The sequence below is a fragment of the Nocardia sp. NPDC057440 genome, assembly GCF_042802915.1.
Classification (GTDB): domain Bacteria; phylum Actinomycetota; class Actinomycetes; order Mycobacteriales; family Mycobacteriaceae; genus Nocardia.
Genome location: NZ_JBHVDF010000010.1, coordinates 235087 through 292017, shown reverse-complemented (window position 1 = coordinate 292017; position 56931 = coordinate 235087). Strand labels below are relative to the sequence as shown.

The following is a 56931-nucleotide window of genomic DNA, read 5'->3' as shown; positions in this document are numbered from 1 at the left end:
CCGCCGAAACCGGGTTCCACGCTCATCACCAGCAGAGTGTCGAACTCGCGCAGGATCTCCAGATACGGCTCGATCGGCGTGTTCGGCTTCACCGAGAGTCCGGCCTTCGCACCCGCCGCCCGAATGTCGCGGGCCACCGCGATCGGATCGTCGGTCGCCTCGGCGTGGAACGTGACGTTGTGCGCACCCGCCTCGGCATACGGCGGCGCCCAACGGCCCGGGTCATCGATCATCAGATGGCAGTCCAGCGGAATGTCGGTCGCCTTCAACAGGCTCTGCACCACGGGCAGCCCGAGCGTCAGGTTCGGCACGAAGTGCGCGTCCATCACATCGACATGCAACCAGTCGGCGCCCTCCACAGCTTTGACCTCGTCGGCAAGGTGCGCGAAGTCCGCGGAGAGGATAGAGGGAGCGATCATCGGTGCGGCCGGGCGCGAAAACGTCGAAGAGGACACAACGCGGCAGTCTAACGGTAGTGAGGGTTGCCCCGGCCGGGAGTGGGTAGCCTGCATAGGGTGATCAACATTTCGGCGGAACAGGGGCTTTACAGCACCCCGGTGGAGATTCGGGTGGCTGCGTCGGTGACACAGCTGCCCATTGTGCGTGGGCTCGCCGAAACCCTCGTCTTGCTCAGCGATTTCACCCTCGACGAGGTGGCCGACATCAGGCTCGCGGTGGACGAGGTGTGCTCGACGCTCATCGCGGTCGCGGCGCCGGACACCAGCCTGCATTGCCGGTTCACCGTGGGTGAGACCGAGTTGCTGGTGCGGGTCAGCGGTGTGGCGGGCAGCGAGGGGCTGCCCGATCAGCGCAGCTTCGGGTGGCATGTGCTACGCACACTCACCGATGTGGTGGAGGCAACACAGGATTCGTATGATGCGGTCGTCTCCGGATATCCGACGACGGTGGAGTTCCGTCGGGTCCGGGGGAAGGCGTAGTGGCAGACGAAAACGCTGTGTCGGACAAACGCGCGGAGTCGGACGAGAGCGCTGTGTCGGACGAAAACGTGATGCCGGGCGAAAACGTGGTGTCCGGGGCCGACGAAAAGGAGGAGGACGAGGTCGAAGCGGCTCAGGTGGAAGATTCCGCCGAGGTGGCCGAAACCCTCGAAGAGGCCGGGTCGAGCGGAGGATACGACGACGTCACCGCACTCTTCGAACAACTCTCCGCGAGCACGCCGGGCACCGCGAGACACACCGCGCTGCGCGCCGAATTGATCGGCCGATGCATCCCGCTCGCCGATCACATCGCCCGAAAATTCAGCGGACGCGGTGAGCCGTTCGACGATCTCACCCAGGTCGCCAGGGTCGGTTTGGTACACGCGGTCGACCGATTCGATATCTCGCGCGGCTCGAACTTCCTGTCCTTTGCCGTGCCGACCATCATGGGCGAGGTCCGGCGCTATTTCCGTGACAACACCTGGGCGATGCGCGTGCCGCGGCGCGTCAAGGAAACACATCTGCGCATCGGCGCGGCCATCGATACGCTGTCCCAGTCGTTGGGCCGCTCCCCCACCGCGAAAGAGATCGCGGCCGAACTCGACGTGGATCCCGACGAGGTGACCCAGGCCGTCATTGCGGGCAACGCCTACCAGCCGAGCTCCATCGACGCCGCCTCACTCGGTCGCGACACCGAGGCCTCGCTGCTGGACACCCTCGGCGAGGAGGAATCCCAGTTCGACCGGGTCGAGGAATACGTCGCCATCCGCCCGCTGCTCGCCGGTCTGCCGGAACGCGAACGCCGCATCCTCACCATGCGGTTCTTCGAGTCGATGACCCAGACGCAGATCGCCCAGCGCATGGGCATTTCGCAGATGCACGTCTCCCGTATTCTGGCGAAAACGCTTGCCCGGCTCCGTGAGCAGTCCGCGCGAGACTGAACGCACCGAATCGGTGGCAAGGCGCAGGTGGCCGAGAGTCGATCCTCCTGAGGGAGGTCCGTCACATCCGTCAGCGTGCGCTATATCGTCGATAACGCGGGGTCGATCACCCGGCCAACGGAGAAACTCGTGGCCGGCGGGTGCGGCCTGACACGGTGACCGACTCGTGCCTGCACCGAGACCGATCGGATCTCACGAGCCCGCCGTGCCCCAACCCGATCCGGCGAACTCGCCGCCTGCCCTGGTCGTCGGGCAGCGACACGGCTGCTCGTTACTCGGTGGGCTACTACTCCACCGGTTTGCGCAGTGCCGCGAGGAACATCGCATCGGTGCCGTGGCGGTGCGGCCACAGTTGCGCGCCGGGGCCGTCGCCGATGCCGGTGACATCGGGGAGGAGGTCGCGGGCGTCCAGTTGGGTTGCTCCGGTGCGGCGGACGGCGTCGGCGACGATGGCGACGGTCTCCTGCAGGTGCGGGGAGCAGGTGGAGTAGACCACCACGCCGCCGGGGCGCACGAGTTCCCATGCGGCGGTCAGCAATTCGCGTTGCAAGACAACCAGGTCGGCCACATCGGACGGGGTGCGGCGCCAGCGGGCTTCCGGCCTGCGCCGGAGCGCGCCGAGGCCCGTGCACGGTGCGTCGACCAGGATGCGGTCGTATCCGGGGGTCAGGCCGCTGCTACGGCCGTCGGCGACGTGCACGTCGACGGGCAGGTTGTGCACGGCCTTGCGGACGAGTTCGGCGCGGTGCTCCGCGGGTTCGATCGCGTCGACGCGATGGCCGTCGATGGCGGCAAGCGCACCCAGCAGCGCCGCCTTACCGCCAGGGCCTGCGCAGAGGTCGAGCCAGCGGCCATTGTCGGGGCCGTCCAGCGGTGCGCGGGTGAGTGCGAGTGCTACCAGTTGGCTGCCCTCGTCCTGCACTGCCGCCATGCCCTCGCGCACCGGCTCCAGTTTTCCGGGATCGCCGCCTTCGAGGTACACCGCATAGGGCGACCACCGGCCCTCCTCACCACCGGTCACCAGCGCCAACTCTTCCGCGGTGATCTCACCGGGGCGCGCGACCAGATGCACGATCGGGCGCGCGTCGTCGGCGGCAAGGACCTCTCGCAGCTCGCCCGCTTGCGCGCCGAGCGCGTCGGCGAATGCTTGCGCGATCCAGGTCGGATGCGCGAACTCGAAAGCCAACCGGCCGATCGGATCCCGCGGCGCGAGCGCGTCGACCCACTCGTCGACGGACTTCTCGCCTGCCCTGCGCAGCACCGCGTTGACGAAGCCCGCCTTGCCCGCACCGAATTCGGCACGCGCCAGCGCCACCGAAGTGTCCACCGCCGCATGGGCCCCGATCCTGGTGCGCAGCAGCTGATACACGCCGAGCCGCAACACATCCAGCAGCGGACCGTCGATCTCGTCGATCGGCCGTCCCGCACCATCGGCGATCACCGCATCGAGCAGCCCCCGCGACCGGCAGGTGCCGTAGGCGAGCTCGGTAGCCAGCGCGGCATCCCGACCGGAGATCTTGCGCTCCCGAAGCAGCGCGGGCAGCACGAGGTTCGCATAAGCGTCGCGTTCCCGAACCGCGCGCAGCACATCGAGCGCCGCGAGCCGTACCGCGTCTACCGAACCGGCCCACGCGCGCTGATCCCGCCCCGTCCGCGAAGCGTTCGAGCCCTGCTGCCGCGCAGCGCCTTTCGACGCCGGGCGGCCTGACCGGCCGGCATCGCCTTGAACCCGATCGCGTGCCGCCCCGCCAGCCTGCACCGCGCCCCTGTCACCACTCGTCGACCCGGCGCCCCGCACCGCGGCCCGATCACCACCCGACTGCGCAGCCCCTGCCTTACGAGGCCGCTCATCCGATCGCCGCACGCGGTCACCCTGCCCACGCGGCGGCGCGTCCGTGCGCTTCCCGGGAGCACTCCACGTTCCGCGTCCCGTACCACCCGTCTCCCGGCCCTGCGCCGAGCCGCTACGCCCGCCCTGATTTCCCTGTGCGGCCCCGCGGCGGTCCCCGGCATTCCGGGACGACCCCCGATCAGACTGCCCGGCCGCCGCACCTTGGCCCTGACCCCGTTGCACTCGACGCGCATCGCCAGGGCGGCTCTGATCGCCGCGTGCAGCCTCGCCGCGGTTGCCGGTTGCGTTCCCCGCACCGGACTTGCTGCCTTGACCGCCGCGCTGCCCCCGCGGCGTGACACTGGTGTCGCGGGCTCCCGAGGAACCGCTGCGGTCCGCGCCTTTCGAAGGCGGCGGGTCCTGCCGGTCGCCGCCACGATTCTGGTGTGTGGAGTCTCTGTCGCGTGCCGAATCGTCGCGCAAGGCCGAATCCTTTCGTTGTGCACCGTTTTTCACCGGCGCCGATCCGGCCCGACGTGCGTCGGCCTGTCCTTTCGACTGGCGGTCATCGGCGCTCATTCGACCACCGCGCCCGGCTGCAGGCGCGCGCCGCGGGCCCAGTCGAGCGCCGCCATCATTCGTTTACCTTGCGGCTGAACCTGATTCAGGCGGACCGCGGTGGTGGCGGTGCCCACGAAGACACCGGACTTGCGAACTTCGATTGTTCGCGGCGGCAGCACTTCCTCGACCATTTCGACCGGTCCGAGTTTCACGCGGGCGCCACCGATCTCGGTGAACGCGCCGGGGGCCGGTGTGACCGCGCGGATCTGCCTGCTGATAGCGAGCGCGGGCATGTCCCATCTGATGCGACCAGCCTCGACTGCCACCTTGGGGGCGTAGGAGACACCGTCGGTCGGCTGCGGAACGGCCTGCAACGTGCCGTCTTCCACACCGTCGAGGGTGGTCTCCAGCAAGTGCGCGCCGCTGACCGCGAGCCGCTCGAGCAGCACTCCCGCCGTGTCGGTCACCGCGATCTTCTCGGTGACGACGCCGAAGATCGGTCCGGTGTCCAAGCCCGCCTCGATCTGGAAGGTGGATGCGCCGGTGATCTCGTCACCGGCGTCGATCGCCGCCTGCACCGGCGCCGCGCCACGCCACGCGGGCAGCAGCGAGAAGTGCAGGTTGATCCAGCCGAATCGCGGAATGTCGAGCACCTGCTGCGGCAGCAGCGCACCGTAGGCGACCACCGGACAACAGTCGGGCGCGAGCGCGGTCAACTGCTCGATGAATTCCGGCTCGGTCGGGCGGCGCGGAGTCAGCACCGGGATGTCGTGTTCATCGGCCAACCGGCCGACCGGCGACCTGGTCACCTTGCGCCCACGTCCGGCGACCGCATCGGGGCGGGTCAGCACCGCGACCACCTCATGGCGTGGCGAATCGATGAATCGCTGCAGCGACGGCACCGCCGGTTCGGGTGTGCCCGCGAAAATGATGCGCATCAGCGACCACGTCCGAACGGACCGGCCTGGCTGGTCCCGAGCGCACGCGAACCGCGCACGGTGATACCCGCTGTGAACCAATCGGATTCGCGAATGGTGCGCATCGCCTCCTTGCGCGCGGCCGGATCCAGTCGGTCCAGGAACAGCACGCCGTCCAAGTGATCGGTCTCGTGCTGCACGCACCGCGCAAGCAGTCCCTCGGCCACGAACTCGATCGGCGCGCCGTCCACATCGAACCCGGACGCGCGCACCCGCAGCGCCCGCCGCGTGTCATAGCGCACACCGGGGATCGACAGGCACCCTTCCGGCCCGACCTGTTCTTCCTCGCCGTCCACCACATAGGTCGGGTTCACCAGATGGCCTGCGGCATCGCCGGTGTCGTAGACGAACACCCGCAGGCCGACGCCGATCTGCGGCGCGGCCATCCCGACCCCGCCATCGTCGTGCATGGTGTCGGTGAGGTCGGCGACGAGCTGGCGCAGCTCACGATCGAACTCGGTGACCTCCGCCGCACGTGCGCGCAGGATGGGGTCGCCGAAGAGGCGAACGGGCTGAATGGTCACGGCGGGCTCCCGGAAACGAATGAACACGGTCGTCTCATTCTAGAGAGGCGACCTGATTCTCCTGACCTCCCCGACACATCGGCCGAAAGCTGGTAGAACTCCATTGCGGTCCGGGCGGGGTGTCAACCCCTCCGCCCGGCCGCCTGAAGCGACCTGGCAGGCCACCTGGTGTCACACCTCTGCCGCTACCCACCTGCCGATTCACGACACGTTGTTGCCTTTCACGAAACGAAGCGCCTCGCGGTGCAATCGCTCTCCGGGCCAGAACCGGTCTGCCAATGTTTGCGCGGCGAACTATAGAGTTCACGGGCGACCAGTCCCTCCTCGGGTGCGAACGACCGACACAGAACAGTGCAGAGGAGATTGAGTACGGAATGAGTGACAAGAACGGAACGAACTCCGCAGTGCCGGAAGGTCGTTCCCTGCGTCGGCAAGCAATGTGCGAGGCGGCTCTCGACCTGGCGGCCACCGGTGGCAACCGCGCAATCACTCATCACGCGATCGATGATCGACTCGGGATCGCCCGCGGCTCGACGTCGTACTACTACCGGACGCGCCAAGACCTGCTCGAAGCGGCCATCATGCATTTGACCAGCGCCTCCCGTAATTCTTTTGATGCCGCCCACGCGGTGCCGGACGAGCGCGCCGACCCGCTCGATGGTGCGGCCGAACTCGTTGCCGGTCAGCTGGATCTCCTGCTCGGTGACCGTCGCCGTGACTCGCTGGCCCGCTATGCGCTGGCCGCGGACACGGCTGAGAACGAAGGTCTGCGGAGGGCGCTCGCGGTGTGTCTGTTCTCGTCCGCCGCTGCTGAAACGCTGATGGAATCGCTCAGGGCACCCGACCCGATCCGATCCGCGCGAGACCTCATCAGCTTGCTGGAGGGTCTGCTGTTCGACCGCCTTTACGGCACTCGTTCGCTGCTAGGAATTCCGCCGGGCACAGCTGCCAGCATCGCCGATCTCCGGTCGCCAGTCCGTCGATGGCTGGCAGCACTGTCCGGCTAGATATTGGACATGAAGCTCGCGCAGATAGATTCGAGCGCCCCTTCGGCGATCGGCCGCACCCACGCCCCGATGGGGCACGGTGTCCTGGCCCTGACCGCCTGCGGCCGCCAATTCAGACATCGCGGCAGGCTCGAGCCGTGAGCGCAACGATCTTGCCTGACGCGAGAAGGGCGTTGGTCAGCAGTGGCGGCCAGAACAGGTGCTCGGCGGAGTCTTCGATGTCGCCCCACCGAAGACTCCGCCCTTTCGTATTCGCTGCCCCGCCCCGAGCGCGTGATCGATAGTCGTCCGGCTATCGCCCCGGTGGAGTGGTCCGACGCCGCCAGAACATCAGGCCGCTGAAGACCAGCCCCAGCACGACGACCACGCCCACGATGATCATCACCGAGCCGGTCGTAGAGATCCCGCTGCTGCGCTCGGCGGCAGAGGTAGCTGATGGCTCGTTGTCGTTGGTTGCGGACGGCTTCTCGTTCGTCGACTGCGTGGCGTTCTCGCCGAAGACCCCGCCTGCCGTCGTGGCCCCGTAGCCCGGACCCGAATCGGCGTTGCCTGCCACCGTGACGTCCACGCGGATCGGCACCGGCCCACCGGCCCCTTCCGTGTGGGCCGGACCGAGCTTCACGGCGATGTAGTACCAGCCCGCGATGCTCTGGTTGCGGTCCTGGGCCTCCTCGGCCTTGCGGTTGTTGTAGCGCACCGGCACCGTCGCGAGCGCGGGCTTACTGCTCGGCAACACGTGGGCCTCGCCGTTGTACGACGTGAAGTCGTGATCGATCTCTTCACGGAACGGCGAGTACAACGTAGTCGTGATCGTCGAGAGGCCGTCGATACCGTGACTGCCGGTCTCCTGGTACTGCACGCGGTAGGCCAGGCCTTGGCCCCAATCCAGCTTGACGCGATAGAAGACGAACTCGCCGCGCTGCAGGGTGTCGGTGTAGCTACCGGAGCCGTTCAGGGCGCCTGCCACATTGAACGAGCCGCCACCGGCCGCCGGCACGCCAGCGCCGGTGGGTGCGGTGAACGCCGTCTTTGCGGTGGCGGCCGGGGGTCCGGCGTCAGTCACTGCGGGCTCGATCCCGACGAGGAGCTCGATCGGCATCCGCTCGGGCATGTTGTCGGCGATACCGCTCCACTCGGGCACGAAGTAGTAGCGGCCGCCGCCACGGCACTTGTCGGAGCTGGTGTTGCCGGTCTTCGCCTTGGTCGCGCCGTCCCAGGTCTTGGCAACGGTCAGGGCCGCGCCGTGGCTGGAATTGACGACCGACTCGAATTCGAACCCGTTGCAGTCCTCGCCGTCGGCGCCATAGACGCGGACATCGAGCTCGCTGGTGTCGCCGTTCGGTTTGTCGTGGTGTACCCGGGGAAAGGACAGGGTGCCACTGAAGTAGGCGGTCGCACCCTGCGGCACGTCCACTGCGTAGTACCGCTTTTCCTTCTGGCCGATCGTGTCCAAGTACTGCCCCGGCGTGGCCACCGGCGCGTTGCGATAGGTCGCGGTGCCGGTGATGGGCGTCCCCACCGGTTTGTAGGTCCGCAACGCCGCCTGGCTCACCCGGGGCAGGACCCGCTCCAGGGCCGCGCCATCCGCGGCATCGGTGTAGGTGCCGCCGGTCGTCTGCGCGATGCAGGTCAACTGTGCGCGGGACTTCGCATCCACCCCGAACCCGATCGCGTGGATCACGACCTTGACCCCTTGTCGATTCAACTCGCGCGCCACCTCACACGGATCCGGTGGCGCACAAGTGTCTTCACCATCGGAGACCAATACGATCGACCGCGGACCCGACTGCGGCAACGCCTCAGCGGCCTTGCGCAGTGAAGCGCCGATGGGTGTATAGCCACTCGCCTCGATCCCGTCCACCGCGGATGTCAGCGCGCCCCTGTCGATGGTCTCGGCGGCTCGCAGGAGCCGCACGTCCCGACAACCGGTCGCCTTCTCCGCATCCGACGAACCTGTGCCCGTCCCATACACGGTCAAACCGACCTTCGACTCGGCCGGCGCCGCACCCACGAAGGTCCGCACCGCCGCCTTGGCCGCGTCCATCTTCGACCCACCACCGGGATCCACCGCTTTCATCGACCCCGAGGCGTCCAACACCAGCATCGTCGGGGCATACGTCTGCTCCCCCTCCTGGGCCTGCACCGGAAACGCGACCGATGACAGGCCGACAACCCCGGCAGCGACCAACAGCAACTTCGCGAATCTCGACATAATCTCCAACGCCCACGATCGAACAAGATCTCAGCCGACACTACGCAGACGAACCGGGAGGAAGCGAGCGACTCGTTGCGAAGATTGCAGATCGTAGTGGTCATGTCCCCCTCCGGACTCCAGAGCCGACCGCACCGGGAGTGGCACCGAGGTGGCGGCACCGAGGGACAGAATCCATAGTTCGAGTCCGCGGGAGCGCCCACGCGCAACCCTTCTTCGCGGAATGGGTAAACCGCGGCAGGGTGCTGTCATACTGGACCGACTGGAGCCTTGTGATGCCGACCGATCACCGTCGAATCGCCGCCTACAACGTCGAAAACCTGTTTTCTCGACCACGCGCCATCGGCGACCCCGAACCGGTCGCCGCTGATCGGTGCAATTAGGCACAGTTCGGAGGTTGCCGTGACCAGCGATCCACAGCAGGCCAAACGCCCGGTAAGCCCCTGGCTGGCCGGACCATATGGACACCCGTTCCATCCGATCCTGGTGACCGTGCCGATCGGCGCGTGGGTGGCGAGCCTCGTGTTCGACATTGCCTCCCATGTCGTCGACGACCCGCAGTTCCTCGCCAGGGGCGCCCAATGGCTGATCGCGATCGGAGTGCTCGGGGCACTGGCAGCAGCAGCGATCGGATTTCTCGATCTGCTCGCCATCCCCACCGGCACGCCGGCATTCCGGACCGGTCTGCTGCACATGAGCGTCAATCTCGCCGTGACCGTGGCCTTCGCGCTCGACTTCCTCTGGCGCCGAGCCGGGACCGGACCAGAAGGCGCCGTCGCACTGGGACCGTTGCTGTTGTCGATGGCGAGTCTCGCAGCGCTTGCTGTGTCGGGCTACCTCGGCGGAAAACTCGCCTACCACTACGGCGTCCGGGTCGCCGCAGAGGCCGACCAGGCCGCCGGATTCCACTGAATCCACTTCCTTTCAACCGTCAGGAGCAGGTCATGGGTATCGCAGCTCTGATCACTTGGTTGCTCACGGCCGTGGGCGGCTTCGTACTGCTCGGCACGTGGGTCGCCAAAGGCGGTGCACGCCAGCCCGCTACCACCCATCTGCCGCCACCGGTCGTGTTCGGCCACTTCCTGCTCGCCGTGGCCGGACTGGTTGTTTGGATCGTCTACCTCGTCATCGACAAGACCGCGCTCGCCTGGATCGCGTTCGCCCTGCTGGTCCCGGTAGCCCTGCTCGGATTCACCATGCTGGTGCGCTGGCTGCCCGTCTACCGGGCACGTTCAGCCGCGGACGTACCGGCACCGGCCGAACAACACTTTCCGATCGCCGTCGTCGCAGGGCACGGCGTCTTCGCGGTGACCACTGTGATCCTGACACTGCTGACCGCACTCGGCGTCGGCGAAAATTGACCCGCGAATACAACCCTCTCGCCAACTAAGTCCAGACATCGACTGAACCCGGCCTAGGCAGTTCGCGAATGGAACCGGGTGCGGTGGAGCACGGATGGTCGTACTCCCGTGGCGTTGGGCTGAGATATGTTGTGCGGCAATAATACCTACGGGTCCGTAGGTTAGCTACGATGGAAGGATGCGGATCGGAGTCGGGCTTTCTACCGCACCCGAGGCGTGGCAGGCGGGTGCGGAGGCGGCAGCGCACGCACTCGATCAGCTCGCGGGCGAGACAGTGTCGCTCGCCGTACTGCTCGCGTCCAGGGCATACACCGACGAGGCTTCGACCGTGCTCGCCGGTGTCCACCAATCGGTCCGGGTGCCCGCGCTGGTCGGATGCGTGGCGCAAGGTGTGGTGGCGGGCCGTCGCGAGATCGAGGACGAGCCCTCGGTGGCGGTGTGGCTGGCATCTGGGTTACCCGCCGCCGCTGAGACGTTCCAGCTGGAGTGCCTCCGCACGACGACCGGCGGGCTGCTCGCCGGCTACCGCTTCGACCAGGCCGTAGGCGACTTCCATTTGCTGTTGTCGGACCCTTACTCGTTCCCGATCGATCTACTACTCGAGCATCTGAACGCCGATCTGCCCGGCACCGTCGTGATGGGCGGGCTCGTGAGCGGTATGCAGGGCCCAGCCGGCGGCAGGCTGTTCCGAGACCGCGAGGTAGTGGCCTCCGGCGCGGTGGGTGTTCGGCTTCCTGGCCTGCGCGGGGTGCCGATCGTATCGCAGGGGTGTCGGCCGATCGGGTACCCGTATATCGTCACCGGCGCGCAGGGCGCGCTGATCACCGAGCTCGGCGGTCGGCCGCCGAGCGAACGGTTGCGGGAGATCGTCACGGTGCTGCCACCCGATCAGCTAGAGCTGCTGACGCACGGCCTGCAGATCGGAATTGTTGTCGACGAGCATCTGGCAGCGCCCGGGCAGGGCGATTTCCTGATCCGGGGCATCCTCGGCGCCGACCCGTCGAGCGGTGCGATCGAGGTCGGCGAGGTGGTCGAGGTCGGCACGACCGTACAGTTCCAGGTCCGCGATGCGGTCGGGGCGGACAAAGATCTGCGTGCGGCCCTCGTGCAGGCGAGTTCGGATCTGCCCGGGCGCCCGGCCGGTGCGTTGCTATTCACGTGCAACGGACGCGGCCGGCGAATGTTCGGAGTCGCCGATCATGACGCCGCGGCGATCGATGACCTTCTCGGCGGCATTCCGCTCGCGGGTTTCTCGGCCGCCGGTGAGATCGGTCCCATCGCGGGCCGCAACGCGCTGCACGGATTCACGGCCTCGATAGCGCTATTCGTCGAATGAGCGTCGACGGCGGGTCTACGCCGAGCTGAACGACGTCCTAGGGCCCGACGCCCGGTGCTCGTCCGAGTCGAGCGACATCGCAACCCGCCATGCCGTGGCTTCCGGGCTGGGCCGTCGTGGACGGCTCTGGTTCCGATGGACAGACTCCGCTCGCTGGTCGCATCGGACACCCTGCCCGAACGCCAGGGTGCTCACGACACCTTCGACGCCGCCGGGTATGGCCGCGCCCTGGCATCGAGTGCGCTGCGTCGCCTCCAAGATCAGGCGACCGCCGGGCGCGGTCGTCCGGATCATCTCGCCCGGGTTTGAACAGTCACCCCCGTCGGCACGGCTCCGGTGCTATCACAGAGGAGACGGTTCATCGCGTGAGGAGGCCGACATGGACGTGCGGTTCATCTCCGACGACGGCGTTCGTGCGTACCCGGCGACCGACCTGAAGGGGTTGCTCGACCGGCCTGACGGACTGGTCTGGGTGGACGTCCCGACCTGGGACGATCAGGCCTACCACGCGCTGACCGACGTCTTCGGATTTCATCGCCTCGCCATCCGGGACTCGATGAACCGCAACCAGGTGCCCAAGGTGCACCGGTACGCCGACCACATGTTCCTGGTGCTGCACGCGCCGCAGTCGGGGGCGCATGGGCACGTGCATTACGTCGAACTCGACCAGTTCATCGGCGGCCGCTACCTCGTGACGGTGCACGGACCGCTGAATCCGGCGATCGATCAGTCGACCGCGATGGTCGAGGTGAACGCTGTGCTGAGCCGGCTGGAATCGGGCAGGCTCCAGCCCGGCAACGCATTCGAACTGTCCCACGCCCTGCTCGCCGCGCTGACCGCGCGAATGCGGACCTACACCGCCGAGCTGACCAAGGACGTCTGGAAGCTCGAGCAGCAAGTCACCGCCGGACATCTCGGCGATCCGGAAACCTTCCTCGACGAGATGTTCCGGGCCCGGCACGGCCTGCTGACGGTCCGCACCATGGCCGCGCTGAGCCACGCACTGTACGGCCGGATGGTCACCATCGAGGCGTTCGGCGCCGGCACGGGTCAGCAGCTGCTGCTCGACGCCGTCGATCAGTTCGAGCACCTGACGGTGATGGCCGACAGCCAAAAGGACTACCTACAGGGCACGATCGAGTTCTATCAGGCACGCACGAACACCAAGATGACCGTCGCGGCCGAGCGGCTCGCCGTGATAGCCGCTATCACGCTGCCGATCACAGCCCTGTCGTCCATTCTCGGCATGAACGTGATCGTGAACGAACGAACCCAATGGATCTCGCTGGCCCTGGCCCTGCTCGTGATGCTCGCGGTATCGACGTGCCTGCTCATCTGGGCGAAACGCAAAGGCTGGTTCTGACCCCTACTCGGCAACGCGGGCCTGCTCGTGCGCTTCGGTGCGCGGCCCCACACCTGCGGTTCTCTGATGAGGAGATCTGGGGGCGTGTTCTCGACCTGCCGAGTCCGGACGAGTCGGTGGAGTCGGCCTCTCGTTGCCGAGTTGATCAGGTGGCAGCGCCGTCGTGAACAGGGAAGCGCACCGGTTGCCCATGCCATGGGCGTGATCAGCTACCGAGTCGCTGGCTCGCCCTTGTCCCGACCAGGCCAGGCGCTGAACTTTACTTTTTTTAGAGGAACTACTTCCTTTTTATTTGCTACACGGGGTAGCCTCCGAGTTGCAGCTGCCGCTATCGAAGCACTCTTCGGCATTGGAGTTCGTGTGCTGGAAATTCAGCATTTCAGCTATGGATTGGTTACGCCCATCCTCGCCTACGTCATGTCGGTCGTCGGTTCACTGCTGGGACTACGATGCGTAGCCCGGTCCCGGATCGGCGCCGGACACCCGGGCTGGCTTGTCGCCGCCGCGGTCGCACTCGGCGGCACCGGCATCTGGGTCATGCATTTCATCGCTATGCTCGGCTTCTCGATCAACGGAGCGTCGATCCGGTACAACGTGCCGATCACATTGCTCAGCGCGATCATCGCGATGGTGGTGGTGTGGATCGGGTTGTCGATCGTGAACCGGCAGCCCAAAAGGGCGTCCGCACTGTTGGGCGGCGGCACTGTTACCGGACTGGGCGTGGGGACTATGCACTACTCGGGCATGTACGCGATGAACTCCGACGCAATCATCGACTACGACATGCGCATAGTGGCGCTATCGATCGTCATCGCGGTGGTCGCGGCGACCGCGGCACTGTGGTTCACCCTGCACGTGCGTGGTTTGTTCGCCACCGGCGGCGCGGCCGTGATCATGGGGGTGGCGGTATGCGGTATGCACTACACAGGCATGGCCGCCATGCGCGCACACCATGCGACGCACCTGTCCCCGCCCTCGGGCGCCGGAGCAGTGCAGCTGCTGACCCCACTGATCACCATCGTCAGCATCGTGGCAATGGGACTTCTCCTCCACCTCGGCGTCACCAATGTGGGCGAATTCGCCGAGACAGCGGAAGACACGACGCCCCACGGATACTGGCCGACCCGCTGAGCACGTGCCCAGCCCCGGCCGCCCTGCCCGGTATCCGGCCACGCGGCCACCCCACGCCCGGCCCGGCGGCGCCAATCGTGCTCTGCGATCAGGAGTTTCCGGCGATGATCACTTCGGGGATGCCGGTGCCGAGGGCGACGGGTGCGCAGGTCGGCGCGGCCGCGTGTGCCGGATCCAGCACGGTGAGCAGCAGTTGCTGCACGAATGGGTCGTAGACCATATGGAAGTGACCGGTCAGGTCCGCGGCGCACAGGTCCTGTAATGCGATGTTGCGCGCGCCGGGACCGTGCAGCGCGATGTTCTCGAAGGGCTGGATCATCTCATCGACCCGGCTGCCGATCGTGGTGTACTGCACCCCGGGGACTGTGTCACCGCCGGCATTGAGTTCGATCATGAGCGGCGAACCCTGTGCCTGCTGCACCGCCGCCAGCGAAGTCACCAGCTGAAATGCCTGCAGCGCGCCGGGAATCGCCTGCGCGACCGGCACCAGTCCGTACATCACCCCGCCATAGCTGGGAGACGCGATGCCGACCCACCGGCCGACCTTGGGTGCGCCGCCGAGCTTGTTGGCGTAGAGCCGAGTCACGTTGGCGCCCTGGGAGAACCCGACGAGATCGACCTGCGTCGCTCCGGTGGCGGCGAGCACATCGTCGACGAAGGCACCGATCTGGTGCGCGCCCAGCCACAGATCCTCGGTTCCATAGCTTTCCGCACCCGGCTTGCCGCCGTAGTTGAGCGCGAAGACGCAAAAGCCTGCCGCGGTGAGCTGCGGCGCGATGGCCGACCAGTCGGAGTACGCGGTGGAATCGGTGCCGTGCGCGAGCACCACCGGCCGTGGGTGGGCGGCGGTCGGAGCGCAGCCGAAATTGTTGGTGCCTGCGGGAACCGCGTTCGGGTGCGTCCTCAGATACGTCGCGGCGGCCAGGTGATCCGGTTGCGGCGGAGCGGGTTCGGTGGGCACGTCCGCAGGCCGATAGCCCGCAGGTTCGGCCTGCGCCGCCATAGGTGCCGCGCCGGAGCCGGCGATGACGGCTCCGGCCAGCGCGCTGACAAGCGCGACACGACACAATTGTGAATAACCCCAACCCCACAATCCACCAGACTGTTCCATCTCACAATGATCAACCGAAAGGGTGTGAAATGCACGCCGGGAAGGGGTGTTTCACACTTCTGTTAGGTGGTGACTGCTATGACTTCTCAGGGCTTTCGTCCTCGGCGAGGATGCGGTACAGCGCCTTGCGCGCCTCGGTGAGCACCTCGGCCGCCTTGGTCGCCTGCGCGGGAGTGCCCGCTGCCGCGACCTGCCCGACCGCTCCCATCAACTGACCGACCAGCCCACGCAGATCGATGGCCTGTGCGCCGACGTCTTCCTTGACGTCCGCCCACGGGTCGCCGAGCTCGTCACGATTCGCCGTGACGTACTCGGTGCCGGTTTCGGTGAGCTTCGCGGTCTTTCGACCCGCCACCTTCTCGATGAGCACCAGACCCTCGTCCTCCAGCTGCGCAAGCGCGGGGTAGATGGACCCCGGGCTCGGCCGCCAGACGTCGTCGCTGCGCTCCCTGATCTGCTGGATGAGTTCGTATCCGTGCATCGGCCGCTCGGTGAGCAGCAGTAGCACGGCCGCGCGCACGTCACCGCGCCGACCGCGGCCACCCCGGCCACGTCCACGTCCGAAATGCGGACCGAACCCGGGGCCGAAGCCTGGACCGAACTCGGGACCGAAGCCGTGCCGTCCGCCGCGACGATGCTGATGCCGCTCGGGTCCGCACTCTTCCGCCCCTGGCCGGTTCCACCGGCCACGCCGTCCGAAATCTCGCTGTTCCCTGCTTTCCATGATTGCCTCCTCAGGCCTCCGTGTTCTTTTCATACTATCGACGATATATCGACAATGCATCGCTGACAAGAGTGTGGACGAACACAAACCAACCGGGCGGACAAAAAGGGAGGCCGCACACCGATTCGATGCGCGGCCTCGGACCAACGGCGGAACCACCCTCCGCACGGCAGTCAGCCCCTAGGGCAGCCCGACGGAACACGCATGGCAGCTGGATGTGGGGCCTTAGAGTCATAACAATGTTATTCACAGTAGATTAACGCAGCTATGGACGGCAGTCGGCGCGAAGCGGATCCGGACCCACGTCAAAAAATCATCGAAGCGAGCCTGCGGTTGCTGGAAGAAGGTGGCACAGAGGCGCTACAGGCACGCCGAATCGGCGCCGAAATCGGCGCTTCCACCATGGCCGTCTACACCCATTTCGGTGGTATGCACCGGCTGCTGGAAGCGATTGTCGCAGAAGCACTCGCCCGCTTCGGCGCGGCACTCGCGGCCGCGCCCGTTAGCGACGACCCGGTGGCGGACCTCTTCCGCATGGGCCAGGCCTATCGGCGGTACGCACTGGCAAGTCCGCAGCGCTATCGGTTGATGTTCAGGCTGGCCACGCCACCGAAACCGGGCCCGAAGCCGACAGTCTCGACCAGTCGGGCCACACTGCCGGTCGGCGACACCGGTTTCGACGGACTGATTCGAACGGTCGAGCGAATCATCGCCGCCGAGCGGATTCGCGACGGTCGCGCGACCGACGTAGCCGGCCGGGTCTGGGGTTTGACCCATGGCATGGTGATGCTCGAACTCGCCGGCTACCTCGGGTCCGATGGACCGAGCGTCGCCCGCGCTCTCGACGCGACGCTGCTCGACCTGCTCGTCGGCATGGGCGACGACCGCGATCGCGCGACACAGTCGCGGGCGCGAGCCGTCGCGGACATCGAGCAGGCGCGCGTCGCCGACCAATGACCGCGCCACACCCGAATCATCCAGGCGCGACCATGGGCCGGACCGCGATCACGATTGCAGTCCATCGATCCAGCGCTCGAGGCGAAGCCCCTCGGTGCGCATGAGCTCGGGGTCGCGGAAGGTGTTGGCAAGCAACGATATCCCCTGATACGACGCGACCAGGGCCACCGCCAGCTCGCCCGCATCACTGCGCCCCATCGCGGCGAATTGCCGCTCGACCCAGTCGATCAGCGCACGCATATTCGCCGCCGACTCCCGATCGAGGCCGTCGGCGCGCTTGCCGAGCTCGGTGGCCAATGTCCCTGTGGGACAACCGAACTGAGCGGCCACCTCGCGCTGATCGATCCAACCCTGCACCAGCGCCTGTAACCGATCCCGCGGCTGCTCGTGCTCTTCCAGCACGACGATCAGATCCTGGAGCGACCGCGCGTGCGCGCCGAGGGCCGCCTGGACCAGCTGATCCTTGGTCTTGAAGTAGTAATACACATTGCCGACCGGCACTTCCGCGGCGGCGGCGATGTCGGCGATCGTCGTCTTCTCGACGCCCTGCCGATGGAACACCTCGGCCGCCGCGGCGGCCAGCCGCTCCCGCTTGCCTGTCATGCGCCCGCCTTCCATCGAGTTAGTTATTCAACTAACTATAGACAGATCTCAGGCTGTCGGCTACATTTCTGTTAGTCAGTCCACTAACTCAGGAGTTATCGTGATCGTTGTGACCGGAGCAACCGGCAATGTCGGACGCACCCTCGTGCAGACCCTCGCCGCGGCGGGCGAACAAGTGACCGCTGTGTCCCGCGCAACCGCGCCGCAGGCGCTGCCCGACGGCGTGCGCCACCAGCGCGCTGATGTAACCGCGCCCGAAACCCTCGCTCCCGCTTTCGCAGGCGCGAAGGCACTCTTTCTGCACGACACCGGCACCAGCGCCCATCTGATGGACCCGCGGGCCATTCTCGAACTCGCGAAATCCGCCGGGATACAGCGGGTTGTGCAACTGTCCTCGCAAGGCGTCGCCACCCGACCGGAGTCACCTTCCCATGGGCAGTTGGGACGATCGATCGAGGAGGCCGTGCAGGCGTCAGGGCTGGAGTGGACGATCCTGCGTCCCAGCGCCTTCGCCTCCAACGCCTACGCCTGGGTCGAGTCGGCCCGCACCCAGCGCACGGTCGCGGCGCCATTCGGCGATGTCGGCCTGCCGGTGATCGATCCGGACGACATTGCCGAGGTTGCCGCGGCGGCTTTGCGCGAGGACGGCCACGCCGGGCAGATCTATACGTTGACCGGTCCCGCCCTCAGCACACCGCGTCAGCGCGCCGATGACCTCGGTGCCGCGCTCGGCGAGCCGATCCGTTTCGTCGAGCAGACCCGCGAGGAGGCGCGCGCGCAGATGGTGCAGTTCATGCCGGAACCGGTCGTCGAGACCACGCTGGCCATCATCGGCGCACCCACTCCGGCTGAGCAGCAGATATCCCCCGACGTCGAAAAGGTGCTCAGACGCGCACCGCACAGCTTCGCGGACTGGACGCGGCGAAACGTGGTCGCGTTCAAGTAATCCGGCCTGCTGACAGCGTTCGAGGGCGAACGCTGTCAACTCGGTCGCGGGACTGTTCAGGCTCGGCGGTAGCGCATGCCCCCGAGGTTGCGGACGCCACGATCGCGACGCACGCGATGGTGATGATGCGGTAGCGCGAATCAGTCGTTATTTCTCCACTCAACCATGAGATCCCGTGGACCGCAGGCCCACTCGCGCTGCGCCACCGCTGTCAGTCGGTAGTCGACGGGGCTTGAACGGCCGCTGTCAGCCGATGTCGACCGGGTCTGCTCGGACGCGAGCAACCCGCTGCCGACCAGGGCGTACCAACGACGGCCAGTCCATCCGCACCGGACTTGCCCGAACACCAACAGACCGAAGCCGGCTCGCGCCTGGTAGGCCACCGTCAGCCGATGTCGACCGGATCGATTTGAACGCGAAGAGGTGCGTCGGATCGGTGGGTGCTGCGAACTGCTTGGGCGGCGGTAAGGGCTCGAGACAGCGCTGCGCCGGCAGCGCGATCGACGCGCAGAAGCATGCGTTCGACTTCGGCGGGGCTGTCGCCGGCAAAGGGTTTGCGGGCGCCCGGTGGGAGGGGGACGGGGCCGAGGACATCGACGCCTTCGGGAAGATTTGCGGCAGAGAGCAATTCGGCGACCGCATCGGCGGAGCCGTCGACGGCGGCCATGCGGACCGCGGGCGGGAAGCCGACCTCGAGTCGACCGGCCACCTCGGCGTGCGCATGGCCGACCGGATCCCACCGCAACAGCGCTTGCACCGTGGGAATCGACGGGTCGGCCATCACGATGACCTGCCCGTGCGCGCGAACCAAGGTGGCGGCGGACATCCATCGCCGCAGCGTGTCCTCGGCCGCGCGCAGGTCCGCCCGGCTCAGCAGCGCCCAGCCGTCCAGCAGCAGTGCGACGCCATAACCGCCGGGTAGCACCGGTTCGGCGCCGACCGTGGCGACCACGACCTGCGGGCCCGGTTCGACGGTGTCCAGCATCGCACCGCCGCTGGAACCGCGAATCGGCACACCGGGAAACGCGCGACCGAGCTCTTCCGCGGTGCGCATGGCCCCGATCACGACCGCACGCAAGGCCCGGGACCCACAGCTCGCGCAGCGGAAGGCCGCCTCGACGATGCCGCACCAGCGACAGCTCGGACTGTGCGCGACGTCGTCGTGCGGCGAACGAACCTCCGGCAGCGCAAGTGGCCCGTTGCAGTGCCGGCAGCGCGCGGGCGTCCGACATTTCGCACAGGCCAGCGACGGGACATAGCCGCGCCGTGGCACCTGCACCAATACCGCCGCACCTTCTTTCAACGCCGACCGCGCGGCCGCGAACCCCACTCCGGGGATGCGCACAGCGCGCGCAATCGGATCGCGCTCCAATGCCATGTCGGTGTCCCCCGGTGCGCTGATCCTCGGCGAGAACTTCCGCACCACCCCACGGTCGGCGACCAGATCGTGCGCCCACCCCGAATCGACGACCGCCTGTATCTCCGCCGTCCGCGCGAACCCCGCCGCGAGGAAGGACGCACCCGTCTCGTGCGCGCGCAGCATCGCGACTTCGCGCGCATGAGAATACGGCGCTCGCTGCTCGGCATAGGTGTCATCACCGTCGTCCCAGATTGCGATCAGGCCCAGCTCCGTCGTCGGCGCGAACACCGCACTGCGTGTTCCGACCACCACCCGCGCCGTCCCGCGCAACGCCGCGAGCCACCGCCGATACCGGGCTGCGGGCCCCAGCCCGGCCGCCAATCCGACCGCCGAATCCCCCACCAGCCGAACGCATTCCGCCAGCACCCGATCCAGATCACGCTGATCGGGCACCATCAGGATCGCGCTGCGCCCCCGCCCGGCGACCACCGCAGCCAATTCCGCCAACCGTCGCGCCCAATCCTCCCCCGGCAACGCCTGCCACGCCGCCCGCGGACCCCTCCCCTGCCCGAGCGCATCCACGAACGCGGTCCCATGGATGTACCGGTCCCACGGCGTCGGATCGACAGCAAGCTCGGCGCTGAACACCACGGCCGCGGTGGGTGAGGTCTTCCCGACGCGATCGCCGTCACGACCGGATCCCGGCGCACGATCGACACCCGAATCCACGTCGGCCACAGCCGGATCGATGGACAGTACCCGCGCCGATGCCGCAGCCACACCAGATGCCGCAGTCGATTTCCTGACAGCATCACCGCCACCACCGGATACCGACGCGCCATCAACACCCGAATCCGCATCGACCGGAGCGATGACAATGGGGTCGCATGCGTCACCGCGCCGAGACCGGAGGCTCGATGTCTGCTCCGGCACATCGCCTGCGCCGACAGTCTCATCGCTCGGCACGGCAGGAGCACGGGTCGGACGCGAATCCGACACGGAGGCAACAGAATCGATGCCAATGTCATCGCGAGATCCGGAGGCCGAGATCGGCGCTGCGGCGTTCGTGGGGGAATTCGTTCGCACGCCAACCGAATCCGCGCCGGGCGGCGCGCTGTTCCCCACGACCGAAGCCACGGTCGGCGCGGACGCTGTGGCCGCCGCCGATCCGCCTGTCGAATTCGGGCCGACGCCTGAAACGGTTTCGGCCGCATCAGCTTTAGCGGTAGCGATCGCGCGAGGCGACGCCGCGCTCAGCGTGGAGCCTGCGGCCGTCGTACCTCCGCCGCGATCATCGCCTGAAACGGAGTGGGCACCAGCGGCCACAGCTGGGTCAGCCTTCGGAGCAGACGCGCCGGATGCGGTGCCGCCACGTCGACCGGCGTCATCAGCAGACCGTTGTCCCGCCGCATGCTCCGATTGTGCATCGCCGGACGCGACCGAATTTTCTTGCGCCACTACCGGTTCGGCCGGCTTCTTCGAGCCGCCGGTTTCGGTGCGGGCGTGGCGGGGCGGGATGGCCAGGCGCAGTACGTCGGCGCGGGTGCCTGCGTAGCGGGCGGCGACGACGGTGGCGAGCTTCAGGATTTCGGGAGTGAGAACTCGCTCAGGGGAGACGACGCGTTCGAGTTTGACGAGCTTGCCGGAGTGGTCACTGCGGGCGAGCCGGGCCAGCAGGTAGCCGTCGACCAGGCGGCCCGCGAAACGGACGCGGACTCGGACGCCGGGTTGGGCGATGGCGTCCAGTTCAGGGGGGACCAGGTAATCGAAGTCGCGGTCCAGGTGGGCGGGCGACAACAGCGGGAGCACCCGCGCGATGGGTGCTCCCGCTGTTGTCGAGTCGTGTGCCGCCCTTGCTCCCGTGGACGCGGCGTCCGCGGGAGTGGCGGGGAGGTCCGCCGTGGGCTGTTTCACGCGGGCCGGGTCGGCTTACAGGCCGATTGCCGCGCGCAGTTTGTCGGCGCGATCGGTGTGCTCCCACGGCAGGTCGATGTCGGTGCGGCCGAAGTGGCCGTACGCGGCGGTCGGTGCGTAGATCGGGCGCAGCAGGTCGAGGTCGCGAATGATCGCGCCGGGGCGCAGGTCGAAGACCTCGGTGATCGCACTCGAGATGCGGGTCGGGTCGACCTTCTCGGTGCCGAAGGTCTCCACGAACAGACCGACCGGAGCGGCCTTGCCGATGGCGTAGGCGACCTGGACCTCGACGCGGTCGGCCAGTCCGGCCGCGACGACGTTCTTGGCGACCCAGCGCATGGCGTACGCGGCCGAGCGGTCGACCTTCGACGGGTCCTTGCCGGAGAACGCGCCACCGCCGTGGCGGGCCATGCCGCCATAGGTGTCGACGATGATCTTGCGGCCGGTCAGGCCCGCGTCACCCATCGGGCCGCCGAGCACGAACTTGCCGGTGGGGTTGACCAGCAGTCGGATGTTCGAGGTGTCCAGGCTGGGCAGGTCCAGATCGGCGACCACCGCATCGACGACCTTCTCGCGGATATCGGGCGCGAGCAGGTTGTCCAGATCGATATCCGCGGCGTGCTGGGTAGAGATGACGACCGTGTCCAGGCGAACCGGCCGGTCGCCTTCGTATTCGATGGTGACCTGGGTCTTGCCGTCGGGACGCAGGTAGGGCAGCACGCCGGACTTGCGGACCTCGGTGAGCCTGCGCGAGAGACGATGGGCCAGCGCGATCGGCAGCGGCATGAGCTCGGGGGTATCGGTGTTCGCGTAGCCGAACATCAGACCCTGATCGCCCGCGCCCTGGCGCTCGATCTCGTCGTCGGAACCCACGGTGCGGGCCTCGTGCGAGGTATCCACGCCCTGCGCGATGTCCGGCGACTGCGCGCCGATGGCGATATTGACGCCACAGGAATTTCCGTCGAAACCCTTTGCGGACGAGTCGTATCCGATTTCCAGGACCTTCTCGCGGACAATGCGCGGAATGTCCGCGTATGCCGACGTGGTGACCTCACCCGCGACGTGGACCTGACCGGTCGTCACGAGAGTTTCCACCGCGACTCGGCTGCGCGGGTCTTCCGCGAGCAACGCGTCGAGAATGGAATCGCTGATGGCATCACAGATCTTGTCCGGATGACCCTCGGTCACGGACTCACTGGTGAATAGCCGGCTGCCGGACGTGCGCACAGTTCTTCCCTCTCCCTTAACGGGTTACTCGTGTCGGTTTGCGACAGTAACGTGCTGCCGCCACCGCGCAACCCTTCATCTCAGACTATTCCAAACCACCGACGCCATGGCCCGTGGTCGAACGCTGTCTCAGACTATTCGGCGACCGGCGCGCATTGCCGGATCTTCATCCCGACATAGCGTCGCTCGCCTGAATATCTGCACCGCGGCCGACCGGTCGGTGGTAGTGATTACCTCGACACCGCACTACTCACGGCGCGCGGCAAGACTCGAACGAATCATTCGCACCGAAGCATCGGCGCACGACGGCTCAGCGCAACAACGGGCCGAGCGCGTCGAGCACCCGGCTGGCCAGCAGCGCCTTCGACCCGTGGTCGAGCGCCTGTTCGGTGCCGTCCGCACCGAGCAGCCAGCCGTCATTGGTGTCGACCTCGAATGCCTTGCCCTCGCCGACCGCGTTCACGACCAGCAGATCGCAACCCTTGCGGACCAGCTTGGCTCGCGCGTGAGTGAGCACGTCGCCCTGCTCGTCACCGGTCTCGGCGGCGAAGCCGACGATCGCGGTGCCAGGCAGCTGGCCGTCGCGGCGCGACTGCACCAGACCGGCGAGAATGTCGTCGGTCTTGGTCAGCGCGATCACATCCGGCTCGCCCGCACCCTTCTTGATCTTGGCCGCGGCCACGTTGGTCGGCCGGAAATCGGCCACCGCCGCTGCCATGATCACCGCGTCGGCGCCGACCGCGTGCTTGTCCACCGCGGTCTTGAGCTGTTCGGCCGTCGTCACGTGCACCAGGTCGACGGCGGCCGGGGCGGCCATCTCGATCGTGTTGCCCGCGATCAGCGTGACGTGGGCGCCGCGCTGCGCGGCGACCCGTGCCAGCGCGTAGCCCTGCTTGCCGGAGCTGCGGTTGCCGAGGAAACGCACCGGGTCCAGCGGTTCCCTGGTGCCACCCGCGGTGATCACCACGCGGCGGCTTTCCAGATCACGCGGGATCGCGTCGGCGCGCTCGAGCAGCAACGTGGCGAGTCCGAAGATCTCCTCGGGCTCGGGCAACCGTCCGGGTCCGGTGTCGGTACCGGTGAGGCGGCCCGACGCGGGTTCCATGACGATCGCACCGTGCGCGCGCAGCGTCGCGACATTGGCGATGGTGGCCGGATGCTCCCACATCTCGGTGTGCATCGCGGGCGCGAACACCACCGGACATCGGGCCGTCAGCAGCGTGGCGGTCAACAGGTCGTCGGCGCGGCCACTCGCGGCACGCGCCATCAGATCGGCGGTCGCCGGGGCGATGACAACGAGGTCCGCCTCCTGACCGAGCCGCACGTGCGGTACCTCGGGCACGTCCGCGAACACGCCGGTGTGCACCGGGTTCCCGGACAGTGCCTCGAAGGTGGCCTTGCCGACGAACTGCAACGCCGACTCGGTGGGGATCACCCGAACCTGGTGCCCGGTCTCGGTGAACCGGCGCACAATCGAACAGGCTTTGTAGGCGGCGATCCCTCCGCCGACGCCGACGACGATCCGTGTGGTCACTACGCCTCCGGCCTAGATGTGGTCACTGCGTCCGCTCGAACTACTCGCCTTCGGCGTGCTCGAGCAGATCGGAGTGGATTTCGCGCATCGCGACCGACAGCGGCTTCTCCTGCAGACCCGGCTCGACCAGCGGACCGACGTACTCGAGGATGCCGTCGCCGAGCTGGTTGTAGTAGTCGTTGATCTGCCGGGCCCGCTTGGCTGCGTAGATGACCAGGGCGTACTTGGACGAGGTGCGCTCCAGCAACTCGTCGATCGGCGGGTTGGTCAGGCCGATCGGAGTGTCGTATGCCGGGGCGGGCTTGATGTCCGTACTGCTCACTAGGGGCGCTCCTGCGGGGGTGGGGGTCACGAACTCGAATTTGTGCTAACAAACAACGATACCAACTGCTCACACGCGCTGGTCACCTCGTCGTTCACGATGACGATGTCGAACTCGTCACAGGCCGCCAATTCGGTCCTGGCGGTTTCCAGCCTGCGCTCGATGACTTCGGGCGATTCGGTGCCGCGCGACCGGAGCCTGGTGACCAATTCGTCCCAGCTGGGCGGAGCGAGGAACACCAGCAGCGCCTCGGGCATGGCCTTGCGCACCGACCGCGCGCCCTCGAGATCGACCTCGACGAGCACGGGGAGTCCGGCGGCCAATGCCTCACGTACCGGACCCGCCGGGGTGCCGGAACGTTGTAATCCTCCGTGGATGTCCGCCCACTCGAGAAGTTCGCCCGCCTCGATCATGGCGTCGAACTCGTCCCGGGTGACGAACCGATAGTCCCGGCCGTCGACCTCCCCGGGCCTTGGGGCCCGGGTCGTTGCCGACACGCTGAAGACCAAGTGGGGCAGCCGCTCACGGACGCAGCGCACCACAGTGGACTTACCCACGGCCGAGGGGCCGACCAGTACAACCAGTCGACCCTTCCGCGTGTGTCCGATCACCTTCGTTGTCAGGCGAAGTCGAATCGGGCGAGCAGCGCCTTGCGCTGCCGGTCACCCAGTCCGCGCAAACGCCGGGTGGGGGCGATCTCCAGCTCGCTCATGATCTCAGCCGCCTTGACCTTGCCCACCTTGGGCAGGGCTTCCAGCAGCGCCGACACCTTCATCTTGCCGAGAATCTCATCGGACTCGGCGTCGGTGAGGACCTGCTTCAGGTCGGTGCCACCACGCTTCAGGCGCTCCTTGAGCTCCGCCCGAGCGCGGCGAGCGGCCGCCGCCTTCTCCAAAGCAGCGGCGCGCTGCTCGTCAGTCAGCTGGGGAAGGGCCACGGTTCCTCCGTCTCATCGTTCATTGCATCAACTCCTGCCGGTAACCCGGCAGTCTCAGCGACCGTACCCACGACGTCCGCCGATTGCGAACCCACCCCCCAGGTCAGCGCATGATTCGCCGGTATCGTAGGGGCAGACCCGGCCGGATCGACGCACCCCTTTGTCTGCTGCGCCGATCCTACCGCCGAAACCCCGAAATGCCCCGTACACAGGGCTTTTCCAGCAGCAAACAGGGTTAGCGGGGGGATTGCGGTGGCACGGCGCGCGACCCCAGCAACTGGGCAACCGCCCGACCAGGAACTTTCTCGGAATTTTCCGCGTGTCGCGTCGTCTTTCGCGTGTCGGGTGCTCGGAACGCGAAGAACAACGGCCTCGAACCTCGCCCGTCAACGGCCGAATCGATCCCCAGAGCCGCCCGATTCCCGCGACCACACCCTGGTGCCGTTTCACCCCGAAACCGCCGCAGACGGGCGGCCAGCCGTCCACACGGCCCCGTCCGCGTCCCGGCCATCAGGTCGCGGCGGCGTCGACGCGGAGATGTTCGAGGATGGTGCGCACACGCCGGTCGCGCGCCGCGCTCGGCGGCAGCTGGAGCTCGGCGAAAATGGCGTTGATGCGCTTTTCCGCCGCGCTGTGGGTGATGAACAGCTCATTGCAGATCGCCGCGTTGCGGTACCCCGCCATCATCCCGGTGAGCACATCGCGTGCACATTCGGTGAGCCGGTTCAGCGGCGATTCGGTCGACTGCGCATGCGAGTCGAGAATCTTCAGCTCCCCCGGAGGAGCAGCCTGCGATGCCTGTGAATTCGCTGCGTTTCGATTCCATTGTCATCGCGATGCCTTCGGCACCAAGAGCACTTCGCCGTCGGGACAGTAGAACCAACCACCCGGTCCGGCCGACCTGACCCACAGCGGCGGGGTGTGGTTTTCGCAGGCCATGAGGAAACCGCATGGTCGTCGTGCTCCGGGGCGGCCCAGCGTCGAACATCATGCAGAAGAAGCCGATTCGAATGTCCGGTGCCGTAACCGTGGCGACGATGTCGCTATCCGTGCAGGTCGTGGCTATGCCGCCAGAGGATGCCGTGGCCGCTGCCGTAACGCGGATCACGGCCACATCGGCGACGGATGTCGGATTGCGGGTGTCGGATGCCGACGCGCACAGGGGGTCGGCAAACAGCTGCGACCGCACCCATCGTGTCCAACTCGCGGCGGACAGTCACTTCCGAATCGGCAGCGTCACAATGACATTCGCCGCTACGGTGGTGCTGCACCCGGCGGACGAGGGGCGAGCGCAGCGCGACAGATCGATCGCCGAAAAGTTGCCGGGCATTGTTTCCGGCGGCGAACCGGCGCCGCTATCTCGCCGAACCGAAGCCCGAGTTCGGGGACGACGGCGCAGGCGGCCGCCGCGACGATGTCATCGACCTCGTGCCGCTCGCCGCCGGAACCCATCGATGGATGCCATCGAGCCGCCGTGGTCCCCGATATAACTCGACCACGGCGGTCGACGTGGATGCCCGGTCCCGTTGCGCTCCGCGTGGCTGCCATCAGCGCTGCGGAGGGGCCGCGGGTACCCGATCAGGCATGCAGGAAGGCGAACTCTTCCTGCAGCTGCGCGGTCTTCGCGCACAGCGCCGAAACGGACGGGCCTGCCGCGAGCACTTCGCGCGAGGCGGTCGGCACCACCGCACCGAAACCGGCCTCGGACACCAGAGCGCGAATCGAATCCGCTCCCCCGCCCTGTGCCCCGACCCCCGGCATGAGAATCGGCCCGTTGAGCTTGCTCAGGTCCGGGGCCTCGGTGAGAGTGGCGCCGACAACAACTCCGACAGAACCGAATTCGGCGCCCGCGTTGCGTTCGGCCGCCGCATCGACCAAGGTCTGGGCGATGGTGCGGCCGTCCGCCGCGGTAATGCGCTGCAGTTGCGCGCCCTCGGGATTCGAGGTGGCGGCGAGCACGAAGACACCGCGGTGGTTGCGCTCGGCCAGGCCCAAGGCCGGATCGAGCGAACCGAATCCGAGATAGGGCGACACAGTCACCGCGTCCGAGCCGAGCGGGCCGTCGCCGAGCCAGGCACGGGCGTAGGCGTCCATGGTGGAGCCGATGTCACCACGCTTGGCGTCGGCGAGCACCAATGTTCCGGAAGCGCGCAGCACGCTGATCGTGCGCTCCAGCACCGCGATGCCCCCCGACCCGTAGGCCTCGAAGAACGCCACCTGCGGCTTGACCAGCGCGACACGACCGTCGAAGGCCTCCACGCAGGTCTCGGCGAAAGCTTCGAGGCCGTCGACGTCGTCGGTGAGGCCCCACGCCTCGAGCAGTTGCGGATGCGGGTCGATGCCGACGCACAGCGGCCCGAAGTGCCGCATCGCGTGCCGCAGCCGGGTGCCGAACGTCTTCACCGCACCGCCTCCTTCGTCGATCGCGCGATCCTCAGCCACGAAGCGCCGAATGCAGTTCCTGCAGGGACCGCACCCCGATGCCACCGTTGATGGTCGCCTCGATGCCCTGCACGGCCGCGGCCGCACCCTGCACCGTGGTGATGCACGGAATATTCACACCGACCGCGGCGGTGCGGATTTCGTAGCCGTCCACACGTGGCCCCGAGTTGCCGTAGGGGGTGTTGAACACCATGTCGACCTCGCCGTCGCGGATCTGCTCCACGATCGACGCGATCGGCGCCTCGCCACCGGATTGCGGGTCCGAGTGCTTGCGCACCTGTTCGCACGGAATTCCGTTGCGGCGCAGCATTTCCGCCGTGCCCTCGGTGGCCAGGATGCGGAAGCCGAGGTCGTGCAGGCGCTTCACCGGGAACACCATGGCCCGCTTGTCGCGGTTGGCGATCGAGACGAACACGGTGCCCTCGGTGGGCAGCGAGCCATAGGCGGCGGCCTGACTCTTGGCGAAGGCGGTGCCGAAGTCGGCGTCGATGCCCATGACCTCGCCGGTGGACTTCATCTCCGGGGAGAGCAGCGAATCCACGCCGGTGCCGTCGGCCTTGCGGAACCGGTGGAAGGGCAGCACCGCTTCCTTCACCGCGACCGGCGCGTCCAGCGGGACGTGCCCGCCGTCACCCTCGGCGGGCAGCATGCCTTCCTTGCGGAGTTCGGCGATGGTGGCGCCCATGGTGATCCGGGCCGCGGCCTTGGCCAGCGGCACCGCCGTGGCCTTGGATACGAACGGAACCGTGCGGCTGGCGCGGGGATTGGCCTCCAGCACGTAGAGCACATCGTCCTTGAGCGCGTACTGCACGTTGAGCAGGCCCTTGACACCGATGCCCTTGGCCAGCGCGATGGTGGACCGGCGCACAGCTTCGATATCGCTGCGTCCCAGGGTGATCGGCGGCAGCGCACAGGCGGAGTCGCCGGAGTGGATGCCCGCCTCTTCGATGTGCTCCATCACGCCGCCGAGGTAGACCTCCTCGCCGTCACACAGTGCGTCGACGTCGATCTCGATCGCGTCTTCCAGGAATCGGTCGACCAGCACCGGATGCTCGGGGCTGAGCTCGGTGGCGCGGGAGATGTAGCCCTCGAGGGACTGCTCGTCGTAGACGATCTCCATGCCGCGCCCGCCGAGCACATAGGACGGTCGGACCAGCACCGGGTAGCCGATGCTCGCGGCGATCTTCTTGGCCTGCGCGAAGGTGGTCGCGGTGCCGTACTTCGGCGCGGGCAGGCCCGCGGCGACCAGCACGTCACCGAACTCGCCACGATCCTCGGCCAGGTCGATGGCCGCGGCACTGGTACCGACCACCGGGACGCCCGCGTCGGTGAGCCGCTGCGCGAGCCCGAGCGGGGTCTGCCCGCCCAGCTGCACGATGACGCCGGCGACAGTGCCGGATTCGGACTCCGCGTGGAAGACCTCGAGCACATCCTCGAAGGTCAGGGGCTCGAAGTAGAGCCGGTCGGCGGTGTCGTAGTCGGTGGAGACGGTCTCCGGGTTGCAGTTGACCATCACCGTCTCGTACCCGGCCTGCGACAGCGTCTGCGCCGCATGGACACACGAGTAGTCGAACTCGATGCCCTGGCCGATCCGGTTCGGCCCCGAGCCGAGGATGATCACCTTGTCGCGTTCGCGCTGCGGCGCGACCTCGGACTCGGCTGCGGGGTCCAGCTCGTAGGTCGAGTAGTGGTACGGGGTCTTGGCCTCGAATTCGGCGGCGCAGGTGTCGACGGTCTTGAAGACCGGCCGCACACCGAGCCGGTGCCGCAGGGTGCGCACGCCGGTCTCGCCCGCGAGTTCGGCACGCAGCGCGGAGATCTGGCGGTCGGAAAGGCCGTAGTGCTTGGCGCGACGCAGCAGCGTCTCGTCGAGCACTGGCGCGTCGATGATTTCCTGACGCAGTTCGACGAGTCCGGCGACCTCGGCGACGAACCACGGGTCGATGCCGGAGGCCTTCGCGACCTCCTCGATGCTCGCGCCGAGGCGCAGCGCGCGCTCCACCTGGTAGATGCGGCCCTCGGTCGGGGTCCGCAGATCTTCGAGGATGGACTCGGTGGCCGCGGCGACCGCTTGTGGGTCGCCGCCATCGGAGGGGGCCCACTTTCCATCTGCTTCTGTCCAGAACCCTGCGGCCTTGGTCTCCAGCGAGCGGAGCACCTTGCCGAGCGCTTCGGAGAAGTTGCGGCCCAACGACATCGCCTCGCCCACCGACTTCATGGTGGTGGTCAGCGTCGCGTCCGCGCCGGGGAACTTCTCGAACGCGAACCGTGGCGCCTTGACGACCACGTAGTCCAGCGTCGGCTCGAAGCAGGCCGGAGTTTCCTTGGTGATGTCGTTGACGATCTCGTCCAAGGTGTAGCCGATGGCCAGCTTGGCGGCGATCTTGGCGATCGGGAAGCCGGTGGCCTTGGAGGCGAGCGCCGAGGAACGCGAAACGCGCGGGTTCATCTCGATGACGATGAGGCGGCCGTCGGCGGGGTTCACCGCGAACTGGATATTGCAGCCGCCGGTATCGACGCCGACTTCGCGCAGGATGTCGATGCCGAGATCGCGCAGCTTCTGATACTCGCGGTCGGTGAGGGTCATGGCCGGGGCGACGGTGACCGAGTCACCGGTGTGCACGCCCATCGGGTCCACGTTCTCGATCGAGCAGACCACCACGACGTTGTCGCGGCTGTCGCGCATGAGCTCGAGCTCGAATTCCTTCCAGCCGAGAATGGATTCCTCGATGAGCACGTTCGCGGTGGGTGAGGCGGCCAGGCCGCCGCCCGCGATGCGGTCGAGGTCGTCGTCGTTGTAGGCCATGCCGGAGCCGAGGCCGCCCATCGTGAAGGAGGGGCGAACGACCACGGGGAAACCGAGCTCGGCGACGGCGGCTCGCACCTCGGCCATGGTGTGGCACACCGCGGAGCGGGCGCTCTCGCCGCCGACCTTGGCGACGATGTCCTTGAACTTCTGCCGGTCCTCACCGCGCTGGATGGCGTCGAAGTCGGCGCCGATCAGCTCGACGTTGTACTTCTGCAGCACACCGCGTTCGTGCAGGGCTACCGCGGTGTTCAGCGCGGTCTGCCCGCCGAGGGTGGCGAGAATGGCGTCGGGACGCTCCTTGTCGATGACCTTCTCGACGAACTCCGGCGTGATCGGCTCCACGTAGGTGGAATCGGCGAACTCCGGGTCGGTCATGATGGTCGCCGGGTTGGAGTTCACCAGCGATACCCGCAGGCCCTCGGCCCGCAGCACCCGGCACGCCTGGGTGCCGGAATAGTCGAATTCACATGCCTGGCCGATAACGATCGGGCCAGAGCCGATCACCAGGATGTGCTCGAGATCCTTGCGGCGAGGCATCAGGCTCCTTCCATGAGACCGGCGAAACGGTCGAAGAGATAAGCGGCGTCGTGGGGGCCTGCGGCAGCCTCCGGGTGGTACTGCACGGAGAACGCGCGGCCGTCGACCAGGCGGACGCCCTCGACAGTGCCGTCATTCGCGCAGACGTGACTGACCTCGGCGCGGCCGAAGGGCGTGTCGAACTGCTCCCCCGCCTCACCCTCCAGTGCGAAACCGTGGTTCTGCGCGGTGATGGAGATGCGACCGGTTTCCCGCTCGATGACCGGGATGTTGATACCGCGGTGGCCGAACTTCATCTTGTAGGTCTTGCGCCCGAACGCCCGGCCGAGAATTTGATTGCCGAAGCAGATGCCGAACAGGGGCAGACCTTTTTCCAGCACGCCCTGGGTGATCGCGACCGCACCGTCCTGAGTAGCCGGGTCACCGGGACCGTTGGACAGGAACACCCCGTTCGGGTTCAGCGCCAGAATCTGGTCCAGCGAGGTGGTCGAGGGCACCACGTGCACCCGCATCCCACGCTCGGCGAACATCCGCGGGGTGTTGGTCTTGATGCCGAGATCGACCGCGACGACCGTGAAGCGGGGATCACCGACCGGCTCGATGGTGTAGAGCGCGTCGGTGCTGACCTCTCGGGCCAGATCCGCGCCCAGCATCGAGGGCTGGCCGTTCACCCTGGCCAGCAGCTCATCGGTACCGGTCAGTGCGGCGCCGGAGAAGATGCCCGCCTTCATCGAACCGCGGGTGCGCAGGTGGCGCACCAGCGCGCGGGTGTCGATTCCCGCGATGCCGACCACGTCCTGACGACCCAGCTGGTCCTGCAGTGTCCCGGTAGAGCGCCAGTTCGACGCGATGCGCGAGGCATCGCGGATCGCGTAGCCCGCGACCCAGATCTTCGAGGACTCGTCGTCCTCGTCGTTCCAGCCGGTGTTGCCGATCTGCGGAGCCGTGGCCACCACGATCTGCCGGTGATAGCTGGGGTCGGTGAGGGTCTCCTGATATCCGGTCATCGCGGTGCAGAACACCGCCTCACCGAGCGTCTCACCCACGGCGCCGTAGGCCGTGCCACGGAACACCCGCCCGTCTTCCAGCACCAGAGCTGCCGCTTCTGCCTGCCCTCCGGTCGCCCGACCACCGCCCCCCACCGAATCGCTGCGCGATCCTGCATTCATTCGTCTTCTCCCGTCGTCGCTCTGGTCGGATCCGCTCGCCAAGCCGGGTACACCGTCTTGTCGTCGCCCCGGAAACCGGTGTCTATCTCGGTTCCGGTGGGCAGCTTCCAGCGAATTACCAGCACACCATCTTCTGTCATGACCTTGCCCGCGTGCCCACGTTCGGTGCGCACCGCCGTGATGGATTCCTGCGGAATCCAGATCACCGTCGCCCCCTCGCGCTCGAGCAGAATTCCGCGTTCGAATCTCGTGAGTTCCGCTGTGGCCCGGAAGCCCAAGTCGCCCACCGCAATCCGGTCCTGCCAGCTGGGCGCGATGGTGCTGCCGAGATACATTCCGGTGGTCGGTTCGAGCAGTTGCGCGCCGCAGTCGGCGGGCACCCCCGGTAGCTCACCGATGCTCGCCGCTTGGCGCGCTGCCCGGTTCTGCCAGCCTCGGTACATCAGCCAGACGCACAGCGCGAACAGCGCCAGCAGTCCTACCACCCACAGCGTTCTTTCCACTTACGGACCTCCTGTGTCCTGCGGGACACCCGCACCCGGTCGGCTTCGACGAGCAGCTGCGCACTGTTCGCTCATCTACGCCTCCGCACGGTTCCCCACCGCCTTGCCCTCGCGGGCGGTTACCACGCCCCGCAGCAACGTCGTCGTCACTCGGGCAGGGAACGTCATCGCCTCGAACGGTGTGTTGTTCGAGATGCTGGCAAGCTCGGTGGCTCGTACCGTCCAAGTGGCGTCCGGGTCGACCAGCGTGAGGTTCGCCGGTTCGCCGACCTCGATGGGTCTGCCGTGGTCGTCGAGTCCGACGATTTCGGCGGGCCGCTCGCTCATCACCCGCGCGACGCCGCGCCAGTCGAGCAGCCCCGGTTCGACCATGGTCTGCACGATGATCGACAGCGCGGTCTCCAGGCCCAGCATGCCGGGACGTGCGGCGGCGAACTCGCAGCACTTGTCCTGTTCGGCGTGCGGGGCGTGGTCGGTGGCGACGCAGTCGAGGATGCCCTCGGCCAGTGCCCGGCGCAGCGCCGCCGCGTCGGAGGCCTCGCGCAGCGGCGGGTTCACCTTGTTGACCGCGTCGTAGGTTTCCAGCCGCGAATCGTCGAGCAGCAGATGGTGCGGCGTGACCTCGGCGGTGATCGAAATACCTTGCGACTTGGCCCATTTGACCAGTTCCACGGTGCCCGCGGTGGAGGCGTGACAGATGTGCACGCGCGCACCGGCATCACGGGCGAGCAGCGCGTCGCGGGCGACGATCGACTCCTCGGCGGCGCGCGGCCAGCCGGCAAGGCCGAGCCTGGCCGCGGTCGGCCCCTCGTGCGCGACCGCACCCTGGGTAAGGCGCGGCTCCTCGGCATGCTGCGCGATCAGGACACCGAGGGAGTTCGAGTATTCGAGCGCCCGGCGCATCAGCAGCGGGTCGTAGACGCAGTGACCGTCGTCGGAGAACATGCGCACCGCGCCGACGCCTGCGGCCATGGTGCCCATTTCCGCGAGCTGCTTGCCCGCCAAGCCAACCGTGACCGCACCCACCGGGAACACATCGACGAGCCCGACCTCCTGGCCGCGCCGCCACACATGGTCGGTGACGACCACCGAGTCGGCGACCGGATTGGTGTTGGCCATCGCGAACACCGCGGTGTAGCCGCCGAGCGCCGCGGCGGCGGAACCCGACTCGATGGTCTCGGTGTCCTCGCGCCCCGGTTCACGAAGGTGGGTATGCAGGTCGACGAAGCCGGGCAGCAGGACCTGGCCCTGCGCCGAGATCACCTCGGTGTCGGCACCGGTGTCGAGGTCGACGCCGATCGCGGCGATCACACCGTCGCGGACGAGCACATCGACCGGCTCCCCCTCGCCGTACGGTCGAACACCCTGCAAAAGCAACTCGCTCACGCCACCGCCTCCTGGGTGCCGACCAGCAGCCGGAACAGCACCGCCATCCGCATATGCACTCCGTTCGTCACCTGTTGCAAGATCGCGGACTTCGGTGAGTCCGCAACGGGCGAGGCGATTTCCATGCCGCGCAGCATCGGTCCCGGATGCAGGACCACCGCATGCTCCTCGAGCATCGCCATCCGACGCTCCGAAAGCCCGTAGTTCACCGAGTATTCGCGGGCGGAGGGGAAGAACCCGCCGTTCATGCGCTCCGCCTGCACACGCAGCATCAATACCGCGTCGGCGCCGGGCAATTCGGCGTCCAGGCTGTGCGAGAACCGCGCGGGCCAGCTCTCCGCACCGACGGGCAGCAGGGTGCGCGGGGCGACGAGCACGACTTCGGCGCCGAGGGTGGCCAGCAGGAAGACATTCGAGCGGGCGACCCTGCTGTGCAGGATATCGCCGACGATCACCACGCGCTTGCCCTCGATGTCACCGAGCCGCTGCCGCAGTGTCAACGCGTCGAGCAGTGCCTGAGTCGGGTGCTGGTGAGTGCCGTCACCCGCGTTGATGATCGCCGGACCCGAACCGCGGCCCGACTGCACCGCCCAGGCATCCATCCAACGCGCGATCTGGTGCGCGGCACCGGAAGCGGGATGCCGCACGATGAGCGCGTCGGCGCCCGCCGCGTGCAGCGTCAGCGCGGTGTCGCGCAACGATTCGCCCTTGGAGACCGAGGAGCTGCTCGCGCTGACGTTGATCACATCGGCGCTCATCCACTTGCCCGCCACCTCGAACGACACCCGGGTCCGGGTGGAGTTCTCGTAGAACACCGTCATCACGGTGCGACCGCGCAGCGTCGGCAGCTTGTGCACCTCACGCCCGAGCAGTGCCTGCTCGAAACGTTCGGCTTCGTCCAGCAGCTCCGTCGCGGTGACGCGATCCAAGTCCGTCACCGTCAGCAGATGCCTCACGACGCCACCTCGCTGACGCTCGGCTCCGCCGTGGCTCGCTCGCTCACGCTTCCGCCTCCTGATGCAGATACACGCCGTCGCGGCCGTCGTGTTCGGTGAAAAGTACGGAGATGTCCTCGCTGCGCGAGGTGGGCACGTTCTTGCCGACGAAGTCGGCGCGGATCGGCAGTTCGCGGTGGCCGCGGTCGATGAGCACCGCTAGCTGCACGCTGCGCGGCCTGCCGAGGTCGCGCAGTCCGTCGAGTGCGGAGCGCACGGTGCGGCCGGAGAACAGCACGTCGTCGACGAGGACCACCAGCGCGTCCTCGATACCGCCTTCCGGCACGGAGGTGCGTTCCAGTGGCCGGTGCGGGCGACTGCGCAGATCGTCGCGGTAAAGGGTGATGTCGAGTGAGCCGAGCGCCGGGCGCACACCGGAGAATTCCTCGATCTTCTCCGTGAGCCGGGCGGCGAGGGTGGTGCCGCGGGTGGGGATTCCGATCAACACGACGCGCGGTGCGTCGGGATCGCCCGAATCCAGTGCGGTCTTCTCGATGATCTGATGCGCTATGCGCGCGACGGTCCGGCCGACATCCGACGGCGACAACAGTTCGCGTCCCGCCTCCACCCATTCGGGTGTGTGTCGCTGCGATACCTCGCCAGCGCCGGACTTGGCGGCCCGATCTTCGGGCACGGCCATGCCGACCTCCTTCCCCGCCTCACCGGACGGTCCGTTAAAGGATGTCTTACGGCAAGCAGCCTAGCAGCGCCCCGAGCACCGCTTTCACCAGGCATATCGGGCTGTGAGCCGGGCCACGACGCCGCTGTGAGCCCGGCCACGAAGCGGTCGGACGCGAGCGCCCGGCATCGCGACATTCCGAGGAATCTACTAGCACATACGTTCGATTCGACGTAGATTCGAATTCATGCCGACACCATTCCAGGGTTCGCTGCTCGACGGGTTCGATGACGTCCGCCTCGAGACGCTGCAGCGATTGCGGCGGACACCGCTGAGCAGCGGCGCGTGGGTGGACGTGCTGCCCGGCTGGCTCAGCGGCGCGGACACGTTGTTCGAGCGCCTCGTCGGCCGAGTGCCGTGGCAGGCCGAGCGGCGGCCGATGTACGACCGGGTCGTGGACGTGCCACGGCTGCTCCACTTCTACGACGAAGACCAACCGCTGCCGGATCCGATCCTCGACGACGCGCGTGATGCGTTGAGCACGCATTACCAGCGCGAACTCGGCGAGCCTTTCCGGACGGCAGGACTCTGCTACTACCGCGACGGCCGCGACAGTGTCGCCTGGCACGGCGACACCTCCGGCCGCGGCGCCACCGACGACACGATGGTCGCGATCGTCTCAGTCGGCGCGCCGCGCGCATTACTCCTGCGGCCGCGCGGTGGCGGCGCGAGTCTGCGCTACACGGTGGGTCACGGTGATCTGCTCGTCATGGGCGGCTCCTGCCAACGCACCTGGGAGCATGCGATACCGAAGACCCGCAAGCCGGCCGGGCCGCGGATCAGCATTCAGTTCCGCCCCCGCAACGTGCGCTGACCCGGCACCGGGCGATAGTGGCGGCTGCGCGATTTCGACGATCACGTCGCAATGAGCGAGCAATGGAGTCGAGGGCGATCCGCAGAAACACACCATCCCACTGTTTGCGCACTACGGAATGCACGAGCCTCGGCACCGCAATCGACCTGGGCGCGTTGCCCTTCCGTATGCCGCCGGAGTTGTGATCCAGGCGACTGACCCGGGGAGTTGACCTCAACTATAGTTCAGGTACGAAGCTGATTCTCATGGATACAGCAACGTTTCAGCCGCCGGTCGTCGAGGACACCACCGTCGACCACACCGCGGACATTGCGGCGATCGAGCAGATCATCGCCGACACCCAGGCCGCGTACAACACCAATGACGCCGAGTTGATGACTGCGCACTTCACCGCCAACGCGGTCGCCGGGAACGCCGTCGGCATGCTGATCGCAGGCACCGCGGCGCTGCTGGACGCGAATCGCCAAGGGCTGGCCGGGTTCCTGAAGGACGAGTATGTGCGCTACGACGTCACCGACATCGTGTTCCTGCGTCCGGATGTCGCGATCGCACACAAGGTCGCGCGCGCGACGACCGCGCAGGGTGAGCTCATCGACACCGACCCCGCGATGGTCGCGCTGTACGTGCTGGTGAAGCAGGAAGGGCGGTGGTGGACCGCAGCAAGGCAGAACACCCTGGTTCCGCAGGCGGGATAGCGCAGGGCCGACCTGGGGAATCCCGTCACGGAACGTTCGGCGCGGATCGGGCCCTCGACGCACCCGACTCACCCGTAGTGCTGTGGTGGCCACTGCCGCAAAAGATCCCGCTCGCGGGCCAGGAACTCGGTAAATGTCGTGGCCGGTCGGCGGGTGAGATCGCGGACGGCCGAGGTGGTCTCGGCGAGAGATCCGTCCGCGACGTCGGCATACAGCGTTGCCACGTCGGCGGCGAACTGAGCAGGCAGTCCCTGGGCTACCAGGTTGTCCGCGAAATTTGATGGGGGCTGGTCGATGTAGGACACCGTCCGGCCGAGCGCCTCGGACAGCCGGGCGGCGATCTCGGCGTGAGAGAGGGCTTCGGGACCGGTCAGCACGAACCGCCGCCCAGTGCCGAGGTCGCTGCTCAGCAGTACGGCGGCGCAGGCGGCGATGTCGGCGCAGTCGACGTAGGACACGCGACCCTGTCCGTAGGCGCCGAGAAGATCGCCGCCGCTGGTGAATGCGCCCGCGCCGGTGAGGAAGTTCTGCATGAACCCGCTCGGCTGCAGGATCGACCAATCCAGACCCGACGCCTCGAGCCGCGCCTCGATCGCGGCATGCGCACCCTCGGCCAGCAGACCACCAGGCCGGGCACCCCGGACCGAGACCTTCACAATGCGCCGTACCCCCGCACGGACCGCCGCATCGATCACAGTGGTCTGCTGGGCGACCATCGGCTGCGGCCCCGGCGCAGGTTGCGCCCCCGGTGAACAGAGAAACACCTGGTCGACGCCCGACAGCGCGGCCGCGATCGAGTCCGGATCGTCGAAATCGCCCACCATCAGGTCGCAGTCCAGTTCTCGCGTGCGGTCCGGGTCGCGCACCAGCGCCCGAAACGGTATGTCCTGCTGTCGCAACAGGCGCACCAGATGGCGGCCGATCGAACCGGTAGCACCCGTGACCAGGATCATCATCTACTCCTTCTAAAATCGAGGCACCTTCGAAATATATCTCGATGGACCCTCGACTTAGAAGGGGTTGTGATGGAGGAAACAGCATCGCGGGCCCGCCGTCCCCGCGCGGATGCCCGCCGCAATCGAGAGCGGCTGCTCGCCGCCGCCGACGAGGTCTTCGGCGCGGGCGGTGCCGACGCGCCTCTGGAGCATGTGGCCCGGCGGGCCGGCGTGGGTGTCGGCACGCTGTACGGACACTTCCCGACTCGCCGGGCACTGATCGCCGCGCTGCTGGCGGAGCGCAACGAGGACCTGTTCGAGCGCGGTGATCGGTTGCTCGACGGACCGGTCACGGCGGACATCGTGGCCGAGTGGGTGCGCGCGGTGGTCCAGCACGCCGCCACGTATCAGGGCCTGGCCGCGGTGCTGGTGGAGAGCCTGAACGATGACGGTAGCGAACTGCACGCATCCTGCCTGCGGATGAACGGCATCGGCGAGCAACTCGTCGATCGCGCAGGCCGGTCGGCGGCTCTCGGGCCCGATGCCACCGCCGCCGATGTGTTCACACTCATCAACGCGGCAGCCTGGACACGCGAACATGCCGGCCCCGATCAGGCAGAACGCTTGATCGCTCTGGTACTCAACGGGTTACGCGCATCGAACGACTCGACATAGGCGTGTGTTCACGGTCTGCCGATGCGGCAGACCGAATGTCGAGGTGAGTGCCGGACCACGCGAGCGTCTACGCCGACGGTGCCCCGGCACGGCGTCGGCAAGTAGTCCACCTGCGACACCGCTGCGCCGGTCCCGGCCTGGACGAAGCCGACACCACCGACTCGGCCACCCGTATGCACGCACGCACCGCGATCGACCGGCCTATCGCCCGCCGTGACATCGACCTGCGAGAGAAGACACCGGGGCGGATGCTGCACGAAGCCTGCGCGCCCACGGCGCAGCACACGTATGCGAGCCAGCGGCTCATACAGCACAGCGCCGCAACGGATCTCATCGTCGCGGCGCTGTCTGCGGAGGCACCCGGGGTCAGTCGAGCACTGAGGGCGCGTCGATCGCCGGGAAGCGGCGGCGGCGAATTGTCGCGGCATGCGCCCAGATGGCGCTGTCCACATCGCCCGCTTCCCAGCCCCCTCGTGCGAGCACCTCGGCGCGCGCCTGACTTGCGATGTTCACCTTCCGCCGATACTGACGGAAGATCTGGACCTCACCGTTGTCATCGGCTTCGTCCAGGTAGGTGTAATCCATCCCGTCGTGGGCGTAGGTGCCCAGCGTCGCGAGATCGGTTGCCCAGCTGCGCAATTGATCGGGTGTGCCGAACACGGTGATCAGCCCGCCGATGCGGTCGACCCAGGCCGATCCGGTCCGCCGGTCATGGTGACGCCAGATCCGCTCGCCGGGGCCTTGCGATCGCCATTCCCGCAGTTCGTCCACCGCCTGCCGCAGGCCGAAGGTCTGCCAGCGCACGGTGCCTTCGGAGCGCTGCCGGAACGGCAGCTGCCTGCGCAGTGCGACGGCCGCGGCGCGCGTGAATACGGTCAGGTCCGAGGGCACCACAACGATCGGATCCGCGGGTGCGGCGTCGAATGGGTTCGGATCCAGGTGTTCGGGATCGATCACCACCACGGTGCCCGGCCGCCGCTGATAGGCGAGCCCCCACAGCAGTCGGGCGAGCACCCGCGCACCGCGCCAGTCCGACAGCACATGCCAGGTGTCGTGAAAACGATTGGTGGAGAAGCGGAAATCACTGCCGGGCCGCAGACTGATCACCGTATAGACCCGGCTGTCGAGCACCATGGTGCGCCGGTGCAGTTTCAACATTTCATCGGTGGCCGAACCTCGTCGCGGCCGTTTGTCGTGCGCGGCCACGGTCACCTCCAGTTCCTGCCTCGCGTATCTACCAGGACACCACGAGCCACGGGCACCGGCAACGGATTTTCCGACAGGGCATGCTCCGGCAACGGCAGACAGAGTGGCATAGAGCACAGCGCCGCCGGGGGCCGCACCGATAGATTGACCCTATGAGCAATCCTGGGGCGGGGGTTCTGGCCGTAATGCCGCTGCATACGATCAGCGAGGTCTACGGCGAATCCGGACTGCGCGAGCGACTACTGCTGGAGATCGCGGAACTCCCAGAGGCCGAACGGCTCACCGCCGCTCTCGACCTGGCCGGCGAGCTGCACCGCGACGATCGCTACGGCCGGGAACCGTATCTCAATCATCTACTGCGCGTGGCGATTCGGATCATCAGCCACTACGAGGTCCGCGACGCCGATCTGGTGGCCGCCGGCCTGCTGCACGACGCGGTCGAGGATCACGCGACCGAGCTCGCCGGCGACCGGCCCGGCCCGGCGACCACCGCCGCGCTCACCGAACTGTCCGAACGATTCGGTGCCCGGGTGGCCGATATCGTTGCCGCCGTGACGAATCCGGAGCCTGATCCGTCGATCGATCGACACGTCCAGTACCGCGCGCACGTCGCGGCCGAGCTCGATCGCGCGCCGTGGGCCCGGGTCGTGAAGCTGTCCGACTTCACCGATAACGGCGTGGGCATCCTGTATGCCGACGGCCGCCATATGCAGAAGCTCGCGACCAAATACCGCCCGCTGACCGACGTCTACCGCGACCTGGTCACCCGCGCGGACACCCCGCTCGCCGCGCACGTCAAGCGCCATATTCTCGACCAACTCGACCGCGCAGACGAACGCTTCGACGCGATCCTCACGCACGACTGACCCGAGATCCGGCCCCAGCGAGGTTCGGGCCCGAACCGCAACTGCCGTCGCCCTCGACACCGGTCGCGTCGGGGTTCACGGCGCCCTGAGCACCGCCTCGACCAGTTCCCGAACCGCACCAAGCAGCCGATCCGTCTCACCCGCGCGGGCCAGCTGCGGCACCAGCGCGCCGCCCAGTGACCCGAACAGCAGTCTGCCGACCACCTCGGCGTCCAGGTCCGGGCGCGCCTCGCGCAGCAGGGTGATGATGTGCGCGTCCCAGAAGTCGTGGATTTCGGCGGCTTGCGGGTGTGGCGGGCCCTGGATGTAGGCGACCGTCACCTCGATGTTGTCGGTCATCAATCGCACGAACGCGTCGAAGAAGGCCACCAGCCTGATACCGGCGGGAGCACCCGGCCCGAGCGGTGGCGGACCGGTGCGGACGGCGTCCATCAGCGCGAAGGTGCTCTCCGCGATCATCTCGTGCAGCAGGCCGGCGCGGTTGCCGAAGCGATGGAAAATCGTGCCTTTGCCCACGCCCGCGGCCGCCGCGACCCGATCCATGGTCAGGGCATCGGCGCCGTGTTCGGCGAGCAGCGCGGCGGTCGCTTCGAGGATCGCCCGCCGATTACGCGCCGCATCCGCTCGCTCCTTGGGACGTTCGTCGGCCATTCCACCACCTTCATTGACAAGTTGACCGCCGGTCCATATTGTTACGCAACATCTGGACCGACAGTCAAGTTATGGAGTTATCGATGAAGGCAATCGTAATGACGGGCATCGGCGGACCCGAAGTGCTGGTCGCCCGGGAGGTTCCCGCGCCGCAGCCGGGGCCGGGCGAATTGGTGATCCGTGCCGAGGCGATTCCCGTTCTGTTCCCCGAGACCATGCTGCGCTCGGGACAGTTCCCGATGCCCGTCGACACGCCGCTGGTGTTCGGCTTCCAGGCGGCAGGCGTGGTGGTCGAGGTCGGACCCGGCGTCGATGTCGAGCTGATCGGACAGCGAGTCGCCGTGGAGACCATGGGCTTCGGGTCGTACGCCGAACTGGTGTGCGCGCCCGCGGGTTCCGCGGTCCGAATTCCGGACGGCGTTTCGGCGGTCCAGGCGGCATCGGTGCTGATGAGTGGATCGGTGGCGCTCCCGCTGCTGGAGACCGCGGCCCTCACCGGCACCGAGACTGTGCTGATCGAGGCGGCGGCAACAGGCATCGGGAGCGCGCTCACGCAACTCGCCAAGGAATACGGCGCGGCGCGCGTCATCGCTACCGCAGGCGGTCCCGAAAAGGCCGCAAGGGCACGGGAGCTCGGCGCGGACGAGGTGATCGATCACAATGACCCACAGTGGCCGACCCGGCTGCGCGAAGCCCTCGGCGACGCCACCCTCGACGTCGTCTTCGATTCGATCGGTGGCGCGACCGCCGCCGAGGTGCTCGCCGCCATGACACCGCTGCGCGGACGAATGCTCAGCTACGGCTGGCTGTCCGGCGCACCGGCACAGGTCGGCGTCGCCGACCTGCTCACCAGTGGCCTGACCCTCATCGGCTGCGCGGGCCCGGCGTGGCTGGCTCGGGTCGCCGAGGCCCGCACCGCGACGCTGGAGCGTACGGCCGCCGGGAATCTCGACACATTGGTGGACGCAATCCTTCCGCTCAGCGAAGCCGGCCGGGCCCATCGACTCGTCGACGAGCGCGCTCCGATCGGCAAGATCATCCTGCGTCCCGACTCGATCGAGGCGTGAGCCCGTGGTTGGCCGTCACCCGGCGGCCAACCACGAAACACCACTGACGGCGCAGACCGGCGCTCGGACCGATCGGCGAATATCGTGGGTGCGGTGCAGACATCTGTGGCTCCGCATGTGGTCGCGGCCAATGAGCTCACCGCGCGATGGTGCGCCGTGGCAGGCGCCGCCGACTTCGTCGTATCCGGCGCTGGCGTGTGGCCGCTGTTGGCACTGCTCGCCGCCGCCGCGGAGGGAACCGCGCGGTCCGAGCTGGAAACCGCAATCGGGGTGCCTGCCGAGGCGGCGGCCACCTCGGCGTTGGAACTGCTGCGCACACTGGCCGATGCCGAGGACGTGTCCGCCGCGCTCGGCCTCTGGGTTCGTGATGACCTGCCGCTGCACGAGAATTGGATGCGGCGACTGCCTGCGGGCACCATCGACCGACTCGGCGAACAGGAAGTCCTCGACGAATGGGCTCGGCGGCACACCGGTGGACTCATCGAGAAGTTCCCGCTGCGTATCGAGCACGACACCGTGCTCGTCCTCGCCACCGCCCTCGCGGCGAAGACCACCTGGGAAGCGCCGTTCACCGCCGCCGAGCTGGCGCCCGAAACCGGCCCGTGGCGAGGGCGGCGCGGACCCGGCCTCCAACGCGTCACCAGTCGCCTCACCGATGCCGCGATCCTCGAAGGATCACCACCTGTCACCCGGGTAATCGTGACCGGGACCGCCGATGTGGATGTGCACCTACTGCTCGGTGCGACAACCCCCGGTGACGTCATTGCCACCGGCCTCGCCGCGCTGACCGGTGCGGTGCCAGTCCGCACCGACCTCCCCGCCGGGACCACCGGACCCGGTCTCGCGGTACGCACCCGCACCGGGCGATCGCGGCGCGATCTGCTCGAAGTTCGCCTGCCGCCCTTCGAGATCCGATCGGCGCACAATCTCTGCGCACAGCCGGAGTTGTTCGGCCTGACAGCCGCGACCGACAGCACGCACGGCCACTTCCCCGATATCTCCCCCGACCCGCTGTATGTAGCCCAGGGCGCACAAGAAGTGCTCGCGCGTTTCACTCGAACCGGCTTCGAGGCCGCGGCCATCACGGCAATCACCATGGCACGGGCAGCGGCTCTGCTGCCGGAACGCCTCGTCACCACCATCTCCGTCGCCTTCGACCGCCCCTTCGGCTTCATCGCGGTGCACCGCCCTACCGGGCTCGCGGTCGTCGCAGGCTGGGTTGCCGACCCGCCGACCGAGCCGATCGGCTGACCGAGCCTCCCCACAACATGCCGAAGTGCCTCGGCAGGCGACGGTGGGAATGCCGGGTGATCCGGCCGCTGCCACGCCGATGATGATCGGCTCGCGGCCGACTCGTCAGCTGGCTATCGCGTAGGCGTTTCGGGACGGATCGACCGCCGCACATGGCCCGTCGGCGACCTGCTGGGCGGGGCGACGCACCTCGAGCGCACACGGCGCCTCGAAGGTCGGGTCAGACGGTCTCCCGGCGCAGCACGAAGAAATATGGTTCGGTCATACCGCGCAGATCCATCACGCCGAGCAGGGTGCGTTCGTCGACCCGCCGGAAGTGATCGATGATCGGCAGGTGGTCGTAGATCATGCCCGCGCTCAGCACACCGCGAAACTCGATATCTCGCAAACGTGCTGCGGGCGTGCGGGTTCGAAGCACCGAACCGATCACCCGCAACGACTTGCGCGCCATCCGCACGCCAGCGAGCGGCACTCGGCCCGCGAGGCCGAGCGGGACCCGGCGGGGATCGACGGGGAACACGGTTCCGGTCTCATCCGCGAACAGCAGCGGGTGGACGGCGTCGGCGGTGTCGAACTGCTTGCCGTACCAGCCCGAGGCAACGAGCACACCGGCGAACGGATGCCGGGTGTCCAACTCCTCGCCGCGCCAACGTCCGGTCGTGATCTGCGCGGTCGGCACGGCGGGGAGACGATCGAAGAGCTCCCACGCCTGCTGTGGCGTGCACCCACCGGCCTGCAGCGCCGCCAGCTCGGTGGTCCCCGGCGCTGCGCCCTTCGTCTCGGCCATGTCGGTCTCCTCGCCTGCGGCAACGTTGCAAGAAGGAGACTATCAATCTCTCAGGTCGCTCAGTATTTCGCCATCAGGTAGGAGCCCGCGATAATCATGGCGCACGCGGCGATTCGTTGGGCATTGATGCGGCGGCGTGGGAACCCCATCACGCCGTAGTGGTCCATCGCGGTCGCGAGAAACATCTGACCGCCGATGATCAAGGCGTTGAAGGTGCCGATTCCGACGCTGGAGGCGACGGTGATCATTGCGAAGATCGCCGCACCGCCGGTCAGACCGCCGAAGGGCGCCCACTTGGGCATGGCCGCGAGATCGGCTCGGGTCGGCAACTGCCGATTCGACGAAACCAGCAGCGCGACAACAAGAATGATGCCGACGCCGGTGAGGGCCACCGCATAGGAAACCACCCCGCACAGCCACACGTTCTTCAGCGCCAACTTCAGCGTGTTCTGACAGCCCGCCTCGATGGACCGCAATGCGCCGCCGATCAGCAGGAACACGAAGACCAGGGCAAATGCCGAGCGCGGCAGCGCGGTGCGGGTCTCGACCTCGGGTTCGGTGGCAGTAGTCATCGGACAATCCCTTCGACAGGCGCGGTGATGAGCGGGGTGGTTTCTTGTTTCGCCGAGTCGCTGGCCATCAGATAGACCGCCACGGTGATCAAGACGGCGCCGACCACCCGGGGTGCGGTCAACTCCCTGGTGGCGAAGCCCATCAGCCCCAGGTCGTCCATCACCAACGCGACCAGCATTTCGCTCACGATGACGACCGCGTTGAACGTTGCCACGCCGACATATTTGGCGACGGTGATCATGCCGACCACCGCGACACCGCCGATCAAGCCACCGAAGGGCGCCCACCACGGCATGTTTCGCACGTCGTCGAGAGTCGGCCACGCCGAAGGCGCGACCACCCTCGACACCGCCAGGAAAATCAAGAATCCGGCCAGCGCAACGGCATACGAGAACACCGCGCACAACCACACGTTCCGCACATAGATCTTCTGCGTGTTCTGACATCCGACCTCGATGGACCGCAACCCACCGGACACCAGGATGAAGAGAAATACGAGCCCAAGGCTAATGGCGACCATGACGAGACACGTCCTTTGGTTCGGGAGGAGCAAACGCCATCACGAACCCAGCGATGATCGGCCCGACCCGGCCTCCACAGGAGGACCGATGCTCGTTTGCTATCGACACCACCGATCGTGACCCACATAACGTACCGTTGGTTGGTGGCACCGTCAATAGCGGGCCGTGGTTTTGGGGGTGCTCGAATGTACTCAGCGCCATTCCGAAAGACCTTGCAGGAGAACAGTGCTCGAGACATTCGAGGCGAGCGAGCGACACATCCCGGCGTGCGGCTCTCGTCGTCCCAGCACTGAACAGCGACCGCCATGGCCCCTGCTGACATGATGGCGGGCGTGCCCGAGCAGATGCTTTCCTCCGCGCGGACCCCGCCTTCGACCACACCACCGCCGCGATGGCGGCCGAGCACGCTGGACTGGGTCCGACTCGGACTGCTACTCGCCGGACTGCTGTGCGTGCTGACCGGACTACTGCCACAGGACGAAGCCGTCGACAATATGCGCCGGATCGGTCCACTGCTGCTGTTCCTCGGCAGCGTGATCGTGCTCGCCGAACTCACCAGGCAAGCCAAGGTTTTCGATGTCATCGCGCATCGCATCGCCATTCTGGGTCGCGGCCACTATCCGGCGCTGTTCGGGTTGTGTGTGCTGTTCGCATCCGCCACCACGATCCTGCTCAACCTGGACACCACCGCGGTGCTGCTCACACCGGTTATGCTCGCGCTCGCGAGGCCCGCCCGGATCCCTCCGCTGCCGCTGGCGATGACCACGCTGTGGCTGGCCAACACCGCGAGCCTGCTGCTGCCGGTCTCCAATCTCACCAATCTGCTGGCCGCGGACCGGATTGCGTTGCACGCCACCGACTTCGGCGCGCGCATGTGGGCGCCGCAGCTGATGTCGATCGTCGCGACGATGATCTGCCTGTGGGTCTGGTACTGGCGGCGCGGCCGACGCGATACCGACCGTTACCTGCCGCCCGAACCGGTCCGCCCGCAGAACGCGCGGCAGCGCGCGCTGCTGTACACGACGGCGACCGCGTGCCTGCTGTTCGTCCTGGCCATCCCGCTCGTCGGCGATAGCATCGGCATCGCCGCCACGCTCGCCGCGGCCATCGCGGTGGCGGCCTTCGCGATCTTCGACCGTTCCGTGCTGCGGCTGTCGCTGATCCCTTGGCAGCTGCTGGTTTTCGTGGTCGGGTTATTCCTCGTGGTGCCCACGTTGAGCAGATTCGGACTGTCCGAGGTGATGCACTGGCTGATCGGCACCGACCCAGGCGCCCTCGGCGCATACCGCGCCGCAGGAGCGGGCGCTGCGCTGTCCAACGTGGCCAACAACCTGCCCGCCTATACCGCGGGCGAGACCGTCGTACCGGACGCGAACCGAAACCAGCTGCTGGCCTTGCTCATCGGCACGAATATCGCCCCACTCGTCACCCCATGGGCATCTCTCGCCACGCTGCTGTGCCTCGAATTCTGCCGCACCCACGAAGTTCGCGTCCCCATGCCGCGCTTCATCCTCACCGGCCTCGCTCTGGCGCTCACCGCGACGACAGCCGCGGTAGCAGCCCTCCTGCTCACCGGCTGACCCCGGCCACCGGGGAGAGTGGCGCATAGCCGCGGCCAATCGCGGGAAGCCTCGCCACCATGCGCCACCCCCATGACGAAGCCAGGGCCGGGCGGCGCGCGATAGCTTGTGCGGTACAGCGCGCGGGGTGAGCTAGGGCGCTCGGGGTGCTGAGGGGATCGCGGGGGCGGCGGCGGTGGCAACGACGGTCAGCCGGGCGGAGATGATGCGGCGGGCCCGTGCGTAGGGCGCGGCATCGGAGAACAGGAGCGCGTCCTGGCCCGCCACCCGGGCGATGGAGTCGAGTTCGAAGGCCAGATCTGCGGGGTCGATATCGGCGACGATTTCGCCGAGCGCGATAGCCTCGGCGACGGCGGCCTCGTACAGGCGCAACCAGTCTCGGCGGGCAGCGGCGACAGCGTCGTGCACGCGTCCTGGCCTGGCGTCGAACTCCGCGACCGCGGACAGGAAGAAGCAACCGCCCCGGAAGATCGGTTTCGCGGCGTAATCCAGCCAGGAATCGGCCAGCGCCCACACCCGGCGCAGGCCGGCGGGCGCGCGGCGGGCCGGTTTCACCACGTGTGTCACGAATACTTCGACGGCCGCGCGCACCGTCGCGAGCTGCAGTTCTTCCTTGGAGCCGAAGTGCGCGAAAACGCCGCTCTTGCTGAGATCCAGTTCCGCGGCGAGCCGGCGCACGGACAGGCTCTCCAGGCCCTCGACGGAGGCGATGTCCATGGCGTGGTCGAGGATGACCCGCCGGGACCGCTCGCCGCGCGCCAATCGCTTGTCCACCGTGGTTCCGACCGTCATCACATCCGCCTTCCACTCGGCACCGATCCTAGACGAAGGACGAATGTCCTCATTGTTTTGCTCTGAAATTACTGGGATCCCCCTCTTCTCAGCGATGTTGACAGAATTACGCCTAGAAGTAATAGTACAGTCGTCCACTTAGTTCGAGGTTCAAGTCGACTCGACCTCCACCGACTCGACGCCATTCCTGCCGGAAATGTCGAATCAGGATGCCGGATCGGCGCACAAGCAGGCTCGCGGTGGATAACCCCCGGCACTCGTCGGCGGGTGGAACATATCGGACGAGTGTCCACTTATTCGAGCAGTACGAGAGGACAGACCATGCGCGCGATTCAGCAACAGCGATGGGGCGGGCCCGAGACCATGCAGCTGGTCGAGGTGGACCGGCCGCAGCCGACCTACACCGAAGTGCTGGTGAAAGTGGTTGCGGCAGGGGTGAACCCGGTCGATCACTACAACCGGGAAGGCAAGGCGTACAACGATGTGCTGCCCCTCCCCTTCGTCAACGGCTGGGATGTCGCCGGGGTGGTCGAGGAAGTCGGCTACGGCGTCACGCGCTTCGAGCCGGGCGATCGCGTGTTCGGCATGCCGTGGTTCCCGCGCGCGGCAGGCGCCTACGCCGAGTACGTCACCGCACCGTCACGACACTTCGCCGCCATCCCGGAAGGCGTGAGCTTCACCCAGGCCGCCGCCCTGCCACTCGCCGCACTGACGGCATGGCAGATGCTCGTCGATGTGGGGCAGGTCCGGCCCGGGCAGCGGGTGCTCGTTTCCGCCGCGGCGGGCGGTGTCGGCCATCTCGCGGTGCAGATCGCAAAGTCCATCGGTGCGTACGTGATCGGCACCGCACGCGCCGCCAAACACGAATTCCTGACCGGCCTCGGCGCCGACGAAACCATCGACTACACGAGCACCGACGTCCCGGCCACTGTTCGCGATATCGACATCGCGATCCAGATGTTCGGCGGAGAGCCCGCACTGCGCACACTCGAAACCCTGCGCCCAGGCGGCATTCTCATCAACGCCCAGGCCGCGTGGACACCCGGGATGTACAAACGTGCCGCCGAACTCGGTGTACGGGCAAGTGCCTTCCTCGTCGAACCCGACCGCGCAAACCTGGAATCACTGGCCGACCTGGTAGCCAAGGGTCAACTGACCGCCCACATCGGCGGCCTGCTCCCGCTGGGCCCGTACACCCACCAGCGGGAGCGCAGGGTGCGCGCCGGCAACTGCCGCTCGGCGGGCCGCCGAACGACAACAGCCGCACACCTTGCGGGTGCGCGGCTGTGGCGGACGTTCGGGTCAGGCGGAGACGGCGATCTCCCACTCGTAGACCGTGAGTTCCGATGACCCGGTGGTGTGGACCGGGTCGGTGAAGGCGATCTCGCGGGCGGCGTCGAGGTTGTCGGCGTGGATGACGTAGGCACCGCCGGTACCGTCGGTGAAGCGGCCGCTCTCGACCAACTGGCCGCGTTCGAGCAGATCGGCGAGAAACTCGCGGTGCGGCTCGACGACGGCGGGGTCGAAATTGGGCCTGCGCATCGCCATGACCAGGTACTTGTTCACCATCTCAGGCCTCTGGCTCCTGGCGCGGAGCCAACGTCGCCGCGGCGGCGGCGCGCACCTGCGGTGCGACGAGCACGACTTGGCCGAGGACACCGTTCACGAATGACGGGGAGTCGTCGGTGGACAGTTCCTTGGCCAGCTCCACCGCCTCGTCGACCGCGACCACCGGCGGAACATCGTTGGCGTGGAAGAGCTCCCACACCGCGATCCGCAGGATGGCCCGGTCCACGGCGGGCAGCCGGGACAGCTCCCAGTCCTTGAGGTAGGACTCGATGGTGCCGTCCACCCGGTCGAGATCGTCGGCGACGCCTTCGACCAGGGTCTTGGTATAGGCGTGCACCGGCGCGACGGCCTGATCCTGGGTGGACAGTTCGACGCGCTCGGACACCAGGTCGGCCGCGTCGACATCGCGGGCCTCCGCCTCGAACAGCAGGTCGACCGCGCGGCGGCGGGCCTTGTGCCGGGCACCGAGCTTCTTGTATGTGGGCTTCTGTTCGGCCACTGTCACATCATCCCCGTCTTTACCCGATCGCGGCAGCTGCGGGGCTCCGCATGGTCACGCTTCGTCAGCGTGACCGGGGCCGTCGCTACTGCCGCGGCCCGATGGCGGCGGTAGGTGATCAGGAGTTCACCCGGCCGAGGTAGTTGCCGTCACGCGAGTCGATGCGCAGCTTGTCACCGGTGTTGATGAACAGCGGGACCTGCACCTCGGCGCCGGTCTCCAGGGTCGCGGGCTTGGTGCCGCCGGTGGAGCGGTCGCCCTGCAGGCCGATGTCGGTGTGCTGCACCTCGAGCTCGACCGTGACCGGGAGCTCTACGTAGAGCGGGGCGCCCTCGTGCGTGGCGACCTGCACGGTCATGTTCTCCAGCAGGAACCGCGCGCCGGGGCCGATGGTCGACTCGGAGATCGAGATCTGGTCGAAGGTGTCGCCGTCCATGAAGACGTAGTCCGAACCATCGTGGTAGAGGTAGGTCATATCGCGACGGTCGACGGTGGCGGTCTCCACCTTGACGCCCGCGTTGAAGGTCTTGTCGACAACCTTGCCGGACAGCACGTTCTTCAGCTTGGTCCGCACGAATGCGGGCCCCTTGCCCGGCTTGACGTGCTGGAATTCGATGATCTGCTGGAGCTGACCGTCGATCTTCAGCACAAGGCCGTTCTTGAAGTCGCTGGTGTCCGCCACTGTCCTCGGATCTCCTCGTTCGTAATATCCACGTCTCGGGCAACCGGCGTCAGTCGACGACGGTCAGGTCTTTGCTGGTGTTGGTGAGCAGTTCAGGGCCCCCCTCGCGCACCACGAGCGTGTCCTCGATACGGACGCCGCCGCGGCCGGGGAAGTACACACCTGGTTCGACGGTCACCGCCACGCCAGAGAGAAGTGTACCGGTTCCGGTTTTGGCGATTCCTGGCGCTTCATGGATCTGTAGTCCCACCCCGTGCCCGAGACCGTGCACGAACAGCTTCCCGTGCCCGGCCGACTCGATCACCGCGCGCGCCGCCGCATCCACGTCGGCCACCGGCGCACCGGGTTGCAATGCTTCGCGACCGGCCCGCTGCGATTCCTGGACCAGGGCATACACCTCGCGATGCCAGTCCGTGGGCGGGCCGAGCACGAAGGTCCGGGTCATATCCGAGTGGTAGCCGCCGACCACCGCGCCGAAATCGAGCTTGACGAAGTCGCCGACGGCGAGCACAGCGTCGGTCGGCCGATGATGCGGGACAGCCGAATTCGCGCCCGCCGCCACGATCGTCTCGAACGCCACCGCCGCCGCGCCGTGCTCGAACATGGCCCACTCGAGGTCCCTTGCCACCTGCCTTTCGGTGCGGCCGGGCCGCAGCCCGCCGCGCTCGAGCAGCGTGGCGAGCCCCGCATCGCCCGCGGCGCACGCGACGCGCAGTTGCTCGACCTCGTAGGCGTCCTTCACCATGCGCAGTTGTTCGACGAGGCCGGGTGTGGCGACGAACTCCAGACCGGTGCACTGCTCGACGAAACCGCGGTGCTGATCGACGGTGACGATGTGACTCTCGTAGCCGACCCGGCCCAGCTGCCACTCCCCCGCGAGCTCCACGATCCTGCGGGCGGTGGCCCGTGCGATCTCGGCGCGCAGGCCCGGCGCCTGTTCGGCGACCTGAGTGAGGTATCGACCATCGGTGCCGATCACCGTGCGCTCCTCGGCATTGCGCATATCCCAGGAGTGCACGAGCAGCGCGGCGTTGGACCCGGTGAATCCCGTCAAGTACCTGATGTTCACCAGATCGGTGACCAGCAGCGCATCGACCTCGTTCTCCACCAGCAGACTCCGCAGCGCACCGCGACGCGCCGCGTAGTCGGGCTCGAGGCCCGCGTGATCAGCAGACATATGTCAAAGCTACCGCCGACACGCGTCCCGGCGACACCCAACACGTACACCGGCGATGGGCGGATACGCCGCGGACGATGCCGTGGTCGGGCGGGTGCCGCAGGGAACGGACAAACGCCGCAATACGCCTGAACCGAAATCCACTCTGCCCCCGCACAATTACCGCGGAGCAGTTCGCGGTCAGCCAGCCGCGACACCGAGCGGACCAGCGGTTGTTCACATATCGATCGGCTATCAACATTTCGGGCCCGTGACTTGATCCGCGCCCGCGCCCGACAAAGGCTGGTAGCCATGGACTTTGCCGCATTCACCCTGCTCGTGGCCTGGTGTGCGATGCTCACCGTCATCGATATCCGGCACCGCAGACTGCCCGACATCCTCACCGGATCAGGTGCGCTGATCGTGTTCGGATACGCGCTGTTCACAACACAATTCACAACCGCGTTGCTCGGTGCGGCGCTGCTGGCGATCCCCTATTTGCTGGTGCACCTGGTGTCGCCAGGGGCGTTCGGCGCCGGCGACGTGAAACTCGCGATCGGACTGGGTGCGGTGGCCGCGCTCGGCGGCGCGCGGGCCTGGGTGGCGGCAGCGCTCGTCGCACCGGCGCTCACCGCCGCTGTCGGCATCGTGGCGCTGACGGTCCGGAGAATGCGTACCGATGCCGACCGCACCGCGGTCACGGTGCCGCACGGGCCTGCGATGTGCTTGGCGACGATGCTGGCGCTGGCGCATGCCGACTGACGCCGCCCGACACGCCGGACCGCTCCACCCGGGCTCGAGCTCGGCGGCGCTCTCACTGCGACAACCTGGCCGATGACGGCAGGTGGTCCGGTGGCCATGTCGCGGCAGGGGCGACCGTGCCGTTGATCACGCCGGGCCGCGTGCCGGAGCACCCGCGCCGACATGGGAAGATGGACAGCGTGTTGCGCTGGATAACTGCCGGAGAATCCCATGGTCCCGCCCTCGTCACCATCCTCGAGGGGATGGTGGCCGGTGTCGAGGTGACATCCGAAGAGATCTCCGCGCAGCTCGCGCGCCGTCGGCTCGGGTACGGGCGCGGCGCGAGGATGAAGTTCGAGGCCGACAAGGTCACCATCGTGGGCGGTGTGCGCCACGGCCGCACCATGGGTGGACCCATCGCGATCGAGATCGCCAACTCCGAGTGGCCGAAGTGGACGATTGTCATGTCCGCCGACCCCGTCGACGAGACCGAGCTGTCGGATCTGGCACGCAATGCGCCACTCACCCGGCCACGACCCGGACATGCCGACTACTCGGGCATGCTCAAGTACAACTTCGACGACGCCCGCAACGTGCTGGAGCGGGCCAGCGCCCGCGAGACCGCCGCGCGCGTCGCGGCGGGCACCCTCGCTCGCAACTTCCTGCGGCAAGCCTTCGGTGTCGAGGTCGTCTCGCACGTCATCTCCATCGGAGCCGCCACGAACACCACCGGTCTGGCGCCCACCGCGAAGGATCTTGCCGCCATCGATGAGAGCCCGGTGCGCGCGTTCGACAAGGACGCCGAGGCCGCGATGATCGCGGAGATCGAGGCCGCCAAGAAGGACGGCGACACTCTCGGTGGCGTCGTCGAGGTCGTCGTGGAGGGGCTGCCCGTCGGGCTGGGCTCCTTCATCAGCGGCGAGAACCGGCTCGACTCGCGACTGGCCGCCGCACTGATGGGCATTCAGGCGATCAAGGGCGTCGAGGTCGGCGATGGTTTCGAGACCGCACGCCGACGCGGCAGCCAGGCACACGACGAGATGAAGCCGGGTCCCGACGGCGTGCTGCGCTCCACCAACCGGGCGGGCGGCCTGGAAGGCGGCATGACCAACGGCGAGGCCCTACGGGTCCGCGCCGCGATGAAGCCGATCTCGACGGTGCCGCGCGCGCTGGCCACGGTCGACATGACCACCGGCGAGGAAGCCGTCGCCATCCACCAGCGCTCCGACGTGTGTGCGGTGCCCGCCGCGGGTGTCGTCGCCGAGTCGATGGTGGCGCTGGTCGTCGCGCAGGCCGCACTGGAGAAGTTCGGCGGCGATTCGCTGACCGAGACCCTCGACAACATCACCAGCTACATCAAGCGCATCAGCGCCCGCCCACACGTGCCGCAATGATCGTCCAGACCGATCCGCGCGCACCGCGCGTGGTGCTGGTCGGACCGCCCGGAGCGGGGAAATCCACGATCGGCCGCAAGCTCGCGAGGGAACTCGGTGTCGAGCTGTACGACACCGACATCGGCATCGAGCGCGAGACCGGGCGCACCATCCCCGAGATCTTCGCCACCGACGGCGAACCCGAGTTTCGCAAGATCGAGGAACGGGTGGTGCGCCGCGCCATCCTGGCCGAGCGCGGGGTGGTTTCGCTCGGCGGCGGCGCCGTGCTGTCCAAGGACACCAGGGCGCTGCTGCGCAACCGCACCGTGGTCTACCTGGAAATCAGTGTGGCCGAAGGACTTCGCCGCACCGGTGCGAGCACGGGACGACCACTGCTCAACGGCGCCGATCCAGGCGCGAAGTATCGGGAGCTGATGCGCAAGCGGCGGCCGTTGTACCGGGAGGTCGCCTCGATCCGGGTGCGGACCGACGGTCGTAGCCCTGGGCGTGTGGTGCGCATGATCATGGCGAAGCTGGGCATGGAGTCGGTCCTGCCGCAAGACACGGAGCCCGACGCAGCGGCGACCGCTGAGACAGACAGCACGACCGCTCGGGGCACCGCGCAGAAGACGGCACCGGGCAACGAGAAAGCACAGGGCGCCGGAAATCCACAGGGCACCAGCAGGTCACGCGCCCGCCGTGCGGCACGGGCGCGCGCCGCGGCGCGCCGCAGGGCCGCCCAGGGCGAACCGCCGCAGCAGGACAACACCGAGCCGACACCCGCGCCGACGGAAACGTCCGGCGACACACCGACACCGGGCAGCCGGTCGCGGCGCGCTCGCGCCCGACGCGCTCGCGCGCGAGCGATCAAACACACGGCACGAACAGAATCGGAGCACACATGACCGAGCCGACCCGACTCCAGGTCCGCACCGCCGACCCCTATCCCGTGATCATCGGCCGCGGGTTGCTCGGCGAACTGGTCGAAGCGGTCACCGGCGCGACCACCGGCGTGCGGACGGTCGCGATCTTCCATCAGCCACCGCTGGCCGAAACCGCCGAAGCCGTGCGAAAGGCGCTCGCCGACACCGGCATCGACGCGCATCGCATCGAGATCCCGGACGCCGAGTCGGGCAAGGACCTGGCCGTCGCGGGCTTCTGCTGGGAGGTGCTCGGCCGCATCGGACTGACCCGCAACGACGTCGTGGTGAGCCTCGGCGGCGGCGCGGCGACCGACCTCGCCGGGTTCGTCGCGGCCACCTGGATGCGCGGGGTGAATATCGTCCATGTGCCGACCACCCTGCTGGCGATGGTCGATGCGGCCGTCGGCGGCAAGACCGGCATCAATACCGAGGCGGGCAAGAATCTGGTGGGCTCCTTCCACGAGCCCGCTGCCGTGCTCGTCGACCTGGTGACGCTGGAAACGGTGCCGCGCAATGAGATCGTCGCGGGCATGGCCGAGATCATCAAGGCCGGTTTCATCGCCGACCCGGTGATCCTCGAGCTGGTCGAGGCCGACCCGGAGGCCGCGCTCGACCCCAAGGGCGAGGTACTCCCCGAACTGATCCGCCGCGCGATCCAGGTGAAGGCGGACGTGGTCGCCGCCGACCTCAAGGAAGCCAGCCTGCGCGAAATCCTCAACTACGGCCACACCCTCGGTCACGCGATCGAGCGCCGCGAGCGCTACCGCTGGCGGCACGGCGCCGCCGTCTCGGTGGGCCTGGTCTTCGCCGCCGAGCTCGGACGCCTCGCCGGACGTCTCGACGACGCCACCGCAGATCGCCATCGCGCCATCCTGCAGAGCGTCGGCCTGCCGACCGGCTACGACGCCGACGCGCTTCCGCAGCTCCTCGACGCGATGCAGACCGACAAGAAGACCCGTTCCGGTGTCCTGCGTTTCGTCGTCCTCGACGGCCTTGCCAAGCCGGGCCGCCTCGAAGGCCCGGATCCGGCGTTGCTCGCCGCCGCGTACTCGGCGATCGCCAAGGAAGGCAGCCCGAGTAGCGGCGCGATCCTGCTGTAACCGGAAAACGCCCAGCGACGACAACGGCGCACCTCCCATGGAGGGGGGGCGGTTTGGTGGCGGGGTTCCCGGGGGATGGCCGGGGGGGGTTGGGGGGGGGGGGGGGGGGTTTTTTGTGGGTGCCGGGGCCCCGCCGCG

At 67.6% G+C, this 56931-nt stretch carries 55 protein-coding genes and 1 pseudogene (1 of these 56 only partly in view); 23 read left to right on the top strand and 33 right to left on the bottom strand.

Annotated elements, in window-relative coordinates:
- On the bottom strand, nt 1-419 hold the 5' portion of the coding sequence (gene rpe / locus ACFU4Z_RS22375; protein ID WP_379066004.1) for a ribulose-phosphate 3-epimerase. It extends 238 nt beyond the left edge of the window; 419 of the gene's 657 nt are visible here — the first part of the coding sequence; the start codon lies at nt 417-419; its stop codon lies off the left edge, out of view.
- Between the two features lie 96 nt (nt 420-515).
- Here rpe and ACFU4Z_RS22370 point away from each other — a divergent pair, with 96 nt between their 5' ends.
- Nucleotides 516-938, top strand: a complete 423-nt coding sequence (locus ACFU4Z_RS22370; protein ID WP_379065927.1) for an anti-sigma factor — start codon at nt 516-518, stop codon at nt 936-938.
- Nucleotides 939-1009: 71 nt separating this feature from the next.
- Nucleotides 1010-1879, top strand: a complete 870-nt coding sequence (locus tag ACFU4Z_RS22365) for an RNA polymerase sigma factor SigF (protein WP_379066002.1) — start codon at nt 1010-1012, stop codon at nt 1877-1879.
- Between the two features lie 286 nt (nt 1880-2165).
- On the opposite strand, the gene ACFU4Z_RS22360 is transcribed toward ACFU4Z_RS22365, so the two are convergent.
- From ACFU4Z_RS22360 to def, 3 genes are all read right to left on the bottom strand, one after another.
- Nucleotides 2166-3638 (bottom strand): RsmB/NOP family class I SAM-dependent RNA methyltransferase, encoded by a 1473-nt coding sequence (locus ACFU4Z_RS22360; protein ID WP_379066000.1) that lies wholly within the window; start codon nt 3636-3638, stop codon nt 2166-2168.
- 647 nt (nt 3639-4285) lie between these two features.
- Nucleotides 4286-5209 (bottom strand): methionyl-tRNA formyltransferase, encoded by a 924-nt coding sequence (gene fmt, locus ACFU4Z_RS22355; RefSeq protein ID WP_379065925.1) that lies wholly within the window; start codon nt 5207-5209, stop codon nt 4286-4288.
- The gene (gene def, locus ACFU4Z_RS22350) at nt 5209-5772 is read right to left on the bottom strand and encodes a peptide deformylase (protein WP_379065923.1); all 564 of its coding nucleotides are present in this window, start codon (nt 5770-5772) and stop codon (nt 5209-5211) included. The genes fmt and def overlap by 1 nt, the downstream gene beginning before the upstream one ends.
- A gap of 374 nt (nt 5773-6146) precedes the next feature.
- Here def and ACFU4Z_RS22345 point away from each other — a divergent pair, with 374 nt between their 5' ends.
- The gene (locus tag ACFU4Z_RS22345) at nt 6147-6779 is read left to right on the top strand and encodes a TetR/AcrR family transcriptional regulator (protein ID WP_379065921.1); all 633 of its coding nucleotides are present in this window, start codon (nt 6147-6149) and stop codon (nt 6777-6779) included.
- A gap of 292 nt (nt 6780-7071) precedes the next feature.
- Here ACFU4Z_RS22345 and ACFU4Z_RS22340 read toward each other — a convergent pair whose 3' ends face one another.
- Nucleotides 7072-8991 carry a VWA domain-containing protein gene (locus ACFU4Z_RS22340; protein ID WP_379065919.1) on the bottom strand — a complete coding sequence of 640 codons (1920 nt, stop codon included), beginning with the start codon at nt 8989-8991 and terminating at the stop codon, nt 7072-7074.
- A gap of 402 nt (nt 8992-9393) precedes the next feature.
- On the opposite strand from ACFU4Z_RS22340, the gene ACFU4Z_RS22335 reads away from it, so the two are divergent.
- The 6 genes from ACFU4Z_RS22335 to ACFU4Z_RS22310 all read left to right on the top strand — a co-directional run bounded on the left by ACFU4Z_RS22335 (nt 9394) and on the right by ACFU4Z_RS22310 (nt 14182).
- Nucleotides 9394-9903, top strand: coding sequence for a DUF2231 domain-containing protein (locus ACFU4Z_RS22335; RefSeq protein WP_379065917.1), 510 nt, complete (start codon nt 9394-9396; stop codon nt 9901-9903).
- A gap of 32 nt (nt 9904-9935) precedes the next feature.
- On the top strand, nt 9936-10352 hold the full coding sequence (locus tag ACFU4Z_RS22330) for a hypothetical protein (protein WP_379065915.1): 417 nt from the start codon (nt 9936-9938) through the stop codon (nt 10350-10352).
- A 178-nt stretch (nt 10353-10530) separates the two neighbouring features.
- Nucleotides 10531-11688, top strand: coding sequence for an FIST N-terminal domain-containing protein (locus ACFU4Z_RS22325; RefSeq protein WP_379065913.1), 1158 nt, complete (start codon nt 10531-10533; stop codon nt 11686-11688).
- A 135-nt stretch (nt 11689-11823) separates the two neighbouring features.
- Nucleotides 11824-11997: a hypothetical protein gene (locus tag ACFU4Z_RS22320; protein ID WP_379065911.1), complete on the top strand. Its 174-nt coding sequence runs from the start codon at nt 11824-11826 to the stop codon at nt 11995-11997.
- Between the two features lie 70 nt (nt 11998-12067).
- On the top strand, nt 12068-13051 hold the full coding sequence (locus ACFU4Z_RS22315) for a magnesium transporter CorA family protein (RefSeq protein WP_379065909.1): 984 nt from the start codon (nt 12068-12070) through the stop codon (nt 13049-13051).
- Nucleotides 13052-13192: 141 nt separating this feature from the next.
- Nucleotides 13193-14182 (top strand): MHYT domain-containing protein, encoded by a 990-nt coding sequence (locus ACFU4Z_RS22310; RefSeq protein ID WP_379065907.1) that lies wholly within the window; start codon nt 13193-13195, stop codon nt 14180-14182.
- 88 nt (nt 14183-14270) lie between these two features.
- On the opposite strand, the gene ACFU4Z_RS22305 is transcribed toward ACFU4Z_RS22310, so the two are convergent.
- Entirely contained in the window at nt 14271-15185 is a 915-nt protein-coding gene (locus ACFU4Z_RS22305) for an esterase/lipase family protein (RefSeq protein WP_379065997.1), read from the bottom strand.
- A gap of 184 nt (nt 15186-15369) precedes the next feature.
- Nucleotides 15370-16017, bottom strand: coding sequence for a PadR family transcriptional regulator (locus ACFU4Z_RS22300; RefSeq protein WP_379065905.1), 648 nt, complete (start codon nt 16015-16017; stop codon nt 15370-15372).
- Between the two features lie 267 nt (nt 16018-16284).
- On the opposite strand from ACFU4Z_RS22300, the gene ACFU4Z_RS22295 reads away from it, so the two are divergent.
- Nucleotides 16285-16974 carry a TetR/AcrR family transcriptional regulator gene (locus ACFU4Z_RS22295; protein WP_379065902.1) on the top strand — a complete coding sequence of 230 codons (690 nt, stop codon included), beginning with the start codon at nt 16285-16287 and terminating at the stop codon, nt 16972-16974.
- 48 nt (nt 16975-17022) lie between these two features.
- Here the strand turns inward: ACFU4Z_RS22295 and ACFU4Z_RS22290 are convergent, their stop codons facing one another.
- The gene (locus ACFU4Z_RS22290) at nt 17023-17577 is read right to left on the bottom strand and encodes a TetR/AcrR family transcriptional regulator (RefSeq protein ID WP_379065900.1); all 555 of its coding nucleotides are present in this window, start codon (nt 17575-17577) and stop codon (nt 17023-17025) included.
- A gap of 109 nt (nt 17578-17686) precedes the next feature.
- Here ACFU4Z_RS22290 and ACFU4Z_RS22285 point away from each other — a divergent pair, with 109 nt between their 5' ends.
- A complete protein-coding gene (locus ACFU4Z_RS22285) occupies nt 17687-18523 on the top strand; it encodes an NAD(P)H-binding protein (RefSeq protein WP_379065898.1) in 837 nt (278 codons plus the stop codon).
- A gap of 385 nt (nt 18524-18908) precedes the next feature.
- Here ACFU4Z_RS22285 and ACFU4Z_RS22280 read toward each other — a convergent pair whose 3' ends face one another.
- From ACFU4Z_RS22280 to pyrR, 14 genes are all read right to left on the bottom strand, one after another.
- Nucleotides 18909-21701, bottom strand: coding sequence for a hypothetical protein (locus ACFU4Z_RS22280; RefSeq protein ID WP_379065995.1), 2793 nt, complete (start codon nt 21699-21701; stop codon nt 18909-18911).
- A gap of 111 nt (nt 21702-21812) precedes the next feature.
- Complete coding sequence (gene metK, locus ACFU4Z_RS22275) at nt 21813-23024, bottom strand: methionine adenosyltransferase (RefSeq protein ID WP_364901476.1); 1212 nt, start codon at nt 23022-23024, stop codon at nt 21813-21815.
- 310 nt (nt 23025-23334) lie between these two features.
- Nucleotides 23335-24558 (bottom strand): bifunctional phosphopantothenoylcysteine decarboxylase/phosphopantothenate--cysteine ligase CoaBC, encoded by a 1224-nt coding sequence (gene coaBC, locus ACFU4Z_RS22270; protein ID WP_379065895.1) that lies wholly within the window; start codon nt 24556-24558, stop codon nt 23335-23337.
- Between the two features lie 40 nt (nt 24559-24598).
- Nucleotides 24599-24880, bottom strand: a complete 282-nt coding sequence (gene rpoZ / locus ACFU4Z_RS22265; RefSeq protein ID WP_328403067.1) for a DNA-directed RNA polymerase subunit omega — start codon at nt 24878-24880, stop codon at nt 24599-24601.
- Between the two features lie 26 nt (nt 24881-24906).
- Nucleotides 24907-25491, bottom strand: coding sequence for a guanylate kinase (gmk, locus tag ACFU4Z_RS22260; protein WP_379065893.1), 585 nt, complete (start codon nt 25489-25491; stop codon nt 24907-24909).
- 8 nt (nt 25492-25499) lie between these two features.
- A complete protein-coding gene (gene mihF, locus ACFU4Z_RS22255; protein WP_040692163.1) occupies nt 25500-25817 on the bottom strand; it encodes an integration host factor, actinobacterial type in 318 nt (105 codons plus the stop codon).
- A 510-nt stretch (nt 25818-26327) separates the two neighbouring features.
- Nucleotides 26328-26516, bottom strand: a complete 189-nt coding sequence (locus tag ACFU4Z_RS22250) for a hypothetical protein (RefSeq protein WP_379065890.1) — start codon at nt 26514-26516, stop codon at nt 26328-26330.
- 879 nt (nt 26517-27395) lie between these two features.
- Nucleotides 27396-28220 carry an orotidine-5'-phosphate decarboxylase gene (pyrF, locus tag ACFU4Z_RS22245; protein ID WP_379065993.1) on the bottom strand — a complete coding sequence of 275 codons (825 nt, stop codon included), beginning with the start codon at nt 28218-28220 and terminating at the stop codon, nt 27396-27398.
- A gap of 31 nt (nt 28221-28251) precedes the next feature.
- Complete coding sequence (carB, locus tag ACFU4Z_RS22240) at nt 28252-31605, bottom strand: carbamoyl-phosphate synthase large subunit (RefSeq protein WP_379065888.1); 3354 nt, start codon at nt 31603-31605, stop codon at nt 28252-28254.
- The gene (gene carA, locus ACFU4Z_RS22235; protein ID WP_379065991.1) at nt 31605-32696 is read right to left on the bottom strand and encodes a glutamine-hydrolyzing carbamoyl-phosphate synthase small subunit; all 1092 of its coding nucleotides are present in this window, start codon (nt 32694-32696) and stop codon (nt 31605-31607) included. Before carA ends, carB begins: the two co-directional genes overlap by 1 nt.
- A gap of 74 nt (nt 32697-32770) precedes the next feature.
- Nucleotides 32771-33277: a transporter gene (locus tag ACFU4Z_RS22230; protein ID WP_379065886.1), complete on the bottom strand. Its 507-nt coding sequence runs from the start codon at nt 33275-33277 to the stop codon at nt 32771-32773.
- 75 nt (nt 33278-33352) lie between these two features.
- Nucleotides 33353-34663, bottom strand: coding sequence for a dihydroorotase (locus tag ACFU4Z_RS22225; RefSeq protein ID WP_379065884.1), 1311 nt, complete (start codon nt 34661-34663; stop codon nt 33353-33355).
- The gene (locus tag ACFU4Z_RS22220) at nt 34660-35619 is read right to left on the bottom strand and encodes an aspartate carbamoyltransferase catalytic subunit (RefSeq protein ID WP_379065882.1); all 960 of its coding nucleotides are present in this window, start codon (nt 35617-35619) and stop codon (nt 34660-34662) included. Before ACFU4Z_RS22220 ends, ACFU4Z_RS22225 begins: the two co-directional genes overlap by 4 nt.
- A gap of 43 nt (nt 35620-35662) precedes the next feature.
- Nucleotides 35663-36298 carry a bifunctional pyr operon transcriptional regulator/uracil phosphoribosyltransferase PyrR gene (pyrR, locus tag ACFU4Z_RS22215; protein WP_379065880.1) on the bottom strand — a complete coding sequence of 212 codons (636 nt, stop codon included), beginning with the start codon at nt 36296-36298 and terminating at the stop codon, nt 35663-35665.
- A gap of 226 nt (nt 36299-36524) precedes the next feature.
- On the opposite strand from pyrR, the gene ACFU4Z_RS22210 reads away from it, so the two are divergent.
- Together ACFU4Z_RS22210 and ACFU4Z_RS22205 are read left to right on the top strand one after the other, a co-directional pair.
- Nucleotides 36525-37151: an alpha-ketoglutarate-dependent dioxygenase AlkB gene (locus tag ACFU4Z_RS22210; protein WP_379065878.1), complete on the top strand. Its 627-nt coding sequence runs from the start codon at nt 36525-36527 to the stop codon at nt 37149-37151.
- A 245-nt stretch (nt 37152-37396) separates the two neighbouring features.
- Entirely contained in the window at nt 37397-37846 is a 450-nt protein-coding gene (locus ACFU4Z_RS22205) for an SgcJ/EcaC family oxidoreductase (protein WP_379065876.1), read from the top strand.
- A gap of 68 nt (nt 37847-37914) precedes the next feature.
- On the opposite strand, the gene ACFU4Z_RS22200 is transcribed toward ACFU4Z_RS22205, so the two are convergent.
- Nucleotides 37915-38799 carry an SDR family oxidoreductase gene (locus ACFU4Z_RS22200; protein ID WP_379065873.1) on the bottom strand — a complete coding sequence of 295 codons (885 nt, stop codon included), beginning with the start codon at nt 38797-38799 and terminating at the stop codon, nt 37915-37917.
- A 72-nt stretch (nt 38800-38871) separates the two neighbouring features.
- Between ACFU4Z_RS22200 and ACFU4Z_RS22195 the strand changes: the two genes are divergently transcribed.
- Complete coding sequence (locus tag ACFU4Z_RS22195) at nt 38872-39456, top strand: TetR/AcrR family transcriptional regulator (RefSeq protein WP_379065871.1); 585 nt, start codon at nt 38872-38874, stop codon at nt 39454-39456.
- A 366-nt stretch (nt 39457-39822) separates the two neighbouring features.
- On the opposite strand, the gene ACFU4Z_RS22190 is transcribed toward ACFU4Z_RS22195, so the two are convergent.
- Nucleotides 39823-40662 carry a hypothetical protein gene (locus tag ACFU4Z_RS22190; RefSeq protein ID WP_379065989.1) on the bottom strand — a complete coding sequence of 280 codons (840 nt, stop codon included), beginning with the start codon at nt 40660-40662 and terminating at the stop codon, nt 39823-39825.
- Between the two features lie 152 nt (nt 40663-40814).
- Here ACFU4Z_RS22190 and ACFU4Z_RS22185 point away from each other — a divergent pair, with 152 nt between their 5' ends.
- On the top strand, nt 40815-41528 hold the full coding sequence (locus ACFU4Z_RS22185) for an HD domain-containing protein (RefSeq protein ID WP_379065869.1): 714 nt from the start codon (nt 40815-40817) through the stop codon (nt 41526-41528).
- A gap of 75 nt (nt 41529-41603) precedes the next feature.
- On the opposite strand, the gene ACFU4Z_RS22180 is transcribed toward ACFU4Z_RS22185, so the two are convergent.
- Nucleotides 41604-42179, bottom strand: coding sequence for a TetR/AcrR family transcriptional regulator (locus ACFU4Z_RS22180; RefSeq protein WP_379065867.1), 576 nt, complete (start codon nt 42177-42179; stop codon nt 41604-41606).
- A gap of 83 nt (nt 42180-42262) precedes the next feature.
- Here ACFU4Z_RS22180 and ACFU4Z_RS22175 point away from each other — a divergent pair, with 83 nt between their 5' ends.
- A complete protein-coding gene (locus ACFU4Z_RS22175) occupies nt 42263-43246 on the top strand; it encodes a zinc-binding alcohol dehydrogenase family protein (RefSeq protein WP_379065865.1) in 984 nt (327 codons plus the stop codon).
- A 93-nt stretch (nt 43247-43339) separates the two neighbouring features.
- Nucleotides 43340-44497, top strand: a complete 1158-nt coding sequence (locus ACFU4Z_RS22170; protein WP_379065863.1) for a serpin family protein — start codon at nt 43340-43342, stop codon at nt 44495-44497.
- A gap of 220 nt (nt 44498-44717) precedes the next feature.
- On the opposite strand, the gene ACFU4Z_RS22165 is transcribed toward ACFU4Z_RS22170, so the two are convergent.
- Genes ACFU4Z_RS22165 through ACFU4Z_RS22155 form a run of 3 tightly spaced genes read right to left on the bottom strand, consistent with a single transcriptional unit; the run spans nt 44718 to nt 46377 of the window.
- Nucleotides 44718-45284, bottom strand: coding sequence for a DUF4334 domain-containing protein (locus tag ACFU4Z_RS22165; RefSeq protein WP_379065861.1), 567 nt, complete (start codon nt 45282-45284; stop codon nt 44718-44720).
- Nucleotides 45285-45343: 59 nt separating this feature from the next.
- Nucleotides 45344-45856, bottom strand: coding sequence for a DMT family transporter (locus ACFU4Z_RS22160; RefSeq protein ID WP_379065859.1), 513 nt, complete (start codon nt 45854-45856; stop codon nt 45344-45346).
- The gene (locus tag ACFU4Z_RS22155; RefSeq protein WP_379065857.1) at nt 45853-46377 is read right to left on the bottom strand and encodes a DMT family transporter; all 525 of its coding nucleotides are present in this window, start codon (nt 46375-46377) and stop codon (nt 45853-45855) included. Before ACFU4Z_RS22155 ends, ACFU4Z_RS22160 begins: the two co-directional genes overlap by 4 nt.
- Nucleotides 46378-46683: 306 nt before the next feature.
- Between ACFU4Z_RS22155 and ACFU4Z_RS22150 the strand changes: the two genes are divergently transcribed.
- Complete coding sequence (locus ACFU4Z_RS22150) at nt 46684-47958, top strand: SLC13 family permease (protein ID WP_379065855.1); 1275 nt, start codon at nt 46684-46686, stop codon at nt 47956-47958.
- Nucleotides 47959-48090: 132 nt separating this feature from the next.
- Here ACFU4Z_RS22150 and ACFU4Z_RS22145 read toward each other — a convergent pair whose 3' ends face one another.
- On the bottom strand, nt 48091-48750 hold the full coding sequence (locus tag ACFU4Z_RS22145) for a TetR/AcrR family transcriptional regulator (protein ID WP_379065854.1): 660 nt from the start codon (nt 48748-48750) through the stop codon (nt 48091-48093).
- 321 nt (nt 48751-49071) lie between these two features.
- Here ACFU4Z_RS22145 and ACFU4Z_RS22140 point away from each other — a divergent pair, with 321 nt between their 5' ends.
- Nucleotides 49072-50100 (top strand): NADP-dependent oxidoreductase, encoded by a 1029-nt coding sequence (locus ACFU4Z_RS22140; protein ID WP_379065852.1) that lies wholly within the window; start codon nt 49072-49074, stop codon nt 50098-50100.
- On the opposite strand, the gene ACFU4Z_RS22135 is transcribed toward ACFU4Z_RS22140, so the two are convergent.
- The 4 genes from ACFU4Z_RS22135 to ACFU4Z_RS22120 all read right to left on the bottom strand — a co-directional run bounded on the left by ACFU4Z_RS22135 (nt 50053) and on the right by ACFU4Z_RS22120 (nt 52677).
- Nucleotides 50053-50319 (bottom strand): YciI family protein, encoded by a 267-nt coding sequence (locus ACFU4Z_RS22135; RefSeq protein WP_379065850.1) that lies wholly within the window; start codon nt 50317-50319, stop codon nt 50053-50055. The genes ACFU4Z_RS22140 and ACFU4Z_RS22135 overlap by 48 nt on opposite strands.
- A 1-nt stretch (nt 50320) precedes the next feature.
- Nucleotides 50321-50818, bottom strand: a complete 498-nt coding sequence (nusB, locus tag ACFU4Z_RS22130; RefSeq protein WP_364901519.1) for a transcription antitermination factor NusB — start codon at nt 50816-50818, stop codon at nt 50321-50323.
- A gap of 118 nt (nt 50819-50936) precedes the next feature.
- Nucleotides 50937-51500, bottom strand: coding sequence for an elongation factor P (efp, locus tag ACFU4Z_RS22125; RefSeq protein ID WP_379065848.1), 564 nt, complete (start codon nt 51498-51500; stop codon nt 50937-50939).
- A 49-nt stretch (nt 51501-51549) separates the two neighbouring features.
- Nucleotides 51550-52677: a M24 family metallopeptidase gene (locus ACFU4Z_RS22120; RefSeq protein ID WP_379065846.1), complete on the bottom strand. Its 1128-nt coding sequence runs from the start codon at nt 52675-52677 to the stop codon at nt 51550-51552.
- 291 nt (nt 52678-52968) lie between these two features.
- Here ACFU4Z_RS22120 and ACFU4Z_RS22115 point away from each other — a divergent pair, with 291 nt between their 5' ends.
- The 4 genes and pseudogenes from ACFU4Z_RS22115 to aroB all read left to right on the top strand — a co-directional run bounded on the left by ACFU4Z_RS22115 (nt 52969) and on the right by aroB (nt 56793).
- Nucleotides 52969-53418, top strand: coding sequence for a prepilin peptidase (locus tag ACFU4Z_RS22115; RefSeq protein ID WP_379065844.1), 450 nt, complete (start codon nt 52969-52971; stop codon nt 53416-53418).
- Nucleotides 53419-53597: 179 nt separating this feature from the next.
- A complete protein-coding gene (aroC, locus tag ACFU4Z_RS22110; protein ID WP_379065987.1) occupies nt 53598-54791 on the top strand; it encodes a chorismate synthase in 1194 nt (397 codons plus the stop codon).
- A pseudogene (locus ACFU4Z_RS22105) lies at nt 54788-55306 on the top strand (shikimate kinase); the annotation flags it as partial. The gene aroC and the pseudogene ACFU4Z_RS22105, both read left to right, overlap by 4 nt.
- Nucleotides 55307-55671: 365 nt before the next feature.
- The gene (aroB, locus tag ACFU4Z_RS22100; RefSeq protein ID WP_379065842.1) at nt 55672-56793 is read left to right on the top strand and encodes a 3-dehydroquinate synthase; all 1122 of its coding nucleotides are present in this window, start codon (nt 55672-55674) and stop codon (nt 56791-56793) included.
- Nucleotides 56794-56931 lie beyond the last annotated feature (138 nt).

What these genes read in the sequence shown, in the direction of transcription:
- ACFU4Z_RS22365 (WP_379066002.1), top strand. Translation starts at nt 1,010, where the DNA reads ATGCCGGGCGAAAACGTGGTGTCCGGGGCCGACGAAAAGGAGGAGGAC.
- fmt (WP_379065925.1), bottom strand. Translation starts at nt 5,209, where the DNA reads ATGCGCATCATTTTCGCGGGCACACCCGAACCGGCGGTGCCGTCGCTG.
- ACFU4Z_RS22345 (WP_379065921.1), top strand. Translation starts at nt 6,147, where the DNA reads ATGAGTGACAAGAACGGAACGAACTCCGCAGTGCCGGAAGGTCGTTCC.
- ACFU4Z_RS22340 (WP_379065919.1), bottom strand. Translation starts at nt 8,991, where the DNA reads ATGTCGAGATTCGCGAAGTTGCTGTTGGTCGCTGCCGGGGTTGTCGGC.
- ACFU4Z_RS22330 (WP_379065915.1), top strand. Translation starts at nt 9,936, where the DNA reads ATGGGTATCGCAGCTCTGATCACTTGGTTGCTCACGGCCGTGGGCGGC.
- ACFU4Z_RS22325 (WP_379065913.1), top strand. Translation starts at nt 10,531, where the DNA reads ATGCGGATCGGAGTCGGGCTTTCTACCGCACCCGAGGCGTGGCAGGCG.
- ACFU4Z_RS22320 (WP_379065911.1), top strand. Translation starts at nt 11,824, where the DNA reads ATGGACAGACTCCGCTCGCTGGTCGCATCGGACACCCTGCCCGAACGC.
- ACFU4Z_RS22315 (WP_379065909.1), top strand. Translation starts at nt 12,068, where the DNA reads ATGGACGTGCGGTTCATCTCCGACGACGGCGTTCGTGCGTACCCGGCG.
- ACFU4Z_RS22305 (WP_379065997.1), bottom strand. Translation starts at nt 15,185, where the DNA reads ATGGCGGCGCAGGCCGAACCTGCGGGCTATCGGCCTGCGGACGTGCCC.
- ACFU4Z_RS22300 (WP_379065905.1), bottom strand. Translation starts at nt 16,017, where the DNA reads ATGGAAAGCAGGGAACAGCGAGATTTCGGACGGCGTGGCCGGTGGAAC.
- ACFU4Z_RS22295 (WP_379065902.1), top strand. Translation starts at nt 16,285, where the DNA reads ATGGACGGCAGTCGGCGCGAAGCGGATCCGGACCCACGTCAAAAAATC.
- ACFU4Z_RS22290 (WP_379065900.1), bottom strand. Translation starts at nt 17,577, where the DNA reads ATGACAGGCAAGCGGGAGCGGCTGGCCGCCGCGGCGGCCGAGGTGTTC.
- carB (WP_379065888.1), bottom strand. Translation starts at nt 31,605, where the DNA reads ATGCCTCGCCGCAAGGATCTCGAGCACATCCTGGTGATCGGCTCTGGC.
- pyrR (WP_379065880.1), bottom strand. Translation starts at nt 36,298, where the DNA reads ATGGCCGTGCCCGAAGATCGGGCCGCCAAGTCCGGCGCTGGCGAGGTA.
- ACFU4Z_RS22210 (WP_379065878.1), top strand. Translation starts at nt 36,525, where the DNA reads ATGCCGACACCATTCCAGGGTTCGCTGCTCGACGGGTTCGATGACGTC.
- ACFU4Z_RS22205 (WP_379065876.1), top strand. Translation starts at nt 37,397, where the DNA reads ATGGATACAGCAACGTTTCAGCCGCCGGTCGTCGAGGACACCACCGTC.
- ACFU4Z_RS22200 (WP_379065873.1), bottom strand. Translation starts at nt 38,799, where the DNA reads ATGATCCTGGTCACGGGTGCTACCGGTTCGATCGGCCGCCATCTGGTG.
- ACFU4Z_RS22195 (WP_379065871.1), top strand. Translation starts at nt 38,872, where the DNA reads ATGGAGGAAACAGCATCGCGGGCCCGCCGTCCCCGCGCGGATGCCCGC.
- ACFU4Z_RS22185 (WP_379065869.1), top strand. Translation starts at nt 40,815, where the DNA reads ATGAGCAATCCTGGGGCGGGGGTTCTGGCCGTAATGCCGCTGCATACG.
- ACFU4Z_RS22180 (WP_379065867.1), bottom strand. Translation starts at nt 42,179, where the DNA reads ATGGCCGACGAACGTCCCAAGGAGCGAGCGGATGCGGCGCGTAATCGG.
- ACFU4Z_RS22175 (WP_379065865.1), top strand. Translation starts at nt 42,263, where the DNA reads ATGAAGGCAATCGTAATGACGGGCATCGGCGGACCCGAAGTGCTGGTC.
- ACFU4Z_RS22165 (WP_379065861.1), bottom strand. Translation starts at nt 45,284, where the DNA reads ATGGCCGAGACGAAGGGCGCAGCGCCGGGGACCACCGAGCTGGCGGCG.
- ACFU4Z_RS22160 (WP_379065859.1), bottom strand. Translation starts at nt 45,856, where the DNA reads ATGACTACTGCCACCGAACCCGAGGTCGAGACCCGCACCGCGCTGCCG.
- ACFU4Z_RS22155 (WP_379065857.1), bottom strand. Translation starts at nt 46,377, where the DNA reads ATGGTCGCCATTAGCCTTGGGCTCGTATTTCTCTTCATCCTGGTGTCC.
- ACFU4Z_RS22150 (WP_379065855.1), top strand. Translation starts at nt 46,684, where the DNA reads ATGGCCCCTGCTGACATGATGGCGGGCGTGCCCGAGCAGATGCTTTCC.
- ACFU4Z_RS22145 (WP_379065854.1), bottom strand. Translation starts at nt 48,750, where the DNA reads ATGACGGTCGGAACCACGGTGGACAAGCGATTGGCGCGCGGCGAGCGG.
- ACFU4Z_RS22140 (WP_379065852.1), top strand. Translation starts at nt 49,072, where the DNA reads ATGCGCGCGATTCAGCAACAGCGATGGGGCGGGCCCGAGACCATGCAG.
- ACFU4Z_RS22135 (WP_379065850.1), bottom strand. Translation starts at nt 50,319, where the DNA reads ATGGTGAACAAGTACCTGGTCATGGCGATGCGCAGGCCCAATTTCGAC.
- ACFU4Z_RS22120 (WP_379065846.1), bottom strand. Translation starts at nt 52,677, where the DNA reads ATGTCTGCTGATCACGCGGGCCTCGAGCCCGACTACGCGGCGCGTCGC.
- ACFU4Z_RS22115 (WP_379065844.1), top strand. Translation starts at nt 52,969, where the DNA reads ATGGACTTTGCCGCATTCACCCTGCTCGTGGCCTGGTGTGCGATGCTC.
- aroB (WP_379065842.1), top strand. Translation starts at nt 55,672, where the DNA reads ATGACCGAGCCGACCCGACTCCAGGTCCGCACCGCCGACCCCTATCCC.